46 protein-coding genes and 1 pseudogene (2 of these 47 running past the window's edge) are annotated in these 57671 nt (G+C 73.1%); 11 read left to right on the forward strand and 36 right to left on the reverse strand.

What is annotated here, in order from left to right:
* The 10 genes from ACQEVC_RS37750 to ACQEVC_RS37795 form a co-directional block, all read right to left on the reverse strand.
* Nucleotides 1-570, reverse strand: partial view of an MFS transporter gene (locus ACQEVC_RS37750; protein ID WP_432887961.1) — the start only. Its footprint begins 795 nt before the window's first position; the window shows 570 of its 1365 coding nt (coding positions 1-570); its start codon is at nt 568-570; its stop codon lies beyond the left edge, outside the window.
* 335 nt (nt 571-905) lie between these two features.
* Nucleotides 906-2429 carry a family 43 glycosylhydrolase gene (locus tag ACQEVC_RS37755; protein ID WP_432887964.1) on the reverse strand — a complete coding sequence of 508 codons (1524 nt, stop codon included), beginning with the start codon at nt 2427-2429 and terminating at the stop codon, nt 906-908.
* Nucleotides 2426-5023, reverse strand: coding sequence for an alpha-L-arabinofuranosidase C-terminal domain-containing protein (locus ACQEVC_RS37760; RefSeq protein ID WP_432887967.1), 2598 nt, complete (start codon nt 5021-5023; stop codon nt 2426-2428). The genes ACQEVC_RS37755 and ACQEVC_RS37760 overlap by 4 nt, the downstream gene beginning before the upstream one ends.
* A 231-nt stretch (nt 5024-5254) precedes the next feature.
* A complete protein-coding gene (locus ACQEVC_RS37765) occupies nt 5255-7351 on the reverse strand; it encodes a PQQ-dependent sugar dehydrogenase (protein WP_432887971.1) in 2097 nt (698 codons plus the stop codon).
* A gap of 44 nt (nt 7352-7395) precedes the next feature.
* On the reverse strand, nt 7396-8367 hold the full coding sequence (locus ACQEVC_RS37770; protein WP_432887974.1) for a LamG-like jellyroll fold domain-containing protein: 972 nt from the start codon (nt 8365-8367) through the stop codon (nt 7396-7398).
* Between the two features lie 61 nt (nt 8368-8428).
* Nucleotides 8429-9235: an ABC transporter ATP-binding protein gene (locus ACQEVC_RS37775; protein WP_432887977.1), complete on the reverse strand. Its 807-nt coding sequence runs from the start codon at nt 9233-9235 to the stop codon at nt 8429-8431.
* Nucleotides 9225-10073, reverse strand: a complete 849-nt coding sequence (locus ACQEVC_RS37780) for an ABC transporter ATP-binding protein (protein WP_432887980.1) — start codon at nt 10071-10073, stop codon at nt 9225-9227. The genes ACQEVC_RS37775 and ACQEVC_RS37780 overlap by 11 nt, the downstream gene beginning before the upstream one ends.
* Nucleotides 10070-11254 carry a branched-chain amino acid ABC transporter permease gene (locus ACQEVC_RS37785; protein ID WP_432887983.1) on the reverse strand — a complete coding sequence of 395 codons (1185 nt, stop codon included), beginning with the start codon at nt 11252-11254 and terminating at the stop codon, nt 10070-10072. The genes ACQEVC_RS37780 and ACQEVC_RS37785 overlap by 4 nt, the downstream gene beginning before the upstream one ends.
* Nucleotides 11238-12125, reverse strand: a complete 888-nt coding sequence (locus tag ACQEVC_RS37790; protein WP_432887986.1) for a branched-chain amino acid ABC transporter permease — start codon at nt 12123-12125, stop codon at nt 11238-11240. The genes ACQEVC_RS37785 and ACQEVC_RS37790 overlap by 17 nt, the downstream gene beginning before the upstream one ends.
* A gap of 8 nt (nt 12126-12133) precedes the next feature.
* Entirely contained in the window at nt 12134-13354 is a 1221-nt protein-coding gene (locus ACQEVC_RS37795; RefSeq protein WP_432887989.1) for an amino acid ABC transporter substrate-binding protein, read from the reverse strand.
* A gap of 123 nt (nt 13355-13477) precedes the next feature.
* Here ACQEVC_RS37795 and ACQEVC_RS37800 point away from each other — a divergent pair, with 123 nt between their 5' ends.
* On the forward strand, nt 13478-14509 hold the full coding sequence (locus ACQEVC_RS37800; protein WP_432887992.1) for a LacI family DNA-binding transcriptional regulator: 1032 nt from the start codon (nt 13478-13480) through the stop codon (nt 14507-14509).
* 198 nt (nt 14510-14707) lie between these two features.
* Here the strand turns inward: ACQEVC_RS37800 and ACQEVC_RS37805 are convergent, their stop codons facing one another.
* Nucleotides 14708-17089: an FtsX-like permease family protein gene (locus ACQEVC_RS37805; RefSeq protein ID WP_432887995.1), complete on the reverse strand. Its 2382-nt coding sequence runs from the start codon at nt 17087-17089 to the stop codon at nt 14708-14710.
* Complete coding sequence (locus tag ACQEVC_RS37810) at nt 17086-17778, reverse strand: ABC transporter ATP-binding protein (protein ID WP_432887998.1); 693 nt, start codon at nt 17776-17778, stop codon at nt 17086-17088. The genes ACQEVC_RS37805 and ACQEVC_RS37810 overlap by 4 nt, the downstream gene beginning before the upstream one ends.
* Nucleotides 17779-17967: 189 nt before the next feature.
* Here ACQEVC_RS37810 and ACQEVC_RS37815 point away from each other — a divergent pair, with 189 nt between their 5' ends.
* Together ACQEVC_RS37815 and ACQEVC_RS37820 are read left to right on the forward strand one after the other, a co-directional pair.
* A complete protein-coding gene (locus ACQEVC_RS37815) occupies nt 17968-19350 on the forward strand; it encodes a sensor histidine kinase (RefSeq protein ID WP_432888001.1) in 1383 nt (460 codons plus the stop codon).
* Nucleotides 19347-20015, forward strand: coding sequence for a response regulator (locus ACQEVC_RS37820; RefSeq protein WP_432888004.1), 669 nt, complete (start codon nt 19347-19349; stop codon nt 20013-20015). The genes ACQEVC_RS37815 and ACQEVC_RS37820 overlap by 4 nt, the downstream gene beginning before the upstream one ends.
* Nucleotides 20016-20103: 88 nt before the next feature.
* Here ACQEVC_RS37820 and ACQEVC_RS37825 read toward each other — a convergent pair whose 3' ends face one another.
* Nucleotides 20104-22590, reverse strand: coding sequence for a beta-N-acetylhexosaminidase (locus tag ACQEVC_RS37825; protein WP_432888007.1), 2487 nt, complete (start codon nt 22588-22590; stop codon nt 20104-20106).
* Nucleotides 22591-22810: 220 nt separating this feature from the next.
* On the opposite strand from ACQEVC_RS37825, the gene ACQEVC_RS37830 reads away from it, so the two are divergent.
* The 4 genes from ACQEVC_RS37830 (at nt 22811) to ACQEVC_RS37845 (ending at nt 29221) form a co-directional block, all read left to right on the forward strand.
* Nucleotides 22811-24778, forward strand: a complete 1968-nt coding sequence (locus ACQEVC_RS37830) for a condensation domain-containing protein (RefSeq protein WP_432888010.1) — start codon at nt 22811-22813, stop codon at nt 24776-24778.
* Between the two features lie 170 nt (nt 24779-24948).
* Nucleotides 24949-26451 (forward strand): class I adenylate-forming enzyme family protein, encoded by a 1503-nt coding sequence (locus tag ACQEVC_RS37835; RefSeq protein WP_432891930.1) that lies wholly within the window; start codon nt 24949-24951, stop codon nt 26449-26451.
* Entirely contained in the window at nt 26448-27707 is a 1260-nt protein-coding gene (locus ACQEVC_RS37840) for a type III PLP-dependent enzyme (RefSeq protein ID WP_432888013.1), read from the forward strand. Before ACQEVC_RS37835 ends, ACQEVC_RS37840 begins: the two co-directional genes overlap by 4 nt.
* Nucleotides 27704-29221 (forward strand): amino acid adenylation domain-containing protein, encoded by a 1518-nt coding sequence (locus tag ACQEVC_RS37845; RefSeq protein ID WP_432888016.1) that lies wholly within the window; start codon nt 27704-27706, stop codon nt 29219-29221. Before ACQEVC_RS37840 ends, ACQEVC_RS37845 begins: the two co-directional genes overlap by 4 nt.
* 6 nt (nt 29222-29227) lie before the next feature.
* On the opposite strand, the gene ACQEVC_RS37850 is transcribed toward ACQEVC_RS37845, so the two are convergent.
* From ACQEVC_RS37850 to ACQEVC_RS37860, 3 genes are read right to left on the reverse strand one after another with little or no spacing between them, the layout of a single operon-like run.
* Nucleotides 29228-30229 carry a BtrH N-terminal domain-containing protein gene (locus tag ACQEVC_RS37850; RefSeq protein ID WP_432888019.1) on the reverse strand — a complete coding sequence of 334 codons (1002 nt, stop codon included), beginning with the start codon at nt 30227-30229 and terminating at the stop codon, nt 29228-29230.
* Nucleotides 30230-30256: 27 nt separating this feature from the next.
* On the reverse strand, nt 30257-30565 hold the full coding sequence (locus ACQEVC_RS37855) for a phosphopantetheine-binding protein (RefSeq protein WP_318396197.1): 309 nt from the start codon (nt 30563-30565) through the stop codon (nt 30257-30259).
* Entirely contained in the window at nt 30565-30936 is a 372-nt protein-coding gene (locus ACQEVC_RS37860) for a bleomycin resistance protein (protein ID WP_318396196.1), read from the reverse strand. Before ACQEVC_RS37860 ends, ACQEVC_RS37855 begins: the two co-directional genes overlap by 1 nt.
* A 330-nt stretch (nt 30937-31266) precedes the next feature.
* On the opposite strand from ACQEVC_RS37860, the gene ACQEVC_RS37865 reads away from it, so the two are divergent.
* From ACQEVC_RS37865 to ACQEVC_RS37880, 4 genes are read left to right on the forward strand one after another with little or no spacing between them, the layout of a single operon-like run.
* Nucleotides 31267-32238: a ferritin-like domain-containing protein gene (locus ACQEVC_RS37865; protein ID WP_432888024.1), complete on the forward strand. Its 972-nt coding sequence runs from the start codon at nt 31267-31269 to the stop codon at nt 32236-32238.
* Between the two features lie 40 nt (nt 32239-32278).
* Nucleotides 32279-32611 carry an acyl carrier protein gene (locus ACQEVC_RS37870; protein ID WP_432888027.1) on the forward strand — a complete coding sequence of 111 codons (333 nt, stop codon included), beginning with the start codon at nt 32279-32281 and terminating at the stop codon, nt 32609-32611.
* Between the two features lie 25 nt (nt 32612-32636).
* A complete protein-coding gene (locus tag ACQEVC_RS37875) occupies nt 32637-33569 on the forward strand; it encodes a transglutaminase domain-containing protein (RefSeq protein ID WP_318396193.1) in 933 nt (310 codons plus the stop codon).
* Entirely contained in the window at nt 33566-34084 is a 519-nt protein-coding gene (locus tag ACQEVC_RS37880; RefSeq protein ID WP_432888031.1) for a DUF4254 domain-containing protein, read from the forward strand. Before ACQEVC_RS37875 ends, ACQEVC_RS37880 begins: the two co-directional genes overlap by 4 nt.
* Before the next feature lie 76 nt (nt 34085-34160).
* On the opposite strand, the gene ACQEVC_RS37885 is transcribed toward ACQEVC_RS37880, so the two are convergent.
* The 20 genes and pseudogenes from ACQEVC_RS37885 to ACQEVC_RS37980 all read right to left on the reverse strand — a co-directional run.
* Complete coding sequence (locus ACQEVC_RS37885) at nt 34161-34961, reverse strand: class I SAM-dependent methyltransferase (protein ID WP_432888034.1); 801 nt, start codon at nt 34959-34961, stop codon at nt 34161-34163.
* Between the two features lie 86 nt (nt 34962-35047).
* A complete protein-coding gene (locus ACQEVC_RS37890; RefSeq protein WP_432888037.1) occupies nt 35048-36274 on the reverse strand; it encodes an MFS transporter in 1227 nt (408 codons plus the stop codon).
* Nucleotides 36267-37409: a 3-dehydroquinate synthase family protein gene (locus ACQEVC_RS37895; RefSeq protein ID WP_432888040.1), complete on the reverse strand. Its 1143-nt coding sequence runs from the start codon at nt 37407-37409 to the stop codon at nt 36267-36269. Before ACQEVC_RS37895 ends, ACQEVC_RS37890 begins: the two co-directional genes overlap by 8 nt.
* Nucleotides 37410-37427: 18 nt before the next feature.
* The gene (locus ACQEVC_RS37900; RefSeq protein ID WP_432888043.1) at nt 37428-38507 is read right to left on the reverse strand and encodes a glycosyltransferase; all 1080 of its coding nucleotides are present in this window, start codon (nt 38505-38507) and stop codon (nt 37428-37430) included.
* Nucleotides 38497-39792, reverse strand: a complete 1296-nt coding sequence (locus tag ACQEVC_RS37905; RefSeq protein WP_432888046.1) for a DegT/DnrJ/EryC1/StrS family aminotransferase — start codon at nt 39790-39792, stop codon at nt 38497-38499. The genes ACQEVC_RS37900 and ACQEVC_RS37905 overlap by 11 nt, the downstream gene beginning before the upstream one ends.
* Nucleotides 39789-41081: a glycosyltransferase gene (locus tag ACQEVC_RS37910; RefSeq protein WP_432888049.1), complete on the reverse strand. Its 1293-nt coding sequence runs from the start codon at nt 41079-41081 to the stop codon at nt 39789-39791. The genes ACQEVC_RS37905 and ACQEVC_RS37910 overlap by 4 nt, the downstream gene beginning before the upstream one ends.
* Before the next feature lie 309 nt (nt 41082-41390).
* The gene (locus tag ACQEVC_RS37915) at nt 41391-42431 is read right to left on the reverse strand and encodes an NAD-dependent epimerase/dehydratase family protein (RefSeq protein WP_432888052.1); all 1041 of its coding nucleotides are present in this window, start codon (nt 42429-42431) and stop codon (nt 41391-41393) included.
* A complete protein-coding gene (locus tag ACQEVC_RS37920) occupies nt 42428-43189 on the reverse strand; it encodes a thioesterase II family protein (protein ID WP_432888055.1) in 762 nt (253 codons plus the stop codon). Before ACQEVC_RS37920 ends, ACQEVC_RS37915 begins: the two co-directional genes overlap by 4 nt.
* A gap of 18 nt (nt 43190-43207) precedes the next feature.
* On the reverse strand, nt 43208-44089 hold the full coding sequence (locus ACQEVC_RS37925) for a GNAT family N-acetyltransferase (protein ID WP_432888058.1): 882 nt from the start codon (nt 44087-44089) through the stop codon (nt 43208-43210).
* Nucleotides 44073-46145 (reverse strand): hypothetical protein, encoded by a 2073-nt coding sequence (locus tag ACQEVC_RS37930; protein ID WP_432888060.1) that lies wholly within the window; start codon nt 46143-46145, stop codon nt 44073-44075. Before ACQEVC_RS37930 ends, ACQEVC_RS37925 begins: the two co-directional genes overlap by 17 nt.
* A 9-nt stretch (nt 46146-46154) precedes the next feature.
* On the reverse strand, nt 46155-47912 hold the full coding sequence (locus tag ACQEVC_RS37935; RefSeq protein ID WP_432888062.1) for a carbamoyltransferase family protein: 1758 nt from the start codon (nt 47910-47912) through the stop codon (nt 46155-46157).
* Complete coding sequence (locus tag ACQEVC_RS37940; RefSeq protein ID WP_432888064.1) at nt 47909-49762, reverse strand: non-ribosomal peptide synthetase; 1854 nt, start codon at nt 49760-49762, stop codon at nt 47909-47911. Before ACQEVC_RS37940 ends, ACQEVC_RS37935 begins: the two co-directional genes overlap by 4 nt.
* Nucleotides 49763-49788: 26 nt before the next feature.
* Nucleotides 49789-50775, reverse strand: a complete 987-nt coding sequence (locus ACQEVC_RS37945) for an aspartyl/asparaginyl beta-hydroxylase domain-containing protein (protein WP_432888066.1) — start codon at nt 50773-50775, stop codon at nt 49789-49791.
* Nucleotides 50759-51298 (reverse strand): hypothetical protein, encoded by a 540-nt coding sequence (locus ACQEVC_RS37950; protein ID WP_432888068.1) that lies wholly within the window; start codon nt 51296-51298, stop codon nt 50759-50761. Before ACQEVC_RS37950 ends, ACQEVC_RS37945 begins: the two co-directional genes overlap by 17 nt.
* Nucleotides 51295-52257, reverse strand: a complete 963-nt coding sequence (locus ACQEVC_RS37955) for an aspartyl/asparaginyl beta-hydroxylase domain-containing protein (RefSeq protein ID WP_432888070.1) — start codon at nt 52255-52257, stop codon at nt 51295-51297. Before ACQEVC_RS37955 ends, ACQEVC_RS37950 begins: the two co-directional genes overlap by 4 nt.
* 31 nt (nt 52258-52288) lie before the next feature.
* Nucleotides 52289-53590 (reverse strand): coproporphyrinogen-III oxidase family protein, encoded by a 1302-nt coding sequence (locus tag ACQEVC_RS37960; protein WP_432888072.1) that lies wholly within the window; start codon nt 53588-53590, stop codon nt 52289-52291.
* The gene (locus ACQEVC_RS37965; protein ID WP_432888074.1) at nt 53587-55224 is read right to left on the reverse strand and encodes a carbamoyltransferase C-terminal domain-containing protein; all 1638 of its coding nucleotides are present in this window, start codon (nt 55222-55224) and stop codon (nt 53587-53589) included. The genes ACQEVC_RS37960 and ACQEVC_RS37965 overlap by 4 nt, the downstream gene beginning before the upstream one ends.
* A complete protein-coding gene (locus ACQEVC_RS37970; RefSeq protein WP_432888076.1) occupies nt 55214-56344 on the reverse strand; it encodes a glycosyltransferase family 9 protein in 1131 nt (376 codons plus the stop codon). The genes ACQEVC_RS37965 and ACQEVC_RS37970 overlap by 11 nt, the downstream gene beginning before the upstream one ends.
* A gap of 412 nt (nt 56345-56756) precedes the next feature.
* A pseudogene (locus ACQEVC_RS37975) lies at nt 56757-56960 on the reverse strand (MbtH family protein); the annotation flags it as partial.
* A 20-nt stretch (nt 56961-56980) separates the two neighbouring features.
* A protein-coding gene (locus ACQEVC_RS37980; RefSeq protein WP_432888078.1) for a hypothetical protein crosses the window boundary here: on the reverse strand, nt 56981-57671 show its 3' portion. It continues 653 nt past the right edge of the window; the window shows 691 of its 1344 coding nt (coding positions 654-1344); the start codon falls outside the window, past its right edge — the gene reads right to left on this strand; the stop codon is at nt 56981-56983.

Below are 57671 nucleotides of genomic sequence, written 5' to 3' on the forward strand. Positions count from 1 at the left end.
GGTCACCACCAGCAGCGCGGCGCCGGGCGACCAGACGGCGATCAGCACGCTGGCCAGCGCGGGACCGGCGGCCTGCATGATCGTCGGGCGGAGCATCCCCTCGACACCGTTGGCCGGCATCAGGTCGTCGGGCGGCAGGATCGACGGCAGCAGCGCGGAGTAGGCCGGATAGTGGAAGCCGTTTCCGACCCCGATCAGCAGCGCCACCGCCGCGAGCTGCCACAGGCGCAGTTGGTCGGTCAGCGCCAGCACCGAGACCAGGCCGGTGACGACCGTCCGGCCACCGGCAACCGCCAGCAGGATGCGGCGTTGTGGGATCCGGTCCGCCAGTACCCCGCCGAGCAGCATGGTGGCCAGCATGCCGGCGGCCATCGCGGCGGAGACGAAGGACAACTCGCCGGGGCCGCCGTCCATCTCGATGACCTGCCAGACGACGGCGATCATCCACACCCCGGCGGCGAACAGCGACATCGTCAGGGCAGCGGCGAGGAGCTGGTACTGCCCGTTGCGGAACGGGCGCAGCGGCCCGCGCAGCCAGCCCGGTCGGCCGTCCCCCGTGGCGCCGTCCATCGCCCTGTCCCCCTCGTGTCGCGACCGCTCGATGATGTCACGGCCGGGAGCCCGCCGGACCCGTTACCGCCCGGGCCTGGAGCTCGGAGCCGAAGCCCACGCCATTGTCGTCGGCACCTGCGACATTTTCTGCTCCGAGCTGGTTCCCGACACCCGCCGGACCGGCGCCATCGACCGAAGGATGTATCGACGAATCGTCACGCCGGGTGACGAGATGCCCGGCGCTGATCGGCACGCTGGCACCGTGCGGAGACGGATCTCGACCGGCATCGGCCCGGCCCTACTCATCACCGCCCCGCTGGCACTGGCGCTGTTACGCCAACCGCCGCCTGCGGTCAACTGATCCGGAAGGTGGCCCGTTCCCGGTCGGCGCGGCGGTTCCCGGGCCGGCCGACGGTCAGCCGCCCGTTGCCGTCGTGCGTGACGTAGGTGTCGGCGTCGTCGGCCAGCCGCAGCGACACCGCCCGCCGGTCGGCGAGCCCGCGCACCTGGACGAAGCTCGCCGCCACGGCGTACGCGTCGGTGTCCTCGTACGGGTCGACGCGCAGCACGGTGCCGTCGAGCCGGGCGTACCGGTCGGGGAAGTTGACCGACTGCACCGCCACCCGGCCCGGACCGGTGAACCCGGGCACCAGCCGGAACTGCGTGTCGGCGACCTCCCGCACCCCGCCCTCGACCCGGAGCAGATAGCCGAAGTGCCGGACGTACGCCTCCGGCGCGTCCAGTGGGGAGAACCGGAGCACCGGCCCGCCGTCCCCGACCGGTACGCCGAAGCTGGGTGTGCCGTCGGTGTTCCAGTACAGCCGCTGCACCCGGGTGTGCCGGTTGGGATCGAAGAGCGGGTCGCCGGTGATGTCGCGGTAGTCCCGGGCGTGGTAGACGAGCACGTCCGTCTCGCCGTCCTCGGCGACGGTGAACGAGTTGTGCCCCGGGCCGTACCGGCGGGTGTTCTCGTTGGTGGCGAAGACCGGCTGCGCCGACTTGGTCCAGGAGCGGGCGTCGAGCAGGTCGGCGTTCTCGTCGGCCGTGAGCAGCCCCATGCAGTAGCGGGCGTCGGTCGCGCTGGCCGAGAAGGTGACGAAGACCCGGCCGTTGCGGATCAGCACCGCCGGCCCCTCGTTGACCCGGAAACCCTGCACCTCCCAGGAGAGCGTCGGCACGGCGATCCGCACCGGGTCGCCCTGGATCGCCAGCGGGGAGGCCATCGCGGCGATGTAGAGATTGCTGTTGGTGGCGATGCCCGGCTCGCTCTGCGCCCAGAGCAGGTAGCGGACGCCGCGGTGCGCGAAGGTGGTGGCGTCCAGGGTGAAGGTGTCCCAGGCGGTGCTGAGCTGGCCGCGCAGCACCCAGCCGGCCGCCGTGCGGGGATCGGGCTCGGCGGACTCCAGCACGTAGGTCCGGATCCGGAACGGGTCGTCGGAGTCTCCGGCGGCGAAGTAGATGTACCACCGCCCGTCGATGTGGTGCAGCTCCGGCGCCCAGATGTAGCCGCCCATCCGGCCGGTGGCCGGGCGCCGCCAGACGGTACGCTCCCGCGCGCTGGCCAGGCCGTCCAGCGTCGGCGCGCCGCGTACCACGATCCGGTCGTACTCCGGCACCGAGCCGGTCAGGTAGTACATGCCGCGGACCGGTCGGGTGACGAACGGGTCGGCGCGCTGGGCGACCAGCGGATTCCGGGTGGTCAGGCCGGTGCCGGCCGACTCGGCCCGACGGTCGGTGTCGGGTGCCGGGGCGGTGTCCGGCGCCGCCCAGGCTGCCGCGCCGGACGCCAGCGGCAGCGCACCGGCCGCTCCGGCGACGACCAGACCGCTCCCGGCGGCGTGCAGCAGCCCGCGCCGGCTGACTCCGTCAGTACTCACCGCGCCGTCCTCTCCATGACTCCGTCTCCGCCTCTCGATGCTCCGCCCGGACCCGCGGTCGCACCGATCCGGATGAACGTCACCGAGTACGCCGGGAAGGTGTACGAGAAGGTGTTCCGGACGCCGGTCAGCCGGGACTCGCGGGGCTGGATGGGGGTGAACGAGGCGGTGTTGACGTCGTCCGGCCCGCCGGCCAGGGTCGTCACCCGGGCGGTCGAGCCGACCCGCACCCGGTCGCCGAGGTCGATCCGGGTCGCCGCCTCGGACGCCTGCGCGTTGACCACCTTCAGCACCAGTTCGCCGGTGGCCCGGTCCCGGGTCACCACCTGACGGAACGGCTCGACGGCCCGGTCGTCGGTGAAGCTGCCCCACTCCTGCCCGTCCAGATACAGGGTCACGGTCCGGTTCCGTACCGAGATCCGCAGGTCGTAGGCGCGGCCGGTCTCGACGCTTCCGGGCTTGGCGACCATCGTCTGCTTGCCGCCGCCGCTGGCCTTCTCCACCGCCGTCTGGGTGTTGTTCCAGCCGCCGACGTTCCACCAGTAGAAGTTGCCGGTGTCCCGCACTCCGAACGCGACGAGGAAGCCCTCCCGGCCGGACCGCTTGGTGGCGGTGACCCGCAGGTCGTAGTCGCGCCAGCCCGGGTCACCGGCGGTCACCATGGTGTCCTCGGCGACCGCGTCGGACTGCACGTACGCGCCGTCCACCACGGACCACGAGCCCCTCCCGGTGGCGTGGGTCCACTGCCCGGCACCGCCGGAGAAGTCGTCCCGGAGCAGGGTGGCGCCGTCGGCCGAGGTGACGGTGACGTCGTCGTACGCCGCGCTGGTGGCCCAGGTGGAGAGCCCGACCGCACCGGTGATCGGTACCGCGGTGCTCGGCGTCCCGGAGGCGCGGCTCGGCACCACCTCGTCGCCGACGTTGGTCATGAACAGCTTCTGCACCTGGTAGCTCGCCGACGGCCAGGAGGTGGAGTTGCTGAACCAGATCAGGTCGGGCCGCCACTGTACGTAGTCCTCGTTGGCCAGCAGCGGCGCGTACGACGCCAGTCTCACCACGTCGGCGTTGCGCTCCAGCCCGGTCATGTACGCCGCCTCGGCGAGCGCGTTGAAGAACCGGTTGTCCTGCGAGGCGTACTCGCCGAGGAAGACCTTCGGCCCGGCCCGGTCGTAGGAGTCGTACCGGTCGTTGTACTGGAGGAACCACTCGGGGCTGTTGTAGTAGTGCTCGTCGACCATCTCGACCCCGGCATCCCGGTTGAGCTGCCAGAGCCGGTCGAAGGTGCCGCCCGCGTCGTCCGGCCCGGAGTTGCTGATCACGGTGATCTCCGGGTACGCGGCCTCGATCGCCGACCGGAACTGCTGGAACCGGGTGAAGAACTCGTCCGGCAGGTTCTCCTCGTTGCCCACCCCGAGATGGGTCAGCCCGAACGGCGCCGGGTGGCCCATCCGGGCCCGCAGGCCGCCCCACTGCGAGGTCGCCGGGCCGTTGGCGAACTCGATCAGGTCCAGGGTGTCCTGGATGTGCCGGCGCAGCAGCTCGGGATCGTCGGTGGCCTGGTTCTGCCCGCAGCCGGTGACCAGCGCCGGCACCACCGGCAGCGGCATCGCGCCGATGTCCTCGGCGAACTGGAAGTACTCGTAGTAGCCGAGGCCGTAGGACTGGTTGTAGCCCCAGAAGTTGGCGTTGGTGGCCCGCTCCTCCACCGGCCCGACGGTGTCCTTCCACTGGTAGGACCGCCGCCGCTCGTAGTCCGGCACGGTGTAGCCGTAGTGGCTGCCGGTGTTGACCAGGCAGCCGCCGGGGAAGCGCAGGAAGCCCGGCCGCAGCGCGGCGACCTTCTCCGCCAGGTCCCGGCGCATCCCGTTCGGCCGGTTCTTGAAGGTGTCCCGGGGGAAGAGCGAGACCATGTCGAGGCGTACGGTGCCGCCGCCGGTGCCGGTCACCGCCAGCCGGCCGGTGCTGCTGGTCGCGGTCGCCCGGAAGGTGCCGGTGTACTTCGTCCAGCCGTCGCCGCGGACCACGATCCGCAGCGGCGCGGCGAGGTCGGCACCGGCCGGATCGGTGAGCCGGACGGTCAGCGGGGTGCCGACGGCGGTGCCGGTGCGGGCCCAGAGCGAGAAGTCGTAGTAGCGCTGGCGGTCGAGGCGGATGCCGGAGTTGTAGCCGGCGTTGACCACGCCGTAGCCCTGGCCGCCGGCCGGCAGGTCGAGCCGCAGGTAACGGCGGTTGCGCTCGCCCAGCCGCCCGGCGTCGTCGACCACGCCGACGGTGCCCCGGACCCCGTCCGGCGCGGTCGGGGCCCAGGCCGTCATCCCGGTGTACGCGGCGTTGTCCGCCGGGTCGTACTCGAAGGAGCGGTTCTGCACGAGTTCGGCGTAGAGCCCGCCGTCGGCGGCCCGGTTGATGTCCTCGAAGAAGACCCCGTACATGGTGTCGGCGATCGCCGGGCCGGTGCCGGCGGCGTCCACCTCGACGGTGTAGTCGGTCGCGGTGGCGGCCGAGGCGGTGGCGCCGGCGGCCGGGACGGTGCCGAGCACGCCGGCCAGCACCAGGGCGCCCGCGAGCGCGCGGGTCGGGCGGGATCGGGACATCGTTCCTCCGTCCGTTACCGGTCGGCCCGGTAGCCGCCCGCTGCGCCGAAGCGGTAGGTGGCATGGATGAGCGTTAACATAGATAGATCGGTATTGGCTGTCAACCCTGGGCCGATCTCGGCTACACAATGCAGTGAGCGCTCACATCACCGCTCCGGTCACCCGCCCCGGCGGACGCGGACCCCTCCCACCACCGGGCGACGGCAGGAGGGAGCCCGCTGCGGGCACAGGTCAGGTGGGTGTGCCCCGGACGGTCAGGTCGCGCATCCGGCCGATGTTGTCGAACGAGCCGAAGCCGACCCGGCCGGCGGCGAAGGTGGTGTCGGCGGCGGTCATCAACGGGTCCCGGGAACCGTCGAGGTAGACCGCGATCTCACCGGTCGCCGGCTGGTGGACCAGGCGGACCCGGTGCCAGCGGTCGTCGCTGATCGCCGGTGCCGCCCCTTCGGACCGGCCGTTCCACTGGTAGTCGATCCGTTCCCGGTCGGCGTTGTCGACCTTGAAGATGCCGTTGTGCGGATAGATCGTGTTGTCGGTCGAGAGGTGCGCGTAATAGAACTCGGTGTCGGACTTCCAGCCGAACACGATGATCACGTCCCGGTTGGTCTCCTCGACCGGCGTGTCGAGCCGTACCTCTGCGTTGATCTCCACCCCGCCGAGTTCGGGCCCGGCGGTCAGCACGGCGTACTCGAACGGGCGGCGCGGGCCGGGACGCTGCGTACCGGCCTCGGCGAGGATCACCTGGCTGCCGGTGAACCGCCAGTTCGCCGGGGTGACCGGGCGCCAGTTGCTCGGACGCATGGTGTCCCGGACCTTCGTGGTGCCGACCCGTCCACCGGCGTACTCCCGGGTGCCGGTGACCTTCCAGATCTTCCCGTTCGCCTTGGCCAGGACGTACAACTCACCCTGGGCGTCGGTGCCGAACCGCAGGTCCACCCGGTTGGGGTCACCGGGCGCACCGGGACCGGAGAGATCCTGCATCCGCACCGGAGCGCCAGCCGCGTCGAAGAGGGCCAGCCGGTGGATCGGCGCCAGGTCCCGGCCCCGCCGCATCTGGTCGACCTCGGTGTAGAGCACCCGGCCGTCGACGAGGTCGCCGAAGACGTACTTGCCGCGCAGCGCCGGCACGTCCCGGCCCCGGTAGACGAAGCCGCCGGCCACCGCGACGCCGATGTCCGAGGTGCAGTTCCAGCCCGGCGCGGGTTCGTGGTCGTACGCGGCGACCGGGTACGTGTAGCCATAGGTGGCGTCGTCCGGGGGCAACGGGAAGATCCGGTCACACGGCTCCGTCGACGTCTTGTCGAAGACGAACGCGCCCTCACGCTCGCTCCAGCCGAAGTTGTCGCCGGCCCGCACCTCGTAGATCGCCTCGATGGCGTGTTCGCCGATGTGCCCGAGATACATCCGGCCGGTCTCCCGGTCCCAACTGAACCGGTGCGGGTCACGCATCCCGACCGCGTAGATCTCGCCGAGCGCACCGACCTGGCCGACGAACGGGTTCGACGGCGGGATGCCGTACCGCCCGTTCGGGGCGTTGCTGCCGGCCGGGTCGATCCGGAGCAGCTTGCCGTGCGGCATCGCCATGTTCTGCGGGTCGGTGTTGCGCACCCCGACGCCGCCGTCGCCGGCCGCGATGTGGAGCAGGCCGTAGTCGGCGTCGCCCCGCCGGGCGGTCGGGTCGAAGTTGATCTCCTGGATGCCGTGTACCCGGCCGCCGAACCCGATCCGCAGCACCTCTCGGCGGCTGCCGGCGAAGGTGTCGGCGGCCGGGTCGGTGGCGGTCCACTCGGTGATGATGCCGTGGTAGCCGGTGTTGGGCTGGCTGTAGTCCGGCACCACCGTGGTGGACGAGGCCAACTCGGTGTGCACGGTGTAGAACCTGCCGTTGCGGCCGAAGTCAGGGTGGAAGGCGACGTATCCGAAGCCCTGGCCGAGCCCCTGGCCGGAGAAGAAGCGCGGCGCGAAGGTGCCGGCCACGTCCAGGTAGACGTGCGGCACGCCGTCCTGCACGAGATAGAGGCTGCCGTTCAGGTCGGGTACCGCCCGCCGGCCCGATCCGTCCGGCAGCTCCATGATGGTGTTGATCCGCGCCTGTCGCATCAGGCGCGGGTCGGTGGGTGCCGGCGTCGGCTCCGACTTCGGGAACGCCGCGTACTCGGTGAGCACCAGCCCGAGCCGCGACTGGATCTGCTGTTCCGGTACGGGGTCGTAGACCGCGTCGGCGGCTCTGGCCGGCGCTGCCCCGACCAGAGTGGAGAGTACGAGGGCTGCGGCGCTGAGCGAGGCGGTGGCGAGGGGTCTGCGGAGGCGACGGGTGGGAGTACGCACGCGGGGGTCACTCCGTTCTCGGGACGGGACTTGGGCGGGTGGGGTCAACGTCCTCCGGTCACGTGGCGGTACTGCTTCTCGACCTGGCGGGCCGGGACGACCCGGTCGAGGAACATCAGCGAGTCCATCCGGCAGTCGCAGGGGTTCTGCTCCCGGGTGTCCTGCGGGAAACTGCCGCCGATCTTGATGCCCCGGGGATCGGTGGCGGTGGCGCGGTGCCGGCCCGGCCCGGCGACCTGCCACGGGTCGTCGGTCCGGGTGTAGAAGCCGTCCAGCGGCCGGCCGTTGCGGTAGAGCGCCATGCTGCCGTCGGTGAAGTCGAAGGTGGCGGCGAGGAACACCCACTCACCGACCGGCAGCAGGGTTTGCCAGTCCGCGGCCGCCGCGAAGGTCTGCGACTCGCCGCCGTCCAGCCGCCGGCCGAGGGCGACCAGCCGCAGTTCACCGTCGACGGTGATGAGTTCGAGCAGCGCCCGCACGGCGTGCCCGTCGGAGTCGCCGGTGAGTACCCCGGCCAGGCCGATCGCGTTGAACCGGTCGCCGGGGGCGGCGGTGTTGGAGTTGGGCGCCGGCCCGTCGCCGAGCATCCTGAACCAGCCGAGCACGCTCGCCCCGGCCGCGCCGTTGAAGGCGTGCAGGCTGGGCAGCCCGGTCGGCGCGTAGACGCCGGCCTTCCAGTCGTCGTTGCCGGCCACCGCCGGATCGACCTGCCGGGTCTGCACCGCCCTTCCACTGCCCCGGTGCGCCCGGTCCGGCATCCGCATCGCGGCGCCCCCGTTGACCAGGTCGAGGGTGGTGCCGGAGCGGCCCAGGTCGCGTTCCCGGTCGGGGTCGCCGCGCAGCGGGTGGTCGAAGTCGTAGTACGCGACCAGCCGGTGCCGCAGTTCGGGGTGGACGGCGTGGTGACGGTCGCCGTACCCCTGGGCCGGTGTCGCCGTACCGGTCGTCGCCAGCAGCCCGGCCAGGGCGGCGGCGGTGGTGGCGAGGACGGCGGATCGCAGTCTCGGTCTCGGCATCGCGTACACCTCTCTGTGCGTCGCGGCGAGGTGGCACCGGGCGGGTCGACCCGGCGCAGCACTAACCGGTGTGCCCGCCGGTGCCCTCGTCACCCGCCTGCTCGGTGGAGGTCCGGGCCGTCGTGCCGGCGGCGGGTGGCGTCTCGCCCGGCCGGCCGCCGAGATAGAGGTCGCCGAGCTGCGGGTCGGCCAGCAGCTCGGCCGCCGGCCCGGAGATGTGCACCCGACCGAGGTCGAGCACGCAGCCGAGGTCGGCGGTCTCCAGCGCCCGCCGGGCGTTCTGCTCGACCAGCAGCACCGCCGTGCCGGCGTCGCGCATCCGGACGACCTGCTCGAAGACCGTACTGGTCGCCTTCGGGTCCAGCCCCATCGACGGCTCGTCGAGCAGCACCACCCGGGGTTCGACCATCAGCGACCGGGCGAACTCGACCTGTTTCTGCTGCCCGCCGGAGAGCAGCCCGGCGAGGGTGTCCCAGCGCTGCCCGACCACCGGGAAGAGGTCCCGGACGAAGTCGGCCCGCCGCGCCAGCAACGAGGAGTCCCGCAGGGTGTAGCCGCCGAGCAGCACGTTCTCGGCCACCGTCATCTCCCGGAAGACGCTGTGCCCCTGGAGCACGTGCGCCACCCCGGCGGCGAGCATCCGCTGCGGCCCGTGGCCGGTCACGTCGACCCCGCCGACGAGGATCCGGCCGGACCGTGGCTTGAGCAGCCCGCTGGCCACCTTGAGCACCGTCGACTTGCCGGCACCGTTGGGACCGACGAGGCAGACGACGGTGCCGGGCTCGACCGCGACGGAGAGCCCGCGCAGCACCGGGGCCGCCCGCCCGTACCCGGCCTGGACGTCGACGAGTTCGATCTCAGACGCCAAGGTACGCCCCCAGCACCCGCTCGTCCGAGCGGATCACCGACGGCGGCCCCTCGGCGATCGGCCGTCCCCGGTCGAACACCACGACGTGGTCGCTGATGCTCATCACCAGGTCCATGTTGTGCTCGACGATCACGAAGGTCCTCCCCTCGGCGTTGAGCTCGCGCACCAGGGCGCCGATCCGGTCCAGCAGGGCCGGGTTGACCCCGCCGGCCGGCTCGTCCAGCAGCACGGTCTCCGGACCGCTCATCAGCACTCCGGCGAGTTCCAGCAGCTTCTGCTGCCCCCAGGACATGTTCCGGGCCTCGACGTCGGCCAGGTGCTCGATGCCGAGCCGGGTCAGCCAGCCCCGGGCCCGGTCCAGCTCGGCGCGGCGCCGGGCGCCCCGCAACTGGCTCCAGAACCCGTCGGGTCGGGCCGCCGCGAGGACGTTGTCCAGGGCCGACATCCGGGGGAAGACCCGGCAGAGCTGGAAGGTACGCCCGATGCCGGCCCGGGCTATCGCGTGCGGGCTGCGCCGGGTGATGTCCGCGCCCCGGTACGACGTCCGCCCGCTGTCCGCCCGGATCATCCCGGTGATGCAGTTGAAAAAGGTCGTCTTGCCGGAGCCGTTCGGCCCGATCAGCGCGTTGACCTGCCCGTGCCGGAACGTCACGGTGGCCGCGTCCAGCGCGGTCACCCCGCCGAACGCCTTGGTCAGCCCCGTCGTCGCCAGGCTGCCCGTACCACCCGTCGGCGGGCCGGGCGTGCCGGTCGTCGGCGGGTTGCCCGTGCCACCCGTCGGCGGGTTGCCCGTCCCGGTCCTCGCCGGGCCGGTGGGCCCGCTCGGCTGCCCGGTCACGACCGCTCCTCCGCCGACCGTCCGTCGGGGGCGCCGACGGGAACTCCGGCCGGCGGGTCGACCGCCGGGCCACCGTCTGGTCGGGTGGCGTCCCGGTCGCGCAACTCGGCCGCGGTCACCTCACGGATCGAACTCTGCGCCGGCCGCAGGAACCGGTCGAGCAGGGCGCCCGCCGCCGGCAGCACCCCGTCCGGCATGAACATCACCACCAGGGCCAGCAACAGGCCGGTGGCGACCAGATGCAGCGGGGTGTTGCCGAACTCCACCTTGAAGTACTCCAGTCCGATCCCGACGACGAGCGCGCCGACCAGCGGGCCGAAGAGCTGGCGTACCCCGCCGAGCAGCGCCATCAGCACCAGGTAGGAGCCGGTCAGGATGGAGAACTGGAAGACCGGGTCGAGGTCGCCGAACCAGAGCGCGTAGAGGCCGCCGGCCAGGCCGGTGAAGCCGGCCGACACCACGAAGACCACCAGCTTGTACCCGAAGGTCGGGGTACCCAGCGACTCCGCCTTGTCCTCGTCCTCCCGGATCGCCTTGAGGCCGAGCCCGAAGCGGGACCGGTCGACCAGCCACCAGACCAGCAGCGCGACCGCGAGCAGGGCGGCGAAGAGATAGAAGAAGACCCGGTGGTGCTCGGGCCGGAGCAGACCCGGGAACGGGCGCGGCACGACCAGCCCGCGCGACCCGCCGGTGAACGACGCCCAGCTCTGGAATACCAGCAGCAGGATCAGCACCAGCGCGATCGACACGATCACGAACGACGCCCCACGCACCCGCAGCGCGGCGTACCCGACCGGGACCGCGAACGCCGCCACCAGCAGCGCCGCCGCGGCGAGCGCGACGAAGCTCGGCAGTCCGGCCCGCACCACCAGCAGGCCGGTGGCGTAGCCGCCGAGCCCGGCCAGCGCGCCGTGCCCGAGCGAGATGTACCCGGTGAACCCGCCGACGAAGTTCCACGACGTCGACAGCACCGCGTAGTTCAGCACGACGACGCCGGCCGAGAGGATGTACGGGTTCGGCGCCCAGGACGGAAACGAGAGCACGGCGGCGGCGACGGCCAGGATCGCGGCCACCCGGAGCAGCCCGGCCGTCCGCCCCACCGCCCGGTTTCCGGGTGTCGGCCCGGCCGGTCCGGCCTCCGGCGCCGTGGCCGTGGTGGCAAGGTCAGAAGCGCTGGGCAAGCCGACCTCCGAAGAATCCCTGCGGGCGGAACGCCAGCGTCGCGAAGAGCGCGAGATAGAAGACGGTCTGGGCCCAGGTGGTGCCGAGCGGGATCTGCAACAGGCTCTGCATCAGCCCGAGCAGCATCGCGGCGATCGCCGCCCCCGGGACGCTGCCCAGCCCGCCGACCACGATGATCGCCATCAGTGGACCGATCCAGTGCCAGTGCAGCGACGGGTAGATGGTGGTGTCCAGGGCCAGCGCCGTACCGCCGACGGCGGCGGTGGCGAGCCCGACGCCGAAGCCGAAGCCGGCGATCCGGTCGGTGTCGATCCCGATCAGCCGGGCGGCGTCCCGGTGCTGGATCGTCGCCCGCAGCGCCCAGCCGAACCTGGTCCGCTTGAGCAGCAGGTACAGCGCGAGCAGCGCGACGGCGGCGAGCCCGAACGCGATCAGCTTGACCACCGCGATCCGGGCGCCGAAGAGCCCGAGGCTCGCCGAACCGTAGCCGAGCTGGATCCGTCGCTGGGTGCCGGTGAAGGCGTAGCCGAGCAGCCCTTCGACCAGTACGGCGATCGCGAAGGTGAGCAGCACCGACATCATGGTCAGGGTCACCGGACGCAGCCGGGCCAGCAGCAGCCGCTGGAGCAGTACGCCGAGGCCGAAGAAGAGCGGGACGGTGACGACCATCGACAGCAGCGGGTCGACGCCCAGCCTGGCGTGCGACCACCAGGCGAGGTAGGCGGCGAGGATGAGGAACGCCGAGTGGGCGATCATCACCACCCGCATGATGCCGAAGTAGAGCGTCAGGCCGGCTGCCAGGAGGGCGTACAGCCCACCCAGCAGCAGGCCCAGGATGACGCTCTGGAAGAGCAGGGCGCCGGACGGCATCCGTTACCTCACCAGGCCGGCTTCGGGTAGACGATGTCGACTTCCTTCGCATCGGTGGGCAGGACGATCTGGATCTGCCCGCCGACCCACTGCTGGATCATGTGCGCGCCCTGCGGCTTGCCGGTGGCGTCCCAGGTGAGCGGCCCGACGACGGTCTCCACCTTGTTGCCGCGGATCCAGTCGACCAGCTTCTGCTGGCACTCCCCCTGCTCGGCGCAGCCGACCGCGCTGACGGCGGCGGCCACCACCTGGCCGGTGGTGTACGCGTTCGCCTCGTCCTCCTCCGGCGGCGACCCGAACTGCGCGGTGTACTTCTGCACGAACTCGACGTTGCTCGGGTACGGCGCCTTCTGGGTGTAGCCGGTCGGCGCCAGGATGCCCTCGGTCTTGTTGCCGATCGCGGCGGCGAACTCGGGGCTGGTCGGCGCGGTCGAGAAGGCCGCCAGCTTGGGCTGGTAGTTGAGCTGTTGCAGGGCGACGATGAGGTTCACGCCGTCCTGGTACTGCGAGCCGCCCACCACCATGTCCGCCCTGGAGGCCGCGATCTTGGCGGCGATGGTGCCGAAGTCGGTGGTGTTCGGCGGGTACACCTCGTCCACGACGGTACGCACCCCGCCCGCCTCCAGCTTCGCCTTCAGCCCGTACGCGGTGCCCTGTGCGAACGGGTCGTCCATGGCGGCGTACGCGACGGTGGTCGGTCGCTGGCCGGGCGGCAGGGCGAGCAGATATTCGGCGAGGTGGTTGTAGTGGTCGTCGGCGACCGCCGGTGCCGCGTAGAACAGGTTCTTGAAGCCCTGCGCGAAGACCTCCTTCGCCGCGCCGGCCGGCTCGACGAAGAGCATGCCGTACTCCTCGGCCACCCGGGCGGCCGGGACGACGAGGCGGGTCGAGAAGGGACCCACCACGATGTCCACGTTGTCCTTGCCGATCAACTGCTCGTAGTCGGCCACCACCCGGTCGGCGTTGGACTGGTCGTCGAGAATCTTCAGCTCGACCTGCCGGCCGAGCAGGCCACCCTTGTCGTTAGTGATCTTGGCCCAGGCCTCGTAGCCGCGTTGCACACCCTTGCCGGGCTCGGAGAAGTCCCCGGTCAGCGGGAGTGAGATCCCGACCACGATCGGATCGTCGGAGGAACCCGACCCGCCGTCGTCGCCACAGCCCGCCAGCAGAAGTGCCACCGCCGCGCCGACGGCCGTTGCCCATCGTCCGCGTGTCGCTCGGGATGTCATTCCTGACGCTCCTTCGCAGAGGTAACGAAAGCGCTTACGGAAGCGCTTTCGTACCATAGGCTGTGGCCTGCGTCACTTGCAATAGTTACCGCTACGGTCGTTGATGTTTCCCGGGAGTTACCGATGCCGAAGCCTGGCGGGCGGCTGCGCCTCGTCGACGTCGCCGAACGGGCCGGTGTGTCGCTGGCGACCGCCTCCCGGGCGCTCGCCGGCCGGGACGGCGTCAGCCCGGCGGTCGCCGACCGGGTCCGGCAGGTCTCCCGGGAACTCGGGTACGTGGCCAACCCGTACGCCCGGACCCTGGCCGGCGGCGTCAGCTCGACCGTCGGACTCGTCGTGCACCAGGTCGACGACCCGTACTTCTCGGAGATAGCCGGCGGGGTCATCCAGGTCGCCGACGAACAGGGCCTGCTCGTGCAGATCTGCCACTCCGGCCGCGACCCCGAGCACGAGCTGCGGCAGTTGCGGCACCTCATCGCCCAGCGGGTCGGCATCGTCGTGATCGCCGGCTCGGGCTACGACGACCCACGGGTCCAGGCCGAGGCGCGGCGCGAACTGGCGGCGTACCAGAACCTGGGCGGGCGGGTCGCGGTGATCGGCCGGCATCCCCTCGGGGTGGACGCGGTGCTGCCCGACAACGAGGCCGGTGGGCGTGCCCTCGGCGAGCACCTGCTGGCGCTGGGCCACCGCCGGATCGCGGTCGCCGCCGCGACCGGTGGACTCACCACCGTCATCGACCGGCTCGCCGGAGTGGCGGCCGCGCTGCGCCGGCACGGGCTGACCCTCGACGAGCTGCCGATCGTGCACACCGACTTCACCCGGGACGGGGGCCGGATCGCGGCCGAACGGATCCTGCGGGAGCATCCCGACACGACCGCGATCGTGGCGCTGAACGACTCGATGGCGATCGGGGTGCTCTCGACGCTGCGGGCGCACCGGGTCGGCGTACCGGAGCAGGTCTCGGTGGTCGGTTTCAACGACGTCTCGGTGGCCGCGGACCTCGCGCCCGGTCTCACCACCGTCCGGCTGCCGATGACCGACATGGGCCGGATGGCCCTGGATCTGGCCCTCAAGCCGCGCTCGAAGCGACCACGACGCCGGCCGACCGGACACGCGCTGGTGATCCGCGACTCGACCGGGCCGGTACCCGGCTGACGCCGCCGGGTGGTCGCCGGCCACGTCCACCGGAGAGATGCGACGCGCCTGCCGGGGTGCGCCGCGCGGCCACGACGCGGGCGGCACCCCGGCAGGCGGACCGGACCTCCTGGCGGGCCAGGTGAAGCCGCGGGGCCGCCCGGGCGCGGGTTCGGTCTGTCCGGGTGACGGTTCTGGTCTGCCCGGCGCAGGTCCGGACTACTCGGTGCGTAGTGCGGTGGCGGTGCGAGTGCGTGCGGCCCAGCCGGCGGGCAGCAGCGCGCCGAGCACGGCGATGAGCAGGCCGCCGAGGCCGAAGAGCACCAGCTCGGCGGGGTGGTAGATGTCGATGACCGAGGCGGGCAGGTTGAACCCTGCGGCATGGCCCATCTCGGCCACGATCATCCGCTGCATGACAACGCCGACGGGTACGCCGACGGCGCCGCCGATCAGCCCCGTGACGACGACCGAGGCGATGACCATCATGATGATCTGCCGCGGGGTCATCCCCAGGGCCTTGTGCACCCCGAGATCGTGGACGCGTTCCCGGGTCTCCAGCACGACCATGTTGAGTACGCCCAGCGCGGCCACGGTGACCAGCATCAGGGTGAGCAGGCCGGTCAGCGTGTTGATGATCAGAAGGATCTCGTCCGCCTCCTGCTCGACGACCTCCGCGGTGGCTTCCACCGACGACAGCGCGGCGTTCAGCGCCTTGACGTACCCGGCCGGGTCGGTGCCGGGGGTGAGGGTGATGTGGTACTCCAAGGGCCGCAGGTCCGGTTGGCTGGCCGCGAGTGTCGCGGCGGCCGTGAGCACCTGCATGCCTCGGGACTCGATGTTGAAGACCTCGCCGACGATCCGGGCGTCGATCCGCCTGCCGTGGTCGGTCAGGACGATGCTGTCGCCGACCCGGGTGTCGGTGGCGGCCAGGAACGGTCGGGAAACCACGATCTCGCCGGGTTGGCCGAACCAGCTACCGGAGATCATCTGGTAGCTGTCGGCGTGGCCGTCGCCGGTGAAGGCGAGGACGTTCAGCGCACTGGTGAGTCCCGGCGTGGTCACCTCGGTGTGTGCGACGCCGCTGTACCGGCCGGTCCCGGGCTGTGCGGCGATAGCCGCGACCACCGCCACGGGGTCCGGTGACCGCGGCGGCCCCAGGGCGACTCTCGGTGGCCCCGGCGGGGCGCCCTCGGGTGGCGGCCCGGAGATCGCGCGGCCCGGGTGGATGACGACGTCGCCATGGCTCTCCGTGGCCTGGACCTCGTTCAACGAGGCGCCCAGCCCGACGGCGAAGGTCGCGGCCGCGGCCCCGAACGCGATCGCCGCGACGATGGTGGCCGTCCGGAGCACCCGGGCGAACGGCTGGGCCAGCCCGAGGGTCGCCGGTCGGGGCAGCGGAAGTCGGGCGGCCAGCCGGGCGGCCCACTGGCCCCGGCCCGGGCCGGGGGTGCGGCCGACGGCGAGCACCTCGACGGTGCGCAGCCGCCCGGCCCGGGACGCCGCCGCCCAGGCGGTCGCGGTGACCAGGGCCAGCGCCCCGGCCAGCACCAGGAGGTTGACCGACGGGGTGACGCCGGTGTCCGTGGTGCCGTAGACCTCGTTGGTCTGCGCCAGGACCGGGACGACCAGCAGGTTGCCGGCCACCACGCCGAGCACGGCGCCGACCACGGCGGGGATCAGCGCCTGCGCCGTGTACGCCCGGACCACCTGGTGCGGGGTGAACCCGAGGGCCTTGAGGACGCCGATCCGGTGTGTTCCGGTGCTGACCGCCCCGGCGATGACGTTGCCGATGATCAGGACCGCCATGAGTACGCCCAGCACCCCGAACGCGATGAGGAACGGCACGAACAGCAGCGTGCTGCCGGCGCTGTTGGTCCTGGTGGTGAGCCAGGACCGTGCTCCGGTGAACGCCCCTGCGGGCACGCTCGCCTCGATCGCGGCGCGACCCGAGTCGATCTGGGCGGCGGTGTCGCTCGCGGTCAGCCGGTAGAGCATCTGGTACCCGGCGGTCGCCCCCGGAGCGGTCAGCGCCGCGACCTGCTCCGGGGCCACCCAGCCGCCGGCGGTCTCGCTGACCGACCGGGCCACGCCGACCACCGTCAGGCTCGGACCGCCGGCCGGACTCGACAGCGGCAGCGCGTCACCCACCTGCGGCTGGAGGCTCCTCGGAAGCCGATGGTCGGCGTGCAGCACGATCTCGCCGGGGGCGGTCGCCCACCGCCCCTCGGTCACCGTGACGGCGTCGACCGGTCCACCCGCACCGGCCCGCCCGACCACCGTGATCGGCCGCTCCGGCCCGCCGCGATCGGTGGCCGGGGTGATCGTCGCGGTCGGGAACGGGCCGGCCGCCGCCGCGACCCCGGCGGCTCGCGCCGACGCCGACAGTTGCGCCGCCGTGGCCCTGGCTCCGTCGAACTGTACGGTCAGGTGCGCGCCGTTCTGCTGGGCGAACGCCCGCTCGAAGGGTGCCGTCGAGGCCACCATCAGCGACCCGCCGAGTACGGCCGCGGTCACCGCGATCATCACCACCAGCCCGACCACCACCGTCTGCACCCGGCGACGCCCCACGCCGGACCGGACCACCCCGCCCAGCGCACTCATCGGACCGGCTCCATCGTGCTGTCGGCGGCGACCCGGCCGTCGACGAGCCGGACGGTGCGGGTCGCGCACGACTGCGCCAGGGCCAGGTCGTGGGTGACCAGGACGATGGTCTGGCCCTCGGCGTGCAGGTCGCCCAGTAGGCGCCGGACCTCCTCGCCGGAGGCGGTGTCCAGCGCACCGGTCGGCTCGTCGGCGAGCAGCAGCGCCGGTCGGTTGACCAGGGCTCTGGCCACCGCGACGCGCTGTCGCTCACCGCCGGAGAGCCGCCCCGGGTAGGCGGCGGCGTGCCGGTCGACGCCGAGCATGCCGAGCAGTTCCATGGCCCGCCGCCGGGCGGTGCCCCGGGCCGTCCCGGCCAACTGCGCCGGCAGCATGACGTTGTCGACGACGGTCAGGTCGTCGAGGAGGTTGAAGAACTGGAACACCATGCCGATCTTCGCCCGCCGGTACCGGGCCGAGCCGGCCTCACCCAACTCGTCGACGCGGACACCGGCCACGGTCACCGTGCCGCCGCTCGGCCGGTCCAGCCCGGCGACCAGGTTCAGCAGCGTGGACTTGCCGCTGCCGGACGGACCCAGGACCGCGACCGACTCCCCGGCGGCGATCCGCAGCGACACGGCGTCCAGCGCCGGTGGCCCCTCGTCGTACCTGCGGCTCACGTCGTGCAACTCGATCACTGGTGCGCTCATGGCGGATCTCCTTCTGACTCGTGCGGCTCTGGCCGCTCGAAGCTAGGTCCGCACCGGGACCGCGGGCGTCGGCCACCGGAGTCAAATCCGGTACCGCCCCGGGATGAGACGGGTCCGGGTCATCCCTGCGGCGTAGTCCACGGAGGTAGCCCGGGTGGTTAGCTCGGCGGATGTCGCGAGCCCGCAACGGTGGGCAAGAATGACCTGGTGATGAAGGGGGCGATGGCCGGCCGGCTGTGGGCCTGGCTGAGGCTGCTGCTGGAGCCGTCGGGTCCGCTGCCGACGCTCTCGTGGCGCGGCCGGGCGTTCGACGTGGTCGTGGCGCTGGGCCTCCTGCTCGCCGCGATCGTGGAGGGTGACAGCCAGGACCGGGAACACGGTGGACCCTCGGTCAGCTTCGACAACCAGGACCTGGCCGAGCCGATCCCGCCGCTGGACCAGATCCCGCCGCTGGACCCCGACCCGCCCCGGGCCCCGCGCCGTCCAATGCCGGACCCGTTCCTGCCGATCGAGGACTACGAGATCGGCTCGACGGTCGTCATGCTCGTCGTGGTGGTGCTGCCGTTGGTGCTCCGCCGCCGCTACCCGCTCGCGGTGCTCTGGGCCGTCCTCGTCACGGCCCCGCTGGCCAGCGACTACAACGCCGCGCTGCGGGTTTCCTTCTACGCCTGCGTCATCGCCGCCTACACGGCCGCCGTGTACAGCCCGTACCGGGTGCCGGCGCTGGCGAGCCTGCCCGTGGCGGCGTTCCTCTACACCCAGATCCGGGAGTCGGCGGTGCCCACCGTCCCGGACAACGCCGTCCCGTTCCTGATCCTCATCCCGATCGTCCTCGCGGCCAACGGCCTGCGCCGGTGGAAACGGCGGGCCGACGAGGACCGTGCCCGGCTGTCCAGACTCGAACACGAGCAGGCCGAGGCGCTGCGTCGCGCCGCCGAGCACGAACGCGCCCGCATCGCCCGGGAGCTGCACGACGTGGTGACCCACAACGTGAGCGTCATGGTCATCCAGGCCGGAGCGGCCCGCAAGGTCATGCGGACCAGCCCCGACCAGGCCCACGACGCGCTGCTCTCCGTCGAGGCCGGCGGTCGGGCCGCGATGGCCGAACTGCGCCACGTCATGGGGCTGCTCACCATGGACAGCGACGGCGGTGACCCGGCCGGTACGGGCGGCCTGACCCCACAGCCGGGCCTCGACCGGCTGGAGGCACTGGTGCAGCGGGTGCGCGACGCCGGGACAGCGGTCGAGCTGACCGTGTCCGGCCAACCCCGTCCGCTGCTGCCGGGAATCGAGCTGACCGCCTACCGGGTGGTCCAGGAGGCGCTGACCAACACGGTCAAGCACGCCACCGGGGCGACCGCGACCGTCCTGGTGGAGTACGGCACCGAGCAGCTCCGGGTCGAGGCCACCGACACCGGCGGCACCCCCGGCGTCGCGGCCGGCACCGGCAACGGGCACGGCCTGATCGGCCTGCGTGAGCGGCTGGCGGTCTACGGCGGGACCCTGCGCGCCGGGCCACGCCTGCGCGGGGGCTACCGGGTCACCGCACGAATCCCGCTGGAGGCACCATGACCGCGCCGCTGCGCGTCGTCGTCGCGGACGACCAGGCGCTGGTCCGTACCGGCTTCCGGATGATCCTGACCGCCGACGGCATCGACGTGGTCGCCGAGGTGACCAACGGTGCCGAGGCCGTCGACGCGGTCCGGCGTACCCTGCCGGACGTCGTCCTGATGGATGTCCGGATGCCCGAGATGGACGGGCTGGAAGCCACCCGGCGGATCCTCACCGGTGCCACCGGCGATCCACGCGTGATCATCCTGACCACCTTCGACCTCGACCACTACGTCTACGCGGCGCTGTCCGCCGGCGCCAGCGGCTTCCTGCTCAAGGACGTCACTCCCGAACATCTGGTCGCCGCCGTCCGGATGGTCCGGTCCGGCGACGCGCTGCTGGCCCCCACCATCACCCGGCGGCTCGTCGAGCGGTTCGCCAGTCGCAGCGCCGACCCCGCCGCACCGCACCGCGACCTGTCCACGCTGACCCCACGCGAGCTGGAGGTGCTGCGGCTGCTGGCGCAGGGCCTGAGCAACGCCGAACTCGCCGCCCACCTCCACCTCTCCGAGGCGACCGTCAAAACCCACGTCGCTCGCATCCTCGGCAAACTCGGGCTCCGCGACCGCGTCCAAGCCGTCGTCGTCGCCTACGAGACCGGCCTGGTCAGCCCCGGAGGCGGATAGCCCGGCCCACGGCGCCGGTGAGGGTGCGGGCGGTGGTCTCCGGCCACCGGTTCGGCCCCCGGGAATCGTTCCCGGGGGCCGGGTTCGGTCAGAGGTCCCGGCACTGCCCGGTGGCCGGGCCACGCACCGTGTTGGGTACGCCGTTGTCCACCGGCGCCGGGGTGTTGCCGGTGCAGACCAGCGGCCCGCCGATGGTGTTGCCGGCGATCACCGGCGCCGGGCCGGTGCGGGTGCCGGTGACCACGAGCGGGCCGCCGACCCGTACGCCCTCGACGGCGAGTTGTCCGGTGGTGCCGGTGACGGTCACCGGGCCGGCGACCGAGCCGCCGAGCAGTTCCAGGGTGGTCGCGCCGGTGGCCTGCACCGGCCCCCGGACCGACGCCGCGGTGGCGATCAGCGAGCCGCCCGGGCGTACGGTCACCGGGCCGGTGACGGTGGCGCCGGCCAGGCAGGTCACCCCGGCCCCGACCAGCAGCGGTCCACGATGCTGGCCGGACAACCGGCTGGTGCAGGTGTCGACGGTGACGCTGAACCCGGCGCTGCTGGTGACGCCGCCCGGCCGGGTCGCGGTGACGGTGGCCCGGTAGACGCCGTCCCGGGCGTACCGGTGGCTGGCGGTGGCGGTGTAGAGGCCGTTGACCCTGGTGACGGTGCCGGCCGTGCCGCTGAGCGTGGCCGGGGAGCTGCTGCCGTCGCCCCAGTCGACGGTCGCGGTCACCTGGTCGGGTGCGACCCCCGGCGCGGAGATCGAGGCGAGCGCGCCGCCGACCGTACGCGTGTCGCTGTGCACGTCCGGCGCCGCCACGTCGACCCGCCACGGCACCTGCGGGGACGGGTGGAAGTTCTGGCCCTGGAGCTGCCAGCGCAGGCCGTGCCCGGCCAGCCGGTCGACGAAGGAGGCCAGGTTGCGTTCCGGGTGAACGTTCGGCGACCAGCCGATCTCCGCCGTCGCCGGCAGCCGGGGGAACGCCTGGAACTCGATGTCGGCGCCGGTGAGCAGCGTCTCGGACCAGATCGGCGCCTCGACGCCGAGGATGTGCGCGTCGGTCACCGCCGGCAGGGTCTCGCCGTCCACGGTGCGGGCCGGGATGTAACTGCCGGGGTCGCTGCTGGTGCCGGACCAGTGGTAGAAGTGCGACACGTCCAGGGTGCCGGCCCAGCCGAGCCCGAGCGGGCTGCCCGGCCACTGCCGCATGTCCAGATAGGTGTGGTTGGCCGGGGACATGACGACCCGCATGCCCTTCTGCGCGGCCCGGCGGGCCGTGTCGCCACCGGCGCCGGCCGGGTTGCCGTTGTTCCAGAACTGGGCGATTGCCGGGGCGGCGCCGGGCCGGTCGAAGTTCGCCTGGGAGATCTCGGCCCAGCCGATCGCGGTCTTGCCGTGCGCCGCGACCAGGTCGGCCAGGCGGTCGACGAAGGCGACGTACCGGTCGTGCGAGAGTATGGACGCCGGCACCTCGTCCCCGCCGAGGTGGTAGTACGGGCCCGGGGTCAGCGCGCTGAGCTGCGCGACGATGTCGGTGAGGATGGCCCAGGTGTTCGGGCTCTCCGGGCAGAGCGCGCTGTAGCCGACGGCCCCGGTGAGGTTCCAGACCGGAGGCGTACGGTTGCTGCAGTTGACGTCCGGCAGCACCGGGTCCGCCTCCGGGCCGGCGTACGACATGATGATCGCGTTGGTGTGCCCGGGCGTGTCGACCTCGGGGATGACGGTCATGAAGCGTTCCGCCGCATAGGTGACGACGTCGACGTACTCGGCCTGGGTCCAGTGGCCGCCCGGGTCGTTGTTGATGGAGAACTGCGCCCCGATCTCGGTGAGTTCCGGTCGGCCGTCGATCGCGATCCGGAAGCCCTGGTCGTCACCGACGTGCAGGTGCAGGGTATTGATCTTGTATGCCGCGGCCTGGTCGATCAGCCGCTTGACCACGGCCGGCGGCTGGAAGTGCCGGGCGATGTCGAGCATCACGCCCCGGTAGCCGTACCGGGGGACGTCCTCGATCCGGACCCCGGAGACCGTCCACGGTCCGGGTCGGACCGTCCGGCTCTCGATCCACGGCGGAAGCAACTGCCGCAGCGTCTGTACGCCGTAGAAGAGGCCGGCCGGGCGGGCCGCCGCCAGCCGTACCCCGGCGGCGGTGACGTCAAGCCGGTATCCCTCGTCGCCGAGTTCGGCGGCGGCCACCACGCGCAGCTCGATGTCGCCGGGGCGCGGCGCGGCGGCGGTGACCGGTAGCGGATACCCGGTGGACGGCCGCAGCAGCGCCGCCAGCCCGTCGGCGACTCCGGCGGTCTCCGCACCGCCGTCGGGCCCGACCACGATCCGGCTCTGCGGAGCGAGCGTGAAGGTCTCCCCCGGCACCGGGACCGCGCTGGCCGGTACCGGGACGACCTGGGCCGCCCCGCCCGGCACGGCGGCCGCCCGGGCCGCCGGGGTGGCGAGCTGGCCGGCCAGCGCGACGCTGGAGACCACGAGGGTGATGCCGAGGGCGGCCCGGGCGAGCCGGGTCGGCCCGCTCCGGGCGGTACGGCTGCGGCTGGGGGATGCCGACCGGTCGGGCCGCTGCATCGAACCGTTCATTGGCACGCTCTCCTGCTCCGGCTGGGGCGGCCGCCCACCGGGCGCCGGCTCGTCCCGGTGGCCCGGGATGTTGCGGGCGCGGACGGCGGTCGATCGCTACGGATCTGGGTCATCGACGAAAGAACGTTCGCCGAATGATAGGGATCGGGTGACCGTACTGTAAAGAGTCCTAACACTGTCGCACCGAGCGCCGTCGATCGAGGGCGGCGAGAATGTCGACATGGCCGAACCCCCGGCCCGGCGCGGGCCACTGACCTGGAGCCAGCAACTGCTCTGGTCGGTGTACCAGGACGTGCCCGTGTCGCGGCGGCACACCATGAACCTGACGAGCATCGTGGAGATCCCTCCCGAGATCGCCATCTCGCCGGCGGCCGTACGCGGCGCCTTCGACGGACTGGTCGACCGGTACGAGACGCTGCGCACCACGTACGGGCTGGACGAGGCCGGCGAGCCGGTCCAGGTCGTCCAGCCGCCCGGACCCGCACCACTGCTGCTCTGCCGGACCGAGGCCGGGGGCACGACCGAGGAACTCCGGCACCGGGTCACCGGCACCGGCCTGGACATCGAGGCCGAGTGGCCGTTCTTCGGCGCCGCGCTGCTGGCCGGTGACCGGGTTGTCGCGATCGGACTCGCCGCCCACCACATCGCGGTGGACGGCTGGGGAATGGCCGCGCTCTGCCGCGAACTGCGTGACCGGCTCGGCGGCTCCGGTACGACGGATCCGGACCCGTGGCAGCCGCTCGACCAGGCCCGGTTCGAGCGATCGCCGCGCGGGCGACGGCTCAACCGCCGGTCGCTGGCCTACTGGGCACGGGAACTCGGTCGGATTCCGCACCAGATGTTCCCGCTCGTCGACGACGAGCCACGGTTCCACTCGGCGGTGCTGCGTTGTCCGGAGCTGCCGACGGCGGTGGCCCGGCTCGCCGACCGAACCGGCGTCTCCTATCCGGCCGTGGTGCTCGCGGCCTTCGTCGCAGTACTGGCCCGGGTCTCCGGCCACCCGCGCTGTGCCCTGCTGACCATGTGGTCCAACCGGCGTACGCCGCGCAGCTATCCGGCGGTGGGCTGCCTCTTCCAGCCGGTGCTGCTCTCGGTCGAGGTGAGCGCCGAGTCGACGCTCGGACAACTGGTCGCGGCGACGGCCCGGGCGTACGCGACCGCCACCGCGCACGGACAGTTCGCCCTCGACGAGATGAAGGAACTCAGTGCCCAGGTCGCGCAGGCGCGCGGGATCGGGGGTTTCCGCACCGGTGTGACGTTCAACTTCCTGCCGGAGGACGCGCCCGCGCCGGCGGTCGACGTACGGGACGCCGGGGCGGCGCGGCCGTACGAGTGCGAGGTGCGCCCGCTGGAGATGTCGGACGCCGCCACCGACCTGGCCCTGACGGTCCACCCCGGGTCGAGCCAGCTCCGGCTCGTCGCCCGGGCCGACGTCCTCCCCGCGGACCGGGTGGACCGCTTCCTGCTCGACGTCCGTGAGCTGCTGCTGACCGCCGCCGAGCGTGAGGTGCGCCTCTCGGAGCTGGCTGCCATCGGGACGCTCGCACCACCCCGACGCTCGCCGGACTGGGTGTACCTGGACCACTGCTGGATCGACCTCCGGCAGGTGGAGGCCGCGCTCCGGTCCCATCCCGCCGTCACCTCGGCGACGGTCTTCGTCGACGGGCCGCCGCCCCGGGCCGTCCTCACCGCCGAGATCACCACCGACGGCCGCACGCCGACTCCGACTCCGCGCGACCTCGCCCTGCATGTGCTGCACGAGGCGCGGCACGGCGGCCCGATCCTCGCGCCCGCCCGATACACGTGCCGGCCCGGCCCACCGATCGGGACCCGCTCTTCGGGACAGAGCCCTTCGGCGGTGCCCGAACCGGCGCGGGGCGGCGGAGCACCGTGGCGACCGGGGTCGGCGCCCGCGCCGGACCAGGCCGCAGCGCGGTGTGCGCTGCTGGCGGCGGTCGCCCGATACCACCCGGAGGTGACGCCGACGCTGGCCGCGAGCTATCTCCAGCAGGGTGGCCGGCTGCGACGGGCCGTGGCGGTCGTCCGGGAGCTGCGCCGGCTGGGCTACACCGGGATATCGGCCGAGGTGTTCGCCGGCCCCCGGCGCCTCGCCGACGTCGCCACCGAGCTGCACCCGAGCACGGCCGACCGGTACGGCGGAGCCGAAGGTCCACTATGGAGGAAATAGGGGCGCCTTGTCCGCGATCGGAATGGTATTTAGACTCGCCGATGCATATGGGCACTCGCCTATGGCCGTTGTGCTGACGTCGGAGGGGGACGGATGAGGCACGGCACGGCGCTGACCATGCCGCACTCCTGGCGTCACCCGACCGCCGCCCGCCGGGAGCGGCCGTGCCGATGATGCACGACCTGCTGGCCACCGCCGCCGCACGGTCGCCGTCGGCGCCGGCCGTCCGGGACGCCGAGGGCGGCTGGAGCTACCGCCAACTCGACGAGCACAGCCGGCGGTTCGCCGCCTGGCTGGGCCGGATCGGGGTGTCCGCCGGTGACCGGGTGGTGGTACAGCACGGACGCGACCGGCGGATCGTGGCCATGCTGCACGGCACGTCGTACGCGGGAGGGGTCTTCGTGCCGGTCAACCCGGCAGCGGGCGACCTCTGGCTGCCCACCGTGGTGGCCGACGCCGAACCGGCGGTCGTGCTGACCACCGATGCCGGCGCCACCGCGCTGGCCGGTCGGGGCGGCGCCACGGTGATGACCGCGACGGACGCCTGGCGGCAGGCTCTCGACACCCCGGCCCTGCCGGTCGGCGCCTCGGTGCCCGGGGCCGACCAGGACGGCCTGGCGCTGCTGATGTACACCTCCGGCAGCACCGCGGCACCGAAGGGGGTCATGTGTGCACACCGGCAGGTGGTCTTCGCCACCGGGGCCATCGGGCAACGGTTGGGCTACACCGCCGACGACCGGGTTCTCTGCGCCCTGCCGATGTCCTTCGACTACGGGCTCTACCAGGCGCTGCTCTGCGCACTCGGCGGCAGTGAGCTGCAACTCGCCCCCGAGGGACGCGAGGTCGAACTGCTCCGGCGAATCCGGGACTGGCAGTCCTCGGTCGTTCCGGTCGTACCCTCCCTGGCCACCATGATCGTGAACCTGGCCCGACGTCGGCCGGACCGGACCACCCCGGTACGCCTGCTCACCAACACCGGCGAGGCGCTCGGGCCCGGACTGGTCCGCGACCTCCGCGCGTCGTTCCCGGGCGCACAGGTCTGCCTGATGTTCGGCGTGACCGAGTGCAAGCGCATCTCCATCCTGGAGCCGGACGGCGACCGGGCCCGCCCCGGATCGGTCGGGCGCCCCCTCGCCGGCACGGAGGTGCTGGTGACCGACCCGGACGGCCGACCGCTGCCGCCGGGCGAGGTGGGCGAGTTCGTGGTACGCGGCCCGCACCTGGCGGCGGGCTACTGGCGTGCGCCGGAGCTGACCGCCCGCCGGTTCCCGCCCGGCCCGGACCAGGCACCTGAGCTGCACACCGGCGACTTCGGATACGCCGACCCGGACGGCTACCTCTATTTCGTGGGCCGCCGGGACGACATCTTCAAGCGACGGGGGGTACGGATGAGCGTCACCGAGATCGAGGCGGCGGCCGGCACCATCGACGGCGTCACCGGGGCGGGCCTGGTCCGGCCGGACGGCCGGTACGACCTCACGCTCTTCGTGACCGGCAGCCGCAGCCCGGCCGAGGTGCTGCGGGAGCTGCGCCGGCTGCTGGAGCCGGCGAAGACACCGGCCGTCTGCCGTCGCCTGGCCGAGCTGCCGTTGACCGCGAACGGGAAGGTCGACCGGCGTGCGCTGGCCGCCCTGCGCGAGCCGGCCACCGCCCCCGGTCCCGCGGCGGCATGAGCCGGGACGGCGTCGCCGACCGGTCGCACCTGGCTCGCCGGTACGGCACACCGCTGTACGTGTACGACGCGGCGCGGATCCACCGGGCCGCCGACCGGCTGCGCGCCGCACTTCCGTCTCCACACCGGCTGTACTACTCGGTGAAGGCCAACCCCAGCCCGGCCGTGCTGCGCCAGCTCACCGGGCTGGGCCTGCCGGCCGAGGTGAGCTCGGCGGGTGAACTCGCGGTCGCGCTGGACGCGGGTCAGCCGGCCGAGCAGGTCCTGTACACCGGACCCGGCAAGACTCCGACCGAGGTCACCGAGGCGATCGCGGCGGGCGTACGGCTGTTCTCGGTCGAGTCGGCCGAGGACCACCGACGGCTGGCGGCCCTGGCGGCCGAGCACGGCACGGCGGTCGGATACCTGATCCGGGTGAACGGTCGTCCGTCCCGGCCGGCCGGCGGCCTCCGGATGACCGGCCGGCCGTCGCAGTTCGGCATCGACCTCGACGCGCTCTGGTCCATCCCGGGACTGTTCACCGGAACGCCGGCGGCCAGGCCGGTCGGGCTGCACTTCTTCCCGGTCACCAACATGACCGACGAGGCGGCGCTGGCCGCCGAGTTCACCGCCAGCGTCGAGACGGCGGCGGCCGTCCTGCACCGGTCCGGACTGGACGCCACCGTGCTGGACCTCGGCGGCGGCTTCGCGGCGCCGTTCGCCCGGCCGGGAGAGTCTCCGGGATACCAGCGGCTCGCGGCCACCCTGGCGGAGACGCTCGACACCCGTCTCGCCGGTTGGCGGGCCGGGCGGCCGGTGGTCGCGTTCGAGGCCGGGCGTTACCTGGTCGCCGAGTGCGGCACTCTGCTGTCGACGGTACTGGACGTCAAGCGGAGCGGCGGACGGACGTTCGTGGTCCTCGACGCCGGGATCAACAACCTCGGCGGGGTCTCCGCCACCGGCCGGCTGCTGCCGCCGTCGGCGCAACCCGTCGGCCCGGACGCCCCGGACGCCGAGCCGGTCACCCTGGTCGGACCGCTCTGCACCCCGCTGGACGTCCTCGGCCGCGACGCCCGGCTCCCGGACCCGCGGGTCGGTGACGTGGTGGCCATCCCGAACGTCGGTGCGTACGGGCTGACGGCGAGCGTGCTCGGGTTCCTCAGCCGGCCGCCGCCGACCGAGGTCCTCGTCGACGCGACGGACCGGGTCGTGGCCGTGACCACCTGGTCCGTCCGGGCCGTCGAGCAGCCAGGCCCGGCCGGCGGAGCCGCACCGTGAGCACCGGGCCGGAGACCCTTCCCGACCTGGTGCTGGTCGGGGTCCGGGACCACCCGGACCGCGCGGCGGTGGACTTCGGCACCCACCGGTTGACCTACCGGGAACTGTGGGAACTGGCCGGGGTGGTCGCGGGGCACCTGCTGCACCGGATCGGCCCGGGAGTACCCGTCGGGCTCTGTGCGGCGCGCACGCCGCTGGCGTACGCCGGATATCTCGCGGCGGCCCGGCTCGGCTCCCCGGTGGTGCCGCTCCAGCCGACGCACCCGGTCGCCCGCACCACGCTCACGTGCCGGACGGCCAGGGTGGGGCTGGTGCTCGTGGACGACGAGGCCGCCGACCGGCTGGTGGGCAGCGGCCTGCCCGTCGGCCCGTGGTCACAGGTACGCCAGGGCCACCCCGTCCAGCAGCCGGCGGACCGGCGGCCGGAGCCGGACGACACCGCCTACGTCCTGTTCACCTCCGGATCGACCGGCACACCGAAGGGGGTACCGATCCGGCACCGCAGCGCCGCCGCGTACCTGCGGCACGTCGTCGAGCGGTACGAGGTGGGGCCCGGCAGCCGGCTGTCACACACCTTCGACCTGACGTTCGACCCGTCGGTCTTCGACCTCTTCGCCGCCTGGAGCGGCGGTGGCACGCTCGTCGTACCGCAGGGCAACGAGCTGGTCCAGCCCGCCCGGCACATCCGGGAACGCGGCGTCACACACTGGTTCTCGGTGCCGTCCGCCGTCACCCTGGCCCGCGCACTGCGGGGCATCCCGCCCGGCGCCATGCCGGAGCTGCGCTGGTCGATGTTCATCGGCGACCAGTTCAGCTGGGAACAGGCGGCGGCGTGGCGGGCCGCCGCACCGGCCGGCGTCATCGAGAACGTGTACGGGCCGACCGAGCTGACCGTCGCCTGCACCGGTTACCGGGTGCCCGCCGACCCGGCCGACTGGATCGAGACCAGCAACGGCACCGTGCCGATCGGCCCGGTCTACCCGCACCTGGAGCATCTGGTGCTGGACGGCACCGGACGGCCGGCGGACGAGGGCGAACTCTGCGTACGGGGCGTGCAGCGGTTCGGCGGTTATCTGGATCCCGCCCACGACCGGGGCAGCTTCCTCGACCACCGGGACGGCCGCACGGTGCGGTACGACGGGGCGGACCCGCTCACCGCCGGGCACTGGTACCGCACCGGGGACCGGGTCCGGTTCGAGCACGGCGAACTGGTGCACCTCGGCCGGCTGGACCGCCAGGTGCAGATCAACGGCTGCCGGGTGGAACTGGGCGAGGTGGAGGCGGTGCTGCGCCGGCACCCGACGGTGGCGGACGCGGCCGTGGTGCCGGCGGAGGGCCGGGCCGGGCTGTGGGCGTACTGCACCGGGTCGGCCGCGGATCCGGCGATGCTGTCGGCCTGGCTGCGGGACCACCTGCCGTCGTACATGGTGCCGTCGCGGATCCGGATCCTGCCCCGGCTGCCGCTGAACGAGAACGGCAAGGTTGACCGCCGGCAACTGCTGGCCCGGGACTGACCGGCCTCAGCGGACCAGCCCGGCGATCCGGCGTACGCAGTCGCGTTCCTCGGCGAACGCCTCGGCCAGCCGGTCGGTCAACCGGCCCAGGTGTTCCCGGGGGCGGCGCCCGGCGGACGCGCCGAAGAAGAAGACGGCACGCAGCTTGTCCAGCCGCTCGGAGAGCGCCCGGAACCGGTCCGCCACCTCGGTCAGGTCCACCCCGGCACGGTCGCCGACCAACTCGATGAAGAAGGCGTTCTGCCGCCGCTGCTTCGCCAGCGAGCCGAAGAAGCTCACCCCGTGCACGATGAGCGCGTCACCGATCGCCGTCGCGGTCCCGGCGTACTCGCGCACGTCGGCCAGGAACCGGTCGGCCGCGTACCGGCCGGCCGGGGCGTCCGGTTGGTCGGAACCGGTCAGGTACGCCTCGACGTTCTCCACCAGCGCCGCCCGCAGCGCGGCCGTCGACGGCGGGGCGACCGCGGCCGGCCGGGGCAGGTCGACCGAGCAGTGCGACCCGCCGACGGCGGTGAAGTGTTCGGCGAGGGCCTGGCTGCCGATCGCCGCCGTCAACCCGTCGGTCTCCATCCAGCCCCGGAAGGGCCGGCCGGGCAGTTCGTCGAGGACGTACACCGCGCCGGGCCGGAGGTCGGTCACCACGACCCGGTGCAGGTGGTGGATGCGCTGGTGGAAGAGGGAGGGTGGATAGGCGAAGGTGTCCACCTGGAGGGCGACGTGCCGCCCGTCGTCCAGGGTGTGGCGGACGTGCTCCCACAGCGCGTCCATGCCGGGATGGGTGATCCGGCGCTCGTCGATGCCGTACCAGCGGGAGATGGCCTCACCGTAGCTGTGCCGGTTGATGCGCAGGCGCATGAACGGCGCCTCGCTGCCCGGCTGTGCGGCGACGTAGCGGTAGCCCCAGTCGTCACCGAGCACCCGGGCGTCGATGCCGAGGTTCGACAGCAGCAGGGTGTAGGTGTCGGCGAAGCAGTCCAGGCCGTTGTCGTAGGCCTGTAACCGGGGCATCGGGGCGGCGCCTCTCTGGCCCGTACGCTACGGCGCGCCGTCGACCGGGCCGCCCGGTGCCGCCGGGGGCAGCAGCTCGGACAGCGCCGCCCACAGCGAGCCGACGGTGGCGAAGGTTTCCGCGGTGAGCGCCTCGTCCGGGAAGCTGACGTCGAAGCCGCTCTCCAGCGCGACCAGCAACTCGACCGTGCCGAACGAATCCAGGCCGAGCTCGAACAGCGTGTCGGTGGCGGAGAGCGGAACATCGGTCGTGGTCTCCGGCAGATGCGCCCGCAGCACCTCCTCGAAGGCCGGTGGCCACTGGCCCGGTGCCCGGTGGGCCCGCGTATCGGTCATCACTGCGCCCCGTCGATAAAGTGCACACAGTTGCCGGCCCGGTCCCGGACCGCGAACTCCCGACCCCACGGCCGGTCGGAGATCTCCGTCATGGCCGGTCCCGACGGATCGGCGAAGCTGCCGGGCACCCCAACCGTCCACTCCGCGTGCAGCCCGTCCAGGTCGGCCACGCCGATCCACGCCTGGGTGCCGTCGGCGACCGCCTGGTCGTCCACGGCCGAGATGTAGAGCTGTACGCCGTCCCGCGCGACGCCGGCGAACCCGTCGACGCTGAACAGCAGGCCGAAGCCGAGCGTGTTGACCCAGAACGCGACGTCCGCCGGAACGTCGCGGGCGGCCAGTACCGGAATCGCGTGCAGAAGCTCGGGCACCACGCCTCCATCTCGACGGCCGCCGGCCTGGGCTATCCGGTGTCGTCCCCGACTTCCGTCGCCGATTGAATCGATGCACATCATATGGATCGCGCTCGGCCCCCGGCAAGCGTACGACCTCCGGCGCGGCCTCGACGAGGGGCGAAACAGTCGCAGTTGTTGACATGCGTCAATGCACTCGGGAAGGATGGGAAACACCTGACGGCAGCAATGCGCATCCGACACCACGCAGCGGTCGGAGAGCGCTCGGGGCCAGGCCCGGTCCGGACGAGCAGGCCGTCCCCGGTGCGTCGCGTTCGGACAGTCCACACCGGAGTCAGGGGGTCCTCCGTGTCGATCACACCCGACGGGCTGGCCGTGGAGTCGGCCGTCGTCACCACCTTCACCTGGGACTACACGTCGAAGGATCCGAAGCTGCGCGCGCTCTACGAGAAGGGCAAGGCCGCACAGTGGAACGCGGCCACCGACATCGACTGGTCGCCCGAGCTGCACTTCGGCGCGCCCCTGCCGGAGGTCGACGATGTCACCGGGCTGAGTTCCCGGCGGCCGCCGAACTGCCCGGTGCCGCCGGAGCTGTGGAACGCCTACCGCTGGGAGTACCACTCCTGGATGACGAGCCAGTTCCTGCACGGCGAGCAGGGCGCGCTACTGGCCACCTCCCGCCTCGTGGAGACCGTCCCGGACCTCGACGACAAGCTCTACGCCGCCAGCCAGGTGACCGACGAGGCGCGGCACGTCGAGGCGTTCTCCCGGTACGTGCAGCGGCTCGGTTCGTCGTACCCGATCAATCCCGCGCTGCGGACCCTGCTCGGCAACGTCGTCTCCGAGCGGCGCTGGGACATCATCTACCTGGGCATGCAGATCATCGTCGAAGGGCTGGCCCTGGCCGTCTTCCGGCTCGGCCACGCGACCACCTTCGATCCGGTCATCCGGCAGATCACCGACCTGGTCGCCCGGGACGAGGCCCGGCACGTGGCGTTCGGCGTGCTCGCCCTGGAGGGCCTCCAGGACCAGCTGACCAGCCGGGAGCGGGCCGAACGCGAGGAGTTCATCAAGGAGGCGTCGCTGCTGATGTCCCGCCGGTTCCGGATGGAGGAGGTGTGGCAGCGGATGGACCTCGACGTGGCCGCCGGCGTCGAGTACGTCCTCACCGACTCGGCGATGCGGGACTTCCGCCGGCTGATGTTCGCCAAGATCTTCTCCAACCTGACCCGGCTGGGTCTGGTCTCCGACGAACTGCGCGCGCACTTCCAGGAACTGGCGCTGCTGCGGCCCGGGCAGGTCCGGGCGTGGCGCCGATGACCCGCCCGGCGAGGCTCGGCCGGAATCGAGAGGATGCCCCATGACCGACGAGGTACGCACCGTCGAGCCGGCGGCGGCGCAGCGGCGGATCACCGAGATCGTGCTCCGCGTGGTCGGTACCCTCGCGCCCGATCCCGTCGACCGGCCCACCCCGGCCCAGGCACTCGTGGCCGACCTCGGCTACCACTCGCTCCGGCTGGTGGAGCTGGCCTTCACCCTGGAGGAACTGTTCGGGTTGGACGCGATGGCGGTGGACAGCTCGCTGCCGATCGGCACCGTCGGCGACGTGCTGGCGTACGTGCTGGCCGAGGTCGGGCCGGACACCGTGCTGCCCACGACCGAAGAGGTCGACGACTATCTCAGGGACGCCTGAGCCGCCCGTGCCGGAGAACCCGACGATGACGGTCCGGTCGCCGGACGGGCCGGCCACGGCCGACGTGTCCGCGCTGGTGGCCAAGCTGCGCCGGATCCCGGACTCGGCCCGGCGGTTCGTGGAGACCCCGGCGTCGGCCCGGGCCCGGTTCCTGCTGCGTCCGGCGGTGCTGGACCTGCTGACCGACGCCGGCCTGCCGGTGCGGCGGATCGACGGGACACCGCACTACGACCGGCACGACCTGACGAACTGTTCGCTGCACCTCTCGGTCGGGGCGGCGGCCCGGACCGCCCGCCGGTTCTGGCCGGCGGCGCTACGTCGGGTGGCCGACGCCGGGCAGGCCCGCTACGAGGTCCAGTACCAGATCCGCTGCCCGGCTCCGGGACACGCCGCGACCTGCTCGTTCGTCCTCGTGCTGCCGGGCGGTCGGGTGTTGGAGCGCACCGTCGCGGACGGCAGCGGCCTGCGGATCGCCGTGCAGGTGTCGGTCGAGGGGCGGTGGCCCGACCTGCCGGCCGCCGTCCGCAGGCTCCTCGACGACGCCGTGGCCGAGGTGGAGTTCATGATGCTGCCCACCGAGGTCCGGTACGACACGGGCTTCGTCCGGGCCAGCGGGCTGGGCGACTGTGCCGGCGTCACCAGGCTGCTGGTGCGGCGGGGCCGGGCCGCCGGGCTCGCCGCCCGTCCGGCGTTCGGGCTGATCGTGGCTCCGCCGTTCGCGGCCGAACACTTCTGGGCGGAGTTCCTGGTCGACGGGCGGTGGGTGCCGGTCGATCCGGTCCTGATCCGCACCATGCTCGGCTGGGGCGTGCTCGATCCGGCGGAGTGGCACCCGCACCGGTCCATCGGGGCGATCCTGTCCCGGATCGCCGACGACGGCGTGGTGCTCGCGGCCCACGACGGCTGGGCGGTGCCGTTCACGTTGCCGACCCAACTTCTTCCCGAGGAGCCCCGGTGAGTCCTCCGGCGACCCCTGACGACGCGGTACTGCGCACGCTGCGGGCACTCTCCGCCGAAGGTCCACCGGTGCCGGTGCCGGAACTCGTGGCCCAGTTGCACCGGGTCAACGCCGCGCTGTGGCGGCTGGAGGACGAGGCCCGGGCCGCCGCCGACGACGAGCAGCTCGGCAGGGCCAAGCGGGAGGTGGATCGGCAGAACATGCGGCGGGCCGACCTGGTCTCGGAGATCGACCGGGTCGTCGCGGCGGTCCTGCCGGCCGGCAGGGCGGAGACGGCGCCGCTTTCCTGCTCGGTCGGCGCCTCGCTCGACCGGCTGACCGTGGCGGCCCTGCGCGTGGCGGTCTTCGCCGCCGCCGGAGACCACCGGACGGCGGACGCCCGGCGGCAACTCGACGACCTGCGGGCGGCCACCGAGGCCGACTGGCTGGACCTGCGCCGGGGGCGCCGGCGACTGCCGCAGGCCGGCGTGCTCAAGCGGTACGCCCCAAGGCAGTCGTCCACGGCACCGGCGTGACGGCGCCGGAGACCTGCGCGGACGGTGCCCGGGCCGTCCGTCCGCCTCGCCGGCAGCGGTGCGGACCGCGCGTCGGTCACCGGTCCTGCGGGCCGGTGGTGACCGTCCGGCGGACGTCGACGTAGATCGTCTCGTCGTTCCGGACGGCCCGGTCCAACGCCGCGAGGTGCGGCAGGGCGCTGCGACCGAACGCCCGGACCGAGATCGCGTCCGGGTCGAAGCCCGCGGCGCCGAGAGCGTGGCGCAGCTCGTCCAGGTCGTAGATCCACTTGTGCCCGTGGAACTGGAAGATCTGGTTGACCATGAACGCCTTCCGCTCCGGAAGGTCCTCGGGCTTCGCGCCGAGGCTCATCAGCCGGCGCCGGTGCCGGGCGAAGAACCCGTCGGCGCCGTCGTCGAGGTATCCGGCCACGTACCGGTGCAGGTCGGGCGTGGTCAGCCGGAGCCATCCGCCGACGGCGAGGATCCGCCGCACCTCGCGCAGCCAGCCGATGCCCTCGGCCAGGGTCAGGTGCTCGATGAAGTGCTCGGCGTACGCCCAGTCCAGGCAGCCGTCGGCCAGCGGCAGCGGGTCGCGGGCGTCGAGCCGCACGAAGTACGCGCCTCCGTCTACTCTGTACACATGGCCGGGCTCGGTCCGGGTGTCCCCGGCCACCAGCCCGATCACGTCGGTGTTGAGGCAGCCCGGGTCCCGCCCGTCCCACGAGCCGAACTGGATGCCGGTCACGCCGATACCCGCCAGCTCGGCCCGGTCCAACGGCGACGTCAGCCCGGTCGCTTCCAGCCGCCGGCACGGCGAGTGCCAGCCGGGGTCGGGCTCGTCCCAGGTCCACTCCGCAGGCTCGGATGCGGTCTGCCACTCGGTGTTCTGCGTCAAGGACTGCGCTCCCGGTTCGTCGGAGGGGTACGGGTGGGTCCGCCGGACGGGTACGAGCCCCGGGGCGGGTACGCCGGCCGGGTTGGTCAGAGTTCCGCCCGGGCCGGTTCGGCTCCGGCCACCGGCGCCCGGCGGTCGGCCGCGACCAGTGGCTCGGCCAGCAGGACGGCGAGCGCGGCGGCGACCAGTACGCCGCCGGCCAGTGCGGTGCCCCGTACGCCCAGCGTGGGCAGGATGCCGGCCCCGAGCAGCGATCCGCCGGCGATGCCCACGTTGTAGGCGGCGGAGTTGCCGGCCGCGGCCAGGTCGGAGCTGCCCGGGGCGACCTCCAGCACCCGGTTCTGCAGAGCCGGAGTCAGCGCACCCATGGCGAATCCCGAAACGGCCAGCAGGGCGGCGGCCACCAGCGCCACCTCGGCCAGCAGGAACATGCCGACCAGGGCGAGCGCCAGCAGTGACACCGACGACACCATGGCGAGCCGCTGCCGGCGGTCGCTGAGGATGCCGCCGGCAGCGATGCCGGCGAAGTCCGCCAAGCCGCGGACCAGCAGCAGCACCCCGATGGCCGCCGGGGCGAACCCGCTGACCTCGGTCAGGAAGACGGCGGTGTAGGTGAAGGCCGTGAAGAGGCCGCCGACCGACAGCACGGTGGCGACGACCACGATCCAGTACCGGCGGGCATCCGGGCTGGTCCCGGTCGCGGCGTGCGTCTGACCGACCGGGACCGACGGCATGAGCAGCACGATCGCCACGAACGCGAGCAGCGCGAGCCCGGCCAGCATGAGGAAGGCGGCCCGCCAGCCCGCCTGCTGGCCGATCCAGGTGCCGGCCGGTACACCCAGCATCGGCCCCAGCGAGGCGCCGGCGAAGACGACGGAGGTGACCCTGCCGCGTACGTGCACCGGGAACATCCCCGCCGCCGCCGGCGCCACCACCGCCCAGAACAGCGCCTGGGTGAACGCGACGACCACCCTGGCGGCGAAGAGCACCTCGTACTCCTGGGCGGTCGCGGAGAAGACCGTGGCGAGTACCAGCACGGCCAGCAGCCCGGCCAGCAGGCGTCGGCGCGGAATGCGGGCGGTGACGTACGTCAGCGGCACGGAGACGACCGCGACGGCGACGGCGTACCCGGTGACGAGCAGCCCGGTCTGCGACAGCGACACCTCCAGGTCGGCGGAGACCAGCGTGAGGATGCCGATCGGCAGGGTCTCCATCGCGACGTAGCAGAACGCCGAGACGGAGAGCGCGGCCAGCGCGCCGATCGCGCGCGTCGACACGGTCGCACCCGGGGTGACCGGCGCCGGCTCAGGCATCCGACCTCCCCCGTCCCTCCGCCACCCGGTCGTACGCGGCCAGCACGATCTTCTCCGGCACCGCACTGAGCGGCTGGCCGCTCGCCTGTGTCACCGGTACGCCCGGAGCGGCCAGTAGCACCATCGGGATCTCCTCCGCGTCGCAGGCGAGGTACCCCCGCTTGTTGTCGCCCCGCAGCACCGTCCGCAGCACCGTGCGGTCCACCGGCCCCAGCCTGGCGCCCGACGGCGGGAGTCGCAGCCGCGCCAGCAGCCGGTGATGGCGGTCCACCTCGGCCCGGTCCAGATAGCCGAGCATGGCGCTCGCCTCCGCCGCGACCAGCATCCCCCAGGCGATCGCCTCACCGTGGCTGAAGTCCCCGTCGGTCACGATCTCCAGCGCGTGCCCCACGGTGTGGCCGTACTCGAAGATCACCGCCTCGCCCCGCTCCCGCGGGTCCCGGACGAGCATCGGCAGCTTCGCCTCGATGCCGAGCCGGCACAGCGCCATGAACGAGTCGACCGGCCGGTGCTCCAGCCCGGCCACCGCGCGGAGGAAGGTCGACTCCTCGTGCGGAACCATCGCCAGGACGTTCTTCGCCATCTCGGCGACCCCGGTCAGCAGGTCACCGCGCGGAATGGAGGTGAGCCAGGTCAGGTCACAGCCGATCAGCGACGGCGGCAGGTAGGTCCCGCCGAGGTTCTTCCCGGCACTCAGGTTGACCGCCTGCTTCTGGGACAGCACCGAGTCGAAGGCGGCGACCGGGGTGGTGGGCAGGTGGACGAGCCGGATGCCCCGGAAGAGCAGCGCGGCGGCCAGCCCGGCGACGTTTCCGGTCAGCCCGCCGCCCATCGCCACCACCAGCGAGCGGCGGTCGGCGCCCCGGTCGACCGCGTACTCGAGAATCGCTTCGACGACGGAGAGCCGCTTGCGCCGCTCCGCCGCGTCGAGCACGAAACGGTGCACCGCCATCCGCCGGCCCAGTCCGGCCAGCACCGGTTCGGCGTGTGCCAGCACCTGCCGGTCGACGACGAAGACCACCGACTCGGCACCCTCGGCCAGCCGGGTGACCGCCTCGACGATCGGGTCGACGCAGTCGACGCCGTACAGATAACTGGTGCCGCGCTCGCCGAACCGCACGTCCGCGACCTGCAAGGTGCCGCCCCCCGTCGCTCATTCATCGGTGTCGCCGCCCGTGGAGCGGAAGCCGGCGAACAGCAGGTCCGGCCGGCGGAGCTGCACGGCGGCCACCACCGCGCCGGCATCGAACGCGTACTCCAGTGCCGCGCAGGCGACCGCGTCCGCGACACCGCGCGCCGAGTCGCCCGGCCGGCGGCGCCGCCAGGCCCGCAGCCCGAGCCCCACTCCGGCGGTCAGCGGCACGAGCAGGGCGCTGCGCCCCCGGGTACGACCCAGCGTCGCCACCGCCACGGCGCCGGCCAGCCCGAGCACGGCCACCGGGTTACACCTGGCCGTACGCCGTTCCGGGTGGACGGTGCCGAGCCACTGCTCCGAGCGTCCGTAGCCGAACAGCCGGCGCCAGACGGACCGGACGGAGTCGCTGCTCATCCGGTCGTGCGTCACCGTCGCGTCCGGGTCGGCGCGGATCGTGAAGCCCCGCCCCGTCAGCCGGAGTCCCAGGTCGACGTCCTCGCCCGACACCACGGTGAGGGACTTCTCGACGAATCCGCCGACCGCGCGGAAGGCGTCGCGCCGCAGCAACAGGTTGCTGGTCGTGGCCCACGGCAGCGACCGACCGGCCCGGGGCATCTCCAGGTCCCCGTTGAGCAGGTGCGAGCGCCGCATGATCCGGAACACCGCCGTCCGGCTCTCCTCCACCAGGGTGGGGCCGGCGATCCCGGCCACCTCGGCCGGGGCCCGCCGGATGCCGGTCACGTACCTGCGCAACAGCTCCGGCGAGACCCGGCAGTCCGAGTCGGTGAAGAGCAGCAGGTCGTGCCGCGCGTGGGACACCCCGAGGTTCCGCTTCGCCCCGACGTGCCGGGGGCCGCGGACGTACCGGGCACCGTGCCGGGCGCAGTTGGCCCGGTGCGCCCGCGCGTCGTCCGGCACCGAGTCGTCCACGACCACGACGTCGACGGGTTCCGGACACCGGGCGGCGGCGACGGCGAGGCTGCCGAGCAGCCGGGCCGTCTCGTCGACCCGGCCGAGCACCGGTACGACCACCGAGACACCCGGGGTGACCCTTCCGACCCCCGCCGCCGGCGGCCGGTCCGCCTCCTCAGTCGTCATTCCGCCCGCCTTCCGCAAGGTGTCCGGCGACCTTGGCGATACCCCGCGCCAGGTCGAGCATGTCGCTCTCCGGCCCCAGGAACGCGCTGTGGTGCAACAGCACCGCGTGCCGGGCGAGATGGTCCGCACCGGGGAAGACCCGGCCCCGGTGCCGGGCGACGAAGCGCTCGGAGAGCGGTGCCAGCGCCGGCTTGGTCCACGGACGCAGCAGTGGACTGCGCTGCAACGGCGCCCGGGGCGGGTAGGCCCGCATCCCGACCTCCGCGGTGAGGGCCGCCGCCACCCAGGAGTTGTCCCGGTGCGGAGGCAGCGGGTCGAAGACCACCGGCACCTCGTAGAGCGAGATCCGGTCCTGTTCCGGCCGTCGGCTGAGCAACCGGACCCCCGGTACGTCGGCGAGCAGCTCGCGGAGCCGCTCGTAGTTCCGCTCCCGGACGGTGTTCTGCGCGTCGAGCTGCGGCAGTTGGGCGCAGAGCAGGGCGGCGCCGAACTCGCTCAGGCAGAAGTTCGCGCCCATCACCGTGGCGCTCTCCCGCAGGTCCAGCTCGCCCGGGCGGGCGTCGTCCCGCCAGCTCCGCGAGTCGGCGCGCAGTTCCTCCAGCCGGGTCAGCAGCGCATCGTCGTCGGTGACGACCGCACCGCCCTCGCCGCAGGTGAGCACCTTCGAGTGCTGCATGCTGAAGCAGCCCAGCCGGCCGAGCGAGCCGGCCGGGCGGCCGAGCCAGCGGGCGCCGTGCGCCTGCGCCGCGTCCTCGACCACCTCGATCCCCCGGGTGGAGGCGAACTGCTGGATCGCCGGGATGTCGGCCATCGCGCACGCCCAGTGCACGACGACGACCGCCCGTACGTCGTCGTTCGCGCGCAGCGCCGACACGTCCAGGCAGCCGGTCTCCGGGTCGACGTCCGCGAGTACCGGCAGCAGGCCGGCCCGCAGCACGGCGGTGGCGCAGGCCGTCCAGGTGAGCGCCGGCACCAGGACCGGGTCGCCGTACGCCAGGCCCAGTGACTCCAGCGCGATGACCAGGGCACTCGAACCGTGGTCGGTCGGTACGCAGTGCCGGGTGCCGACGTACTCGGCGAACATCCGGGCGAACCTGCGTTCGAAGAGTTCGCCACGGCGGGGACTGGTGATCGCCCAACGCCCTCCGTGCAGGACCTCGGCGAGGTGGCTCTCGGCGGCCGGTGCCGGTACGGGCCAGTCGGGCCAGGCCCGCTCCGGACCGCGTACGGCGGGCCCACCGCCGATCGCCAGCGTCGTGCCGGGGTCCACCCGTACGCCCGTCAAAGCCCGAACCCGAAGGCACGGATCTCGCGGCCGATCCGCCGGGCCTCGGCCACGAGGTCGAGGTTCCACCGGTCCCAGAGCCCGGTCAGCCGGGACGTCATCAGCACGACGTCCACCGACTGCTCCGGCAGCGGTGTCCGCACGCCGATCGCGTGGTGGCCGACCCGGCCACCTCTGGCGAGCGCCTGCCGCAGCAGCTCCTCGTCGAAGTCCACCAGCACCGCCGAGGAGAGTTCCGCGGGCACGCTGCCCCCGGAGCCGAAGACCGCCACCCGCTCGCCGGGGCGCAGTCCCGCCGCCGCCTCGCGCAGTTCCGCGGTCACGTCGAGGTCCCGGGCCCGCGCGGTCCAGTCCAGCAGCGCCTGGTAGTCGTCCTCCCACGGCCAGTACAGGTCCTTGGTGATCAGGGACCAGCCGATCTCCGCGACCGGTTCGGGGTGCTTGCCGAGCAGGACTCCGATGTTGTGGTGGTTGCCCTGCCGGTTGCCCTCCCAGTCCCGGTCGTGCGGCGCCTCGATGACCCAGGCGGACCGGCTGACCACGAACTCCACGCCCCGGCGGTGCAGGCGCAGGCCGATTTCCATGTCCTCGACGCCCCAGCGCTGGAAGTCCTCGTCGAAACCGCCGACGGCCCAGTAGTCCTCGGTGCGGATGGAACAGTTCGTGGCCCACAGGAGGATCCACGGCACCACCAGGCGGCCGGGATCGAAGCCGCACCGGAGGAAGGCGCCGTGGCGGATGTCGAAGATGGACGGATCGTTCGCGTACGCCGTCAGGACCCGCTCGGGCAGCAGCCGTCCGACCATCTCCGCCAGGCCGGGCGTCGGGTCCTCCGGCCGGTACGCGTACGCGTAGCCGATCACCGCACGGCGTGCGGAGCCGTCGCCGTGCGCCGCGAGGTGTTCGCGGAGGTAGTCCGGCCCGACCAGCGCGCCGGTGTCCAGGAACACCAGGATCGGTGCGCTGGCCAGCCGGGCACCGGCGTTGCGGGCGGCGGCGACCCGGAAGCCGTGGTCCTCCTGGAAGTGGTAGCGCAGTCGCAGCCGGTCGGAGAAGGACTTCACGACGGCGGCGGTCGCGTCGGAGGAGCCGTCGTCGGCGACGATGACCTCGAACTCCTCCGTCGGCAGGCTCTGTCGGGCAAGGCCCCGCAGGGCCTCGGCAAGCAGTTCACAGCGGTTGTAGGTAGGTAGGATGACGGAGACTTTCACGTCGCGGGACGACTCGGCAGAGATCGTTGCACCCCCGTTCAGGTAGCGGCGGATCGGCCGGACGAGACCGGATGTCAAGGAGTCGGAGGATCGCCCGCACGGCGGTGGCGCCGACCGGACCCGTCGGGCACCGGATGGCGCGAAGCATTGCCCACCATGGAACCCCCGTTCGCCGAACGCCTTCCGGAGGCGGCCCCGCATGCTGGGCGGGTGGCCGAACTCTCGTCCTGGACGACGTCCGCCGGCCGTTCGGCGGTAGGTGACCGGCCGGTATCTGGACCCTATCCAGAGTGGCGCGGTCGAATCAAGGGCGTCGATCTTTCAACCGGGCCGGACGAACTATGACCCCGGTCTCTCTGCCGCCTACCGCCGGGAGCGCCGGTCCGCTCAGGCCACCTCCGCCGAATCGCGTTCGACGAGCAGTGCGTCGAGGCGTTCCGCGACCCCGGAGCGCTCCTTCGCCGCGAAGTACCAGTCGACGGTGCGCCGGATCCCCTCGCTCAGGGTCACCCGTGGCGCGTAGCCGAGCAGCGACCGGGCCCGGCCGATGTCCGCCGTCCGGCACAGCGGTCCGGTCGGCATCTCCGGCCGGGTCCGGATCGCCGCCCGGTGTCCGGTCGCCCGGAGCACCATCTCCGCCGCCTCCCGGACGGTGTGCTCCTCCTCGGTGGCCACGTTCACCGCCTCGCCGTCGTCGACCCGCCGCGCCGCCAGCAGGGTCATCCGGACCACGTCGTCGACGTGGATCCAGGTGCGGATCTGCTCGCCGTCGCCCCACAGCTCGAACGGGTCGGCCCGGACGAACGCCCGGGCGATCATCGCCATGATGGCGTGCGACTCACCGCACCGGGGGCCGTACGCGGTGAAGTACCGACAGACCGCCGCGCCGATGCCGTGCTCCCGGGCGAGGCTGCGCAGCACGAGTTCCCCGCAGAGCTTGGCCATCCCGTAGAGGCCGTCCGGGTCGTACGGCGGGCCGACGAGGTCCTCGCGCAGCCGGGTACGCACCGTCACGTCCCGTTGCAGCCCTTCCGGATAGACGCAGGCGGACGAGGCGAAGACGACCTTCGCCACGCCCGCGCGCACCGCCGCCCGGAAGACGTGCTGGTCGACGAGCATGTTCTCGGCACAGGCCGCGGGGTGGCTGTCGATGTAGCCCCGGCCACCGTGCGCGGCGGCCAGGTGGAAGACCAGTTCGGCCCCGGCACACGCCTCGGCGGCAGCCTCCGGCCGGCGCAGGTCGAGACGGCGGATCTCCACGTCGCGGGCTACCGCGTCGAGGTTCGCCATCGAACCGCTGGAGAAGTCGTCCGCCACCCGGACCACCGCGCCGGCCGCCACCAGCGCCTCGCACAGATGCGATCCGATGAACGACGCGCCGCCGGTCACCGTCACCCGCCGCCCGGCGAAGTATCCGCTTCCGGTCACCGTCGCACCCCTTCCAGCACGGCCCGGACCGCCGCGACCACCTCGTCCTGGGCCGGACGGATGAACAGATGCGGTCCGGGAAAGAGCCGTTCGGCGAAGCCGCCGACGGTGTAGTGCCGCCACTCGCGGACCGCCGCCCAGGGAACCCGGGTGTCCCGGTCGCCGCCGAAGGCGGTCAACGGAGAGTGCAGCGGGCGGGCCGGGTCGGGAAAATACGCCTCCGCCATCCGCACGTCGGCGCGGAGCGTCGGCAGGAACAGCTCCATCAGCCGGGCCGACGCCGCCAGCTCGGCCGCCAGTTCGGCCGGCAGGCCGCCGTGCCCGCCGATCGCGGCCACGAAGTCGTCGTCCGGGAGGTGGCCGATGCGCCGCCGGGGCAGCGGGCGGTCCGAGGGCTGGCAGCCGGAGACGACGACGTGCGCGGCCGGCCGACCGGCCGCCGCCAGCAGCCCGGCGAGGGCGTACGCCAGCAGCCCGCCCATGCTGTGCCCGAAGAGGACCACCGGGGCCCGCTCGGCGCGGACGAGTACGTACGGGGCGAGTATCTCGGCCGCGGTCGCCAGGTCGGTCAGCGGTCGCTCCCGCCAGCGCCTCTCCCGACCCGGGAGCTGCACCGCGTCGAGCGCGACGTCGCCCGGCAGCAGCGGGCGCCAGCCAGCGAAGTGGGATATCCCGGCACCGGCGTGCGGTACGCACACCAGCCGGATCGGCGCCTCGGCCGGGCCGAACGTGTGCAGCCAGAGTTGGTCGTCGGACAACGGGTATCCACCTCTCGGTCAGCCGGGCCCGCTCACCACCAGCGCATGGCCCTCCGGCAGCCGGAGGCGGAACTCCGTCCGCCCCCACGGCATCTCCTCGGCCGGCCCGTCGAGCTGGCCACCGGCCGCCTCGACCCGCGCCTGGAGGTCCCGGACCGGCGCGCCGCAGTGCAGGTAGACCACGGCCGGGGCGATCTGCGGCCGATCGCCGGCCGAGATCAACTGGAAGCCCAGGCTGCTGGTCCACGGGCCCGTCCGGACACCGGCCCGGAACGGCGGGTCACCGGCGACGAAGCCGACCTCACAGCCGAGCGCGGCGCAGAGGAACTCCAGCGTCGCCGACACGTCCCGGACCGGCAGGACCGCCTCGGCCGCGTACAACCGCTGTGGCCGGTCCGCCCGGAGCCGGCCCAGCACCACCGTCTCGTAGGGCCGCCCGTCCGGGTGCCGGGCGGCGAACCGTCCCCGCTCGGCGAGACCACAGCGCCGGGCCACCCGGATCGAGGCGATGTTGCCGCGCTCCGCCCAGGCCTCCACCCGGTCCAGGCCGCCCGCGCCGAGGAGGTGCTCCACCACGGCCGGCGCCGCCTCCCCCATCACCCCCTGCCGCCAGGCCGCCCGGCGCAGCATCCAGGACAGTCCCGGCGGGGTGGTGCCGCCGATAAGCTCGACCAGGCCGAGCACCGTCTCGGAGCCGTGCCGCCGGATCGACCAGAGCCGGGCGCCGGCCGCGTCGCGCCGTTCGACCAGTCGGCGCCGGGTCTCGTCGAGGTCGGCCGACGCGTCCTGGTGCAGCCACGCGCCCATCACCAGCGGATCGGCGTACGCCTCGTGCAGGTCGGCCAGGTCGCGGTCGAGATCGAGCGAGGTCAGTCGAAGATGCTCAGTGAGCAGGTCCAACGCTGTCTTCCTCCGCCTGGTCAGGACAGAACTTCATACTGTACAGCTCGCCGAAGAGCGGCAGGACGTACGGCGGCTCGCCCCGGCTCAGGGCATCGACGTCGGCGCGTACCCGGTCCGCCAGGCTCACCGCGGGACCGGGCCAGGTCAGCCGGACGACGTTCACCCCGGCACCGGTGATCGCCGCCGGCACGGCGAACTCGCTGTCGGACCACCCGTTGCCGGAGACGAACCGGCCCAGTTCCGTGCCGTTCACGTCGAGGCGTACCGGATCGCCGGCACCGCCACGCCGCCGGTGGGTCACCCGCAGCGTGCCGGCGGTCGGCGCCGGCAACGCGAACCGGACCTCGGTGGCCCGCAGGTTCGCCTGGAGGTAGCAGCGCGCCGCGGTGTAGTTGCGCACCGCGCCCACCCCCAGCATCGTGCTGGAGATGTCGAGCAGTTCGGCATCCGCTGCCACACCCGCCGCGGCCACGGTCAGCGGGCCGGCACCGAGGACCTCGGCCAGCGCCTCCCGCAGCGTCCACAGCCGGGACTGGTGCGGCCGGTAGTCGCTGAGCCGCTCGAACATCACCGAGGCGTTCGGCTCCCGGGCCAGCACCGCCAGGTCCGGGCTGGCCCAGACCGGCCCCGGGCGGGCCAGCAGCCGGTCCAGCGCCGCCATCAGCTCGGCTACCCGCCCGGAGGCGTCGAGCGCGCGGCGCAGATATCCGTGCACCACCTCCCGCGGTTGCCCGCAGAACGAGTTGTAAGTGGCCGCCAGCACCAGGCTCACCGCCCGGGTCCAGCCGTCGACCGGCGGCACACCGCCGGCCGCCGGACTCGGACTGCCGGTCAACCGCTCCGCCACCGCCGCCATCGCCCGCTCGATGCCGGTGTCGCTGAGATGGCAGTAGTCGAGGAAGTACTCCGGATCGGGCAGCTCGGGCGCGTCCGACCGGCCCAGCAGCCGGCGCAGGTCGACACAGTCGACGTCGTTGGCCGCGCAGAACTCGACGAGCCGGTCCTGCACCACCCGGGGAGTCCGGGGAAGGTACTTCACCACCAGCCCGCAGAGGCTGTCCCGGGCCTGCTCGTACGCGGCCCGGGCACCGGCGTGGTCGCCCTCGGCCGCCAGCGCGGAGCCGAGCAGGTACCCCGGCACCGGGCTCAGCCCGCCGTCGAGTTCGGTCATCGCCGCCGCGACGGTACGCACCTCGGCCCACGCCCCGGCACGTGCCGCCGACACCGCCCGGGCCCGCAACCCGTACCAGCCCGACAGCGCGTCGTCGGGCAGCATCGGCACGTCGACCGCGTCCACCGGGCCGATCGGCGACCAGCCGGCCAGGTTGAACTCGGGTACCACGACGACGAGGCGGGTGCCGGCGCGGTCCCGCAGCCGCAGCAGGTCGGCGAGCAGTTCGTCCACCTGCGGCAGCAGGATCCGGTCGAGGGTCACCCGGCGCATTCCCGGGTAGCCCTCCTCGCGCAGTCCCCCGGCCAGCAGGGCCGGATCCTCCGGGCCCGCGAGGTCGTACGCCGAGATCGTCCAGTTGTTGCCGGCGAACATCACCAGGACGTCGGTCTCCAGGTGCGCCGCCGACCGGACCAGGTGCCGCAGGTGCGCCACGTCGACGCTGGTGTGCGCGAGGTCGACACACTGGAACCCCGCCCCGTCCGGTACGGCGTCCAGCCGCCGTTGCAGGGCGAGCGCGGGATTGAAGACCGGATCCAGCAGGTAGCCCCGGGCCGCCGACTCGCCCACCAGCACCACGCGCTGCCGGCCTCCCTTGCCCGGCACCTGCTCGACCGCCGACCAGGTGCTGCTCTCCCCGGGCGCTATCCCGGTACGGCGCCGGAGCCCCCGACCCAGGTCCGTCTCGACGATGTCCCAGACGCCGATCCGGCCGGGCCGGACCGGGAACCCGGGCCGCCCGATGCCGCGCCGCCCGCCGGAAGACCGCCGGTACGCGTCGGAGAACGTCCGCAGGGCCCGGATCGTCGCGGCACCCCGCTCATCGCCCAGCAGCTCGGCCAGGTCGTCGGCGGCACGGATCGCGTTCCGGTGTGGGTCCACACACGCCTCCTAGACGAAGAAGGTGTAGCTGTCGTTGTGGGTGTCGACCCGCCGGGGCCCGGCCGAGCGGCTCAGGTGCCGCGACCACACCGGGGGCACCGCCTCCCGCCGCACCAGCAGGTCACCGACGGCGAGGGCGTCCACGCCGGCCCGGACGAAGCAGGAGAGCGCGTCGACCTCGTCGCACACGATCGGTTCGCCGGCCACGTTGAACGAGGTGTTCAGCAGCAGCGGCGTACCGGTCAGCTCGCCGAACCGGGTCAGCAGCCGGTGGAAGCGCGGGTCGACGTGCCGGTCGACGGTCTGCACCCGGGCGGAACCGTCCACGTGGGTGATCGCGGGCAGCGCGGTGCCGGCGCGTACCGCGACGGTCTCCAGCATGAACGGCGACGGTACGTCCAGGTCGAAGAAGTCGGCGGCCCGCTCCGCGACGACGGCCGGCGCGAACGGGCGGAACTCCTCGCGCTTCTTCACCAGCCGGTTGATCCGGTCCCGCATCCCCGGATCGCGGGGATCGGCCAGGATCGAGCGACCGCCCAGCGCCCGGGGCCCGAACTCCATCCGGCCCTGGTGCCAGCCGACGATCGCGCCACCGGCGAGCAGCGCCGCCACCCGGTCCAGCAGCTCCGGCTCACGGCCGGTGAAGTCCTCGTACTCGACGCCGGCGGCGGTCAGCACGTCGGCGAGTACGGTTCCGCGGTGTGCCGGGCCCAGCCGGGCATCGGTCAGCCGGGCGAGCCGGCGGGTGCCGGTCAGGCGGTGGTGCACCAGCAGCGCCGCGCCGGCCGCGGATCCCGCGTCGCCCGGTGCCGGCGGGACGAACCAGTCGCGGAACTTCGCCCGCCGCCGCAGCCTGGTGTTCGCCACGCAGTTCAGCGCCACGCCACCGGCGTAGCACAGGTTGTCCGAGGGTCGGAGCTGGTAGAGGTGGTCGAGCTTTTCCAGCAGCAGTTCCTCCAGCAGGGACTGGACGCTGCTGGCCAGGTCACGGTGGGCCGGGGTGAGGTCGCCGCCCGGTGGGCGCGGTGGCACGCCGAGCAGTTCCGCCAGCTCGGGGGTGTACAGCCGGCCGCCGGCCTGCGGGGCGAGGTAGCGGGTGTCCAGCCGGAACTGGCCCCCGGGACCGGAGCTGACCACCTGGTCCAGCGCGCTGCGGTACCTCGGCCGGCCGTACGAGGCCAGGCCCATCACCTTGTATTCGTCGCTGTTCACCGAGAACCCCAGATACGAGGTGAGCGCGCTGTAGAGCAGGCCGAGCGAGTGCGGGAACGGCACGTCCTCGAGCAGGCGGATCCCGTCGTCGTCGCCCGCGCCGTAGCTCGTGGTGGTCCACTCGCCGACCGCGTCGGCGGTGAAGAGCGCGGCCTCCCGGTAGCCGGAGCAGTAGAAGGCGCTCGCCGCGTGCGCCTCGTGGTGCTCGACGGCGAGGAACCGGCCGTCGTAGCCGAGCCGTTCCCGGATCTGCCGCTCCGGATGGCTCGCGTCCAGCACGTGTGCCGGTCCGTCGCCGGCACCCATTCCGGGCAGCTCCATCCAGAGTTGCCGGCTGAGTTTCCGGACCGGGTTCTCGTAGTAGGCGAGGCAGTCGACGTCGGCCGGGCCGATCCCGGCCTCGTCCAGGCAGGAGCGGTACGCGTAGAGCGGCACGTCGCGGTCGTACCGGCGGCGGGTGAACCGCTCCTCCTGCGCCGCGGCGACCAGCCGGCCGTCCCGGACCACCGCCACCGCGGAGTCGTGGTAGAACGCGGAGACGCCAACGACGATCATCCGTCGCCCCCTCCCCCGGCCGGCGGCCCGCCGTCCCGGACCGTCTCCTGGTACTGGTCGATCAGTGTCTGCACGTACGGTGCGTCGAGCAGCCGTTCCAGGTCCACGTCGAGTTCCAGGTCCGTCTCCACCTGGGCGACCGCCCGGATGATCTCCAGCGAGGTGGCGCCGACCTCGAACAGGTTGGTCCGCAGGCCGAGGTTGGCCACTCCGAGCCCCCGGGCGACGGTCCGCAGGATCCGCGCCGCGCCACTCCCCGCCGTCGGCCCGCTATCCGGTTCGGCGGGCGCGTCCGGGCCGGTCGACGTCGGCATGGCGGCGAGCCGGGCGCGGTCCACCACGCCGGACGGGGTCACCGGCAGGGTCGGGACGGCGACGACCCGGGCCGGCGACCACTCCGGTGGCACCCGGCCGCGCAGGTACCCCCGCAGCGCCCCGCCGTCCACCCGGGCACCGCTGGCGGTCTCGACGTAGAGCACCAACTCGCCGTCCGGCGCCGTCACGACCCGCGCCAGCCGGACGTCGCCCCAGGTCTCGGCCACCACTTCCACCTCGGCCGGGTCGACCGGTCCGGCGGAGTCCGGGCCGTCCGGTCCCGCGGAGTGCTGGGCGCCCGGTCCGGCGGAGCCCGGAGCATTCGGTCCGGCGGAGTGCTGGGCGCCCGGTCCGGTGGAGCCCTGGGCACCCGGTCCGGCGGAGTCCGGGGCGTTCGCGAGGTGCCCGTGCAGTGGCCGGATCCGGCCGTCCGGCAGGACCCGGGCCGGAACCCCGGTCCGGTAGCGGCGTGCGCCGTCCGGACCGGTGTCGAAGTGGCGACCATCCAGGTCGGGACGGCCGACGTACCCGGCCGCCACCGACGGCCCGACACAGCACAGCTCGGTGGAGCCCGCCGAGCTGTCCGGACCGACCTCGATCCGCTGATCGCCAAGCGGCTCCCCGAGCACCTCGTCGAGGCCGCCGGTCGCCGCGATCACCCCGGCCTCGGCGGCGCCCCAGGCCACCACCAGCTCCCGGTCCCGGCGGGTGACCCGGTCCAACACCCCCGGCAGCCAGCGCGGTATCCGGTCCCGCAACAGCAGCACCAGCCGCAGGCCGGAGAGCTGGATGCCGTCGTCGGCGGCGGTATCGGCCAGTACGCCGACCGCGCGCGGCGGCGCGGCCAGCACCGTCACCCGGTGCCGCTCGACGATCCGGCGCAACCGGTCACCCTCGACGACCGGCCGGCCGGCCGACACCGCCGTACCGCCGCGGAGCAGGGTGGCCAGCAGGGTCAACAGGGTGACGTCGGTGTGCGGCAGGGCAGCCGTCAGTACCCGGTCGGCGGTACCGAGGCGGAGCCGCTCGGCCAGGGCGGCGACCGACGCGCCGAAGCCGTCCGGGCGGAGCGCGACGACGGCGTCGTGCCGCTCGGAGTCGACCGCCACGGCCGTCCCGCCGCCCACGTCGGCCAGCTCACCGCCCGGGGTCAGCTCGTCGAGCTGGATCACCGTGCGGTCGCCGAGCCAGTGCCCGGCGGGATAACCGGCGAGGACGACCACGCGGGCACCGACCAGATCCAGCCGCGCGGCGAGGTCGGCGCCGAGGTCCAGCGGGTACGGCAGCACCGCCAGCCCGGCCGCCGCGACCGAGGCGACCGCCACGTCGCCAAGGCTCAGCCCGGCCACCGGCACGATCTCGCCCGGTGCGACGCCCGCCTCCCGCAGGGCGCGTTGCAGCCCGGCCGCCTGCCCGGCCAGTTCCCGGTAGGTCAGCGCCATGCCCGGCTCGTCCACGGCCAGCGCGTCCGGGGCCGTCCGGGCGTACGCCGCCACGGCGCGCACCACCGACACCGGGTTCGATTCCGTCCGCATCCGCACCCCCACTCCCGCCTCCGGCCTCAGCCCTCGCCACCGGGCGTGGCGACCGCCCGCACCCGCAGTACGCCCTGGCGCAGCTCCACCGACTCGAGCTGCCGGGTCTCCAGGTACGACCGGATGAACTCGACCATCGACGGCGCGAAGGTGACCTTCACGTCCGCGCCCACCCGGGTGATCCGGCGCAGCCGCATGGCGGTCATGAAGGTGAGCATCTCGTCCGCCCGGTTCGCCTGCTCCTGCCGCACCACCCGCTCGCCGTCGACCAGGTACGGGTTCGGGGCGTCGAGGATCAGCACCACCCTCGGCACCTCGCCGTCGTGCCAGACCTCGTGCTCGTACGAGTCGTCGAAGACGAAGCACCGGCCCTCGTCCCAGCCGCGCACCTGGTCGCCGACCCGGATCCGGGCCCGGGCGTCACCCCGGACACAGAAGTGGGTCCGCGCCTTCACGTTCGTCGGTCCACAGTGTGGTGCGATCCAGGTGCCGGGCTCCAGCCAGGACACCATCACGAACCCGGTGCCCTGGGCGGTCACGTCCGGGATCGCGGAGAGCACCTCGGCGGTGCCGGGCAGCAGCCCGCAGGCCCGCTCGAACCGGCGCCCCCGGTCCCAGAGCATCAACTGGTGCCATCGGCCACCCCGCACGCTGGAGCCGTCCATTCCGGCGGTGGAGAAGCCCGCGCGGGCCGGTTCCTCGATCGCGTCGATCTCGGCCCGGATCAGGTCCCAGTGCCGTTCCAGGTGCGAGGTGAACCAGAAGTCGGCCGGGTCGAGGAAGGGCCGGCTCTGCGTGGTCGGATGCAGTTCGATCGGTCGGTGCAGCCGCTCCGGCCACAGACCCTGCGCGACGGCCGTGTCGGCGACCGCGTACCCGGCGTCGGTCAGTCCCTCACCGAGCAGGTCGCTGATCAGTCCCTCGTACTGCTTGCGCAGCCGGGCCACCAGCTCCGGCGCCATCGGCCGGTCCGCCTGCCGCGCCGCCGACCGGCGGTCAGTCGCCGGTTCCATCCGACTCACCCTCGTCGTCGACGGTTCCGTGCGGGACGGCCAGGCTCAGGTCGTCCGGGACGGCGAATCCCAGGGTCTCGCGGCAATACCACGCCCACTCCGGGGAGGTGCTCGCGAAGAGCACGTCCTCGCCGGGCCAGCCGGAGCGGGTGACCGTCAGGTCGTCGTGGACGTACACGACCTCGTCGTCGTGCTGCCCGTCCGGCCAGCCCGGAAAGCCCGCCAGCTCGCCGCGGCGGTACGCCCGGCAGTACGGCCGCCACGCGTGGTCCGGCGCGGTGCCCGGCCCGGACGGCTCCACCGCGCGTAGCGCGGTGGCCGCCGCCAGGTGCCCCGCGGCGAGCGCGATGTCGTACGCGGTGCGGCCGTCGGGCCCCGCGTCGAGCGGGTCGGCCCCGTCCGCCAGCAGCCGGCCGAGTCCGGCCAGGTCCCCTCGGCCGGCCGCATGGTCCAGCGCGCTCCAGCCGGCGGCGTCCCGGTGGGCCGGGGCGGCACCAGCCTGGCCGCCCCCGGCTCCGCTCACCGGTCCACCGCCGTCCGGTCCTCGCCGGCCGCCGCCCGGTCGGGCCGGAACAGCAGTCTGCCGTCGCGCAGCTCGACGCTCTCCGCACCGTAGCCGCGCAGATAGCGGCTGACCTGGCGGGCACTCGGCTGGTCGAGTTCGACCCGGACCTCCTCGGCGTCCCCGAGCTGCACCCGGGACAGGCCGTGCTCGGCGAGGAACCTGGTGGCCCGCTCCTCGAACGAGATCCGGCCGGCCAGCATCACGTCCCGGTCGGCCGGGTCGAGTTCCGGGTGGCACACGTCCATCAGCAGCACCACCCGGGGCCGGTCGCCGTCGTGCCACACCTCGTGCTCGAACGAGTCGTCGAACACGAGGCACCGGCCCTCCTGCCAGCCGAGGACCTGGTCGCCGACGCGGAGCCGGGCACCGTCCGGCACCTGAAGCCCGAGGTGGACCCGCAGCCGGGCGTTGGATCCGCCGCAGTGCGGCACGATCCGGGTGCCCGGGTACAGCCAGGAGAGCGTCACCACGCCGATGCCCGCCGCCGCGGCCTCCGGGATGCCCTCGACGATCGACGAGGTGACCGGAAACCTGGCGCAGGCGTCGTCGAACCGGTGCCCCGCCTCGTAGAACGTGATCTCCTCCCAGCGGCCGGCGCCCAGCATCGACTCCTCGACCGGGAGGAAGCCGGACGCGGCGGGGTCGGTGACCGCGTCCAGCTCCGCGCGGATCTGCGGGTAGTTCTCCTCCAGGTAGGCGCAGAACCAGAAGTCGGCCGGGTCGTAGACCGGTCGGGGCGGCAACGACGAGATGTAGTGCACGGGTCGTTGCAGCGGGTGGCGCCAGACGCCCTGCTCCACCGCGAGGTCGGCGCACTGCCGGGCGACCTCGGGCGCGCCCTCCGTGGTCAGGGCGTCGACCAGTTGCGAGTAGGACCGGCGGACGACCTCCGGCCATCGTACGGTTGTGGTTGCCATCGGTACTCCTTCCTGCGCCGTCGGGCCACCGCTAACCCCGGGCCAGCGCCAACCCGTGCGACATCGTGTACGCGAGGTGCGTGATGTACGCCTCGTGGATGACCTCGCGATCCATCCGGAACCCGACCGCGTCCTCGACGAACCGGCCACCGCACTCCGCCAGCAGGCCCAGCCAGGAGGCGAAGTGCGGGGTCTCGCGCAGGTCCGCGAAGTGCAGCCCGGTCAGCCGGTGGAACCGGCCGTAGTCGACCCCCTCCCGGGTCATCAGTGCCCCGCCGACGAGCGCGGTCAGCCGCTGCGGCCGGGCCAGCGAAAACCTCTCCACCAACCCGAACTCGCGCGGCGCCCGCAGGTAGTCGGCGTACCGGGCGTTCTCGTTGAGCAGCAGGTGGTGGCCGAGGATGGACTCCGTCCCGCTGCCGAAGCCGATCTTGTCGCCGGCCAGGTCGTACTTGTAGTTGCCGTCGAGGTCCTCGTGCTCCGGGTGCCGGACCCAGTACCCGTGGCAGTACTCGTGGTACCCGGCCTCGGTCAGCATCCGCATCGCCAACTCGTACGCCCGGATCATGCTCCGGACGTCCCAGGCACGCAGCCGGTCCCGATCGAGCTGCATCGCCATCACCGTCTTCGGGGTGGCCCGGTACGGATAGACCGAGACGTGCGGCGGATCCATCCCGAGCACCTCGTCCAGCGTCCTGGCCAGCTCGTCCGGCCCGCTCTCGGTGGGGAAACTGCTGATCAGGTCGATGTTGAAGTTGTCGATGCCGGCCCTGCGCAACGCCCCGACCGCCGCCACCGCCTGTTCCCGGGTGTGCCCCCGGCCCGCCCGGCGGAGCTGGTGCGGATCCAGCGACTGCACCCCGACGCTCACCCGGGTCACCCCGAGCGCCCGCATGGCCGCGAGCCGGTCGTCGGTGAGGTCGTTGGGGGTGGTCTCCACCGACCACTGCACCAGCTCGGAGAGGTCGAACGCCTCGTCGAGCGCGTCCCGGACCAGGCGCATCTCGGCCGGCTCCAGCCGGGTGGGCGTGCCGCCGCCCCAGTACATCACCTGTGGCCGGTAGCCGAGCCCGGTGAGCAGCGGCCCGTAGAACCCGATCTGCGCACCCAGGGCCGCCAGGTAGGGCCGGCGACCGTCGACATCGGACCGGAGCTGCCGGACCGGTATGTCGGTCACCCAGTCGCAGAAGTGGCACTTCGTCGCGCAGAACGGCACGTTGACGTACAGCTCCAGCGACCGGTCGGTGCGGTCGGCGACCGCCTCGGCCACCGCCTCCATCAGCCGGGCCGGTGTCGGCGGGCCGGACCGGCCGCCCGGGTCCGGGCCGGTCATCCCGCCGCCCTCCGCCGGACGACGTGGCCGGGCAGCACCAGGTAGTCCAGCCGGGAGTTGAGCAGGGTACGCAGCGCGTCCCCGGGTGTCTCGACCATCGGCTCTCCCCTGGTGTTCAGGCTGGTGTTGAGCAGCATCGGCACTCCGGTACGCCGTTCGAAGGCGTGGATCAGGTCGTAGTAGGCCGGGTTGTCCGACCGGGCGACGGTCTGCAACCGGGCCGTACCGTCCACATGGGTGATGCCGGGCACCCCGGGCCGGAGCACCGGCGCCGCCCGCAACATGAACGGGCTGTCCCGGATGCCGAACCACTCGGTCGACCGCTCGTTGCGCACCGCCGGCGCGAAGGGCCGGAAGTGTTCCCGGAACTTCACGGTCGAGTTGATCCGATCCTGCACGCCGGGATCGCGGGGATCGGCCAGCATGCTGCGGTGGCCCAGCGCCCGTGGGCCGACCTCGCCGCCGCCGTCGAACCAGCCGACCACGGCACCCTCGGCCAGCAGCGCGGCCGCCCGGTCCACGTACCCGCCGAGCTGCTCGACCTCGATCTGGTCGGCGTACTCGTCGAGGGCCCGCCGCACGACCGGCGCCGGATACTCCCGGGCCGAGTACATCAGCTCGGCGGCCGTGTACTCCGCTCTCGGCTGGTCGAGCACGTGGTGCCAGTACCAGAGCGCGGCGCCGATCGCCGTGCCGTCGTCGCCGCAGGCGGGATGCAGGTGCATCCGGTCGAAGTCGGATCCGGCGAAGGCCAACTGGTTGGCGATGGCGTTCAGCGCGGTACCGCCGGAGAGCGCGATGGCCGGCTCCACCCCGTTACGGCGGGCCAGCCCGGCCAACTCCCGGAACACCGCCGACACCTGCCGCTCCAGGCCGGCCTGGATGTGGTAGGCGAGCGTCGCGTTCAGTTCCCGGCCCTGCACGCTGACGTACCGCGGCTCCTTCTCGGCCAGCTCCAGCAACTGCCGGAACGACCGGGGGCGCTCCGGCTCCGGGACGTCCGGCTCCACCCCGTACGGCCGGCCATACGGGGCGAGCGCCATCACCTTGCCGGCGCCGACGATGCTGGACCCGAAGAGGTAGTTCGCCACGTCGCAGTAGCCGACGTTCGCGTTGAACCACGAGTCGAAGTCCGACAGCATCGGATAGAGCCGGTTTCCCCGGCCGAGGAAGGCCCGGCAGCCGGTGGGATCGATCGCCAGCGCCACCCCCGACTCGAACGGCGCCGTGAAGTACGCCGTCGCGGCATGGATCAGATGGTGGTCCGGATTCACCGTGCACCGGATGCGCCTGCCCCGGATGTCGACCAGGCTGTTGTCCTGGTTCACCCAGAACTCCAGCCAGGTGTCCTTGAGGTCCGAGCCGTGCAGTGCGGCGATGTCCGGGGAGTCCATGTTGTGCAGGTTGCACAGCAGCACGTGGTCGACGTCGGCGAGCGTGACTCCGGCCTGGTCGAGCAGCTCGTCCAGGTCTGCGGAGCGCAGCCCGGGGTGCTTCTTGATCCGGGAGAACCGTTCGGTGTTCACGTACGCCCGCAGCCGCCCGTCGGCGAGCAGCGCCGCCGAGCCGTCGTGGTTGAAGTTGATCGACAGGATGGTGCGGACCGCTCCCGTCGAGGACCGGTCACCGGACATGGCCGCCTCCTGACCTCTGCTGGGCTCGCAGTTGAGCCGTGGTCGCCGCCCACACCCGGTCGACGTCGAGGTCCACCAGGCACCTCGGGTACGGGCCTCGCGGTCCCTGGTAGCGCACGACGCACCCGTGCGCGCAGCGCCGTCCGGCCACCTGGTCCGGCTCGTGCCGGATCGCCTGGCAGGGGTAGTCCAGCGAGACGCCGCGGTGGCGCGGGTAGACCCGGGCCCAGAGCGGTTCCGTTCCGGTCGGTCCGTAGAGCACCACCGTCGACGTGCCGACCGCCGCGGCCAGGTGGGCCAGACCGGAGTCGTTGCCGACCAGCAGGTCCAGCCCGGCCACCAGGTTGGCGGTGCGGTTCAGCGCGCCGCCGGCCTCGACGTGCGGCACCGCCCCCGGAACCGCCGCCGTGATCCGGTCGCGCAGTTCGGCGAGTTCCGCCCGCTCCCCGTCCGCGCCGAGCAGGTACAGGCTGGCGCCGAGGTCGGCGACGAGCCGGACGCAGAGTTCGGCGTACCGGTCCAGGGGCCATCGACGGTTCCAGTGCGGCTGGCCGCCGGGATGCACCCCGATCCGCGGCCCGGGAGCGTCCAGCTCGGGGACCTTCTCCGGCTGCCGGGGCAGGTCCGGAACCACCTCCGCCGGACGCAGCGGCCGGGCCCCGAGCGCCCGGGCGAAGGCGTTGGCGTACTCGTACAGGTCCGAGACGCCGAGCAGTGGTGGCGGCAGCCGTACCGGATGGCTGAGCTGCCGGTCCGACGCCCGGCCGCGCGGTACGCCGACCCGCCGGGGAATTCCGGCCCGCTCGGCGTGCCCGGCGTCGAGCGTGTGCGACCCCGGGTCGACCACGCACAGCTCGAACCGCCGGTCGGCCAGCTCGGCCAGGAACGCCCGCCAGTGCTCCGGTGTGGTGTCGCCGGGGTCGGGACAGCGCATCAGGTCCTCCGCGTACGCGTGCCGGGGCAGCAGGTCGGCGAAGCGCTCGGCCAGGCCGGCGCCGACCACGAGGGTGACCGAGGCACCGGGATGGGCCCGCCGGAGCACCGCGAGCAGGATGTTGCGCTGCACGAGGTCGCCCAGGCCGGGTAGCTGCAACTGGGCGAAGAAACATGTCCGACGCACGGGTACCCCTCTCCGCTCGCGACCGTGACCCGGCTCAGGACTCCCCGAGTCGCTCCAGGTGGCCCTCGCCGTCGAGCGTCGCCAGGTCGATCCGGGCCAGGCAGCGCACCGGCTCGAAGTCCAGGTTCAGCGTCCCGACGATCCGCACCTGCCCGGTGCCCGCCGCGAGGTCGCCACCGGTCAGGTCGGTACGGTCCGGATCGACCCGGACGCCCAGTTCCGTCCCGCCCTCGGTGCCGACGAAGCGGACGAAGACGTACCCCTGGTCCAGCGCCTCCCGCAACGCGGCGGGCCCGGCCTCCGGCTCCAGGCTGAGCCGGAGCGGGTGGCTGCCGGAACAGAGCCGGTCGACCAGCGTCGGCCGGTCGTCGTCGACCGGGTCCGGCTCGACCGGCGCGTCGTCGGCGTGTTCGGCCATGTACCGCCGCAGGCTCAGCGGGCGCATGTCGGTCCACACCTCGTCGATGTGGGCCAGGCACTCGGACTTCGGCCCGGTCCGGCCCTCGGCCCGCCAGCCGTCCGGCAGGTCCTGGTCGACCGGCCAGATCGAGTACTGCTCCTCGTCGTTGACCACCACGTGGTAGATCTGCTCGTCCTGCTCCGTCGTCTGGGTCACCGTCTCTCCTCCGTGTCGGGTCACGTCGTCTCCAGCGGGGCGTCCGGGTCCGCCGCCGCGGTGCTCATCGCCCGGTGCAGCCCGTCGAGCAACTCGTCGGCCGAGTAGCCGGGCTGCCGTCGGTTCGCGTCCAGCACCAGGGCCATGTCGCCGCCGGCCAGCGCACCGATCCGCAGGTCCAGATTGGTGCCGTCCCAGCCGTCCGGGCCGGGCCGGGCAGCAACGCCGAGCAGTTCGGCCTCGCCGAAGTGTTCGACCCCGATGCCGAGCGGTTCCTCGCCCCGGCTGCGGCCGGTGGCCGACGGATGCCGGCACAGGTGCACGTGGGCGTCCCAGAGCGCGGCCGTGCGGGGCGACCTGAGCCGGCCCAGCCGGGCGCCCAGCCCCACCAGATCGGGGTACGGCAGGTAGTGCGTCGCCGCCCGGATCAGGCCCACCTGCGCCGCCCGGAGCACCACCCGGAACGACGGTGCGGCGGTCCCGGGCTCGTCGATCCGGAACACGATGCGGTCCGTCAGCGGGCCGACCATCGGTCCGAGGTCGAAGTACTCCCGCAGGTCGAGCACGGTGGAGAAGGCGGCGCTGTCCGGTCGGCCGGCACGGCGCCGCAGCCACCAGGCGACCAGTGCCGCGACCCCCAGCGAACCGTGGTCGCGCATCGCCCCGCCGGCGTCGCCCAGCGCCCGCCACTCGTCGGCCGGGACCACCATC

This window comes from Plantactinospora sp. CA-294935, from assembly GCF_050936445.1.
Lineage (GTDB): Bacteria > Actinomycetota > Actinomycetes > Mycobacteriales > Micromonosporaceae > Plantactinospora.

What these genes read in the sequence shown, in the direction of transcription:
- ACQEVC_RS37760 (WP_432887967.1), bottom strand. Translation starts at nt 5,023, where the DNA reads ATGTCCCGATCCCGCCCGACCCGCGCGCTCGCGGGCGCCCTGGTGCTG.
- ACQEVC_RS37770 (WP_432887974.1), bottom strand. Translation starts at nt 8,367, where the DNA reads ATGCCGAGACCGAGACTGCGATCCGCCGTCCTCGCCACCACCGCCGCC.
- ACQEVC_RS37790 (WP_432887986.1), bottom strand. Translation starts at nt 12,125, where the DNA reads ATGCCGTCCGGCGCCCTGCTCTTCCAGAGCGTCATCCTGGGCCTGCTG.
- ACQEVC_RS37795 (WP_432887989.1), bottom strand. Translation starts at nt 13,354, where the DNA reads ATGACATCCCGAGCGACACGCGGACGATGGGCAACGGCCGTCGGCGCG.
- ACQEVC_RS37800 (WP_432887992.1), top strand. Translation starts at nt 13,478, where the DNA reads ATGCCGAAGCCTGGCGGGCGGCTGCGCCTCGTCGACGTCGCCGAACGG.
- ACQEVC_RS37805 (WP_432887995.1), bottom strand. Translation starts at nt 17,089, where the DNA reads ATGAGTGCGCTGGGCGGGGTGGTCCGGTCCGGCGTGGGGCGTCGCCGG.
- ACQEVC_RS37810 (WP_432887998.1), bottom strand. Translation starts at nt 17,778, where the DNA reads ATGAGCGCACCAGTGATCGAGTTGCACGACGTGAGCCGCAGGTACGAC.
- ACQEVC_RS37820 (WP_432888004.1), top strand. Translation starts at nt 19,347, where the DNA reads ATGACCGCGCCGCTGCGCGTCGTCGTCGCGGACGACCAGGCGCTGGTC.
- ACQEVC_RS37825 (WP_432888007.1), bottom strand. Translation starts at nt 22,590, where the DNA reads ATGAACGGTTCGATGCAGCGGCCCGACCGGTCGGCATCCCCCAGCCGC.
- ACQEVC_RS37830 (WP_432888010.1), top strand. Translation starts at nt 22,811, where the DNA reads ATGGCCGAACCCCCGGCCCGGCGCGGGCCACTGACCTGGAGCCAGCAA.
- ACQEVC_RS37835 (WP_432891930.1), top strand. Translation starts at nt 24,949, where the DNA reads ATGATGCACGACCTGCTGGCCACCGCCGCCGCACGGTCGCCGTCGGCG.
- ACQEVC_RS37840 (WP_432888013.1), top strand. Translation starts at nt 26,448, where the DNA reads ATGAGCCGGGACGGCGTCGCCGACCGGTCGCACCTGGCTCGCCGGTAC.
- ACQEVC_RS37850 (WP_432888019.1), bottom strand. Translation starts at nt 30,229, where the DNA reads ATGCCCCGGTTACAGGCCTACGACAACGGCCTGGACTGCTTCGCCGAC.
- ACQEVC_RS37855 (WP_318396197.1), bottom strand. Translation starts at nt 30,565, where the DNA reads ATGACCGATACGCGGGCCCACCGGGCACCGGGCCAGTGGCCACCGGCC.
- ACQEVC_RS37870 (WP_432888027.1), top strand. Translation starts at nt 32,279, where the DNA reads ATGACCGACGAGGTACGCACCGTCGAGCCGGCGGCGGCGCAGCGGCGG.
- ACQEVC_RS37875 (WP_318396193.1), top strand. Translation starts at nt 32,637, where the DNA reads ATGACGGTCCGGTCGCCGGACGGGCCGGCCACGGCCGACGTGTCCGCG.
- ACQEVC_RS37890 (WP_432888037.1), bottom strand. Translation starts at nt 36,274, where the DNA reads ATGCCTGAGCCGGCGCCGGTCACCCCGGGTGCGACCGTGTCGACGCGC.
- ACQEVC_RS37900 (WP_432888043.1), bottom strand. Translation starts at nt 38,507, where the DNA reads ATGACGACTGAGGAGGCGGACCGGCCGCCGGCGGCGGGGGTCGGAAGG.
- ACQEVC_RS37935 (WP_432888062.1), bottom strand. Translation starts at nt 47,912, where the DNA reads ATGATCGTCGTTGGCGTCTCCGCGTTCTACCACGACTCCGCGGTGGCG.
- ACQEVC_RS37940 (WP_432888064.1), bottom strand. Translation starts at nt 49,762, where the DNA reads ATGCGGACGGAATCGAACCCGGTGTCGGTGGTGCGCGCCGTGGCGGCG.
- ACQEVC_RS37945 (WP_432888066.1), bottom strand. Translation starts at nt 50,775, where the DNA reads ATGGAACCGGCGACTGACCGCCGGTCGGCGGCGCGGCAGGCGGACCGG.
- ACQEVC_RS37955 (WP_432888070.1), bottom strand. Translation starts at nt 52,257, where the DNA reads ATGGCAACCACAACCGTACGATGGCCGGAGGTCGTCCGCCGGTCCTAC.
- ACQEVC_RS37960 (WP_432888072.1), bottom strand. Translation starts at nt 53,590, where the DNA reads ATGACCGGCCCGGACCCGGGCGGCCGGTCCGGCCCGCCGACACCGGCC.
- ACQEVC_RS37965 (WP_432888074.1), bottom strand. Translation starts at nt 55,224, where the DNA reads ATGTCCGGTGACCGGTCCTCGACGGGAGCGGTCCGCACCATCCTGTCG.